45 protein-coding genes are annotated in these 51,889 nt (G+C 40.6%); 15 read left to right on the forward strand and 30 right to left on the reverse strand.

All coding sequences use genetic code 11. The features are described from left to right. Positions 1-68 precede the first annotated feature (68 nt). Positions 69-299, reverse strand: coding sequence for a hypothetical protein (locus I8752_RS31085; protein ID WP_214436033.1), 231 nt, complete (start codon positions 297-299; stop codon positions 69-71). 309 nt (positions 300-608) lie between these two features. Between I8752_RS31085 and efeU the strand changes: the two genes are divergently transcribed. From efeU to efeB, 3 genes are read left to right on the forward strand one after another with little or no spacing between them, the layout of a single operon-like run. Further along, the gene (gene efeU, locus I8752_RS31090; protein ID WP_214436034.1) at positions 609-1,439 is read left to right on the forward strand and encodes an iron uptake transporter permease EfeU; all 831 of its coding nucleotides are present in this window, start codon (positions 609-611) and stop codon (positions 1,437-1,439) included. A gap of 33 nt (positions 1,440-1,472) precedes the next feature. Beyond that, the gene (gene efeO / locus I8752_RS31095; protein WP_214436035.1) at positions 1,473-2,696 is read left to right on the forward strand and encodes an iron uptake system protein EfeO; all 1,224 of its coding nucleotides are present in this window, start codon (positions 1,473-1,475) and stop codon (positions 2,694-2,696) included. A 26-nt stretch (positions 2,697-2,722) separates the two neighbouring features. Further along, the gene (gene efeB, locus I8752_RS31100; protein ID WP_214436036.1) at positions 2,723-3,988 is read left to right on the forward strand and encodes an iron uptake transporter deferrochelatase/peroxidase subunit; all 1,266 of its coding nucleotides are present in this window, start codon (positions 2,723-2,725) and stop codon (positions 3,986-3,988) included. 254 nt (positions 3,989-4,242) lie between these two features. On the opposite strand, the gene I8752_RS31105 is transcribed toward efeB, so the two are convergent. The 6 genes from I8752_RS31105 to I8752_RS31130 all read right to left on the reverse strand — a co-directional run bounded on the left by I8752_RS31105 (position 4,243) and on the right by I8752_RS31130 (position 10,625). Next, on the reverse strand, positions 4,243-5,385 hold the full coding sequence (locus I8752_RS31105; protein ID WP_214436037.1) for a GTPase: 1,143 nt from the start codon (positions 5,383-5,385) through the stop codon (positions 4,243-4,245). A 294-nt stretch (positions 5,386-5,679) separates the two neighbouring features. Continuing rightward, complete coding sequence (locus I8752_RS31110) at positions 5,680-6,822, reverse strand: GTPase family protein (RefSeq protein ID WP_214436038.1); 1,143 nt, start codon at positions 6,820-6,822, stop codon at positions 5,680-5,682. Between the two features lie 131 nt (positions 6,823-6,953). Next, entirely contained in the window at positions 6,954-8,699 is a 1,746-nt protein-coding gene (gene recN / locus I8752_RS31115; RefSeq protein ID WP_214436070.1) for a DNA repair protein RecN, read from the reverse strand. Positions 8,700-9,034: 335 nt separating this feature from the next. After that, positions 9,035-9,385: a 4a-hydroxytetrahydrobiopterin dehydratase gene (locus tag I8752_RS31120; RefSeq protein ID WP_214436039.1), complete on the reverse strand. Its 351-nt coding sequence runs from the start codon at positions 9,383-9,385 to the stop codon at positions 9,035-9,037. Between the two features lie 163 nt (positions 9,386-9,548). Continuing rightward, positions 9,549-9,710: a hypothetical protein gene (locus I8752_RS31125; RefSeq protein WP_214436040.1), complete on the reverse strand. Its 162-nt coding sequence runs from the start codon at positions 9,708-9,710 to the stop codon at positions 9,549-9,551. Between the two features lie 432 nt (positions 9,711-10,142). After that, complete coding sequence (locus I8752_RS31130) at positions 10,143-10,625, reverse strand: cupin domain-containing protein (RefSeq protein WP_214436041.1); 483 nt, start codon at positions 10,623-10,625, stop codon at positions 10,143-10,145. Positions 10,626-10,655: 30 nt separating this feature from the next. On the opposite strand from I8752_RS31130, the gene I8752_RS38265 reads away from it, so the two are divergent. After that, complete coding sequence (locus I8752_RS38265) at positions 10,656-10,781, forward strand: hypothetical protein (protein ID WP_263986685.1); 126 nt, start codon at positions 10,656-10,658, stop codon at positions 10,779-10,781. Between the two features lie 392 nt (positions 10,782-11,173). Here I8752_RS38265 and I8752_RS31135 read toward each other — a convergent pair whose 3' ends face one another. Both I8752_RS31135 and I8752_RS31140 read right to left on the reverse strand, forming a co-directional pair. After that, complete coding sequence (locus I8752_RS31135; protein WP_214436042.1) at positions 11,174-11,986, reverse strand: alpha/beta fold hydrolase; 813 nt, start codon at positions 11,984-11,986, stop codon at positions 11,174-11,176. Positions 11,987-12,281: 295 nt separating this feature from the next. Next, positions 12,282-14,306 (reverse strand): ATP-binding protein, encoded by a 2,025-nt coding sequence (locus I8752_RS31140; protein ID WP_318780916.1) that lies wholly within the window; start codon positions 14,304-14,306, stop codon positions 12,282-12,284. A 955-nt stretch (positions 14,307-15,261) separates the two neighbouring features. Between I8752_RS31140 and I8752_RS38270 the strand changes: the two genes are divergently transcribed. The 4 genes from I8752_RS38270 to I8752_RS31160 all read left to right on the forward strand — a co-directional run bounded on the left by I8752_RS38270 (position 15,262) and on the right by I8752_RS31160 (position 23,361). Continuing rightward, on the forward strand, positions 15,262-17,814 hold the full coding sequence (locus I8752_RS38270; protein WP_214436043.1) for a P-loop NTPase family protein: 2,553 nt from the start codon (positions 15,262-15,264) through the stop codon (positions 17,812-17,814). A gap of 37 nt (positions 17,815-17,851) precedes the next feature. Beyond that, on the forward strand, positions 17,852-18,331 hold the full coding sequence (locus I8752_RS31150) for a DUF2887 domain-containing protein (RefSeq protein WP_214436072.1): 480 nt from the start codon (positions 17,852-17,854) through the stop codon (positions 18,329-18,331). A 336-nt stretch (positions 18,332-18,667) separates the two neighbouring features. Continuing rightward, positions 18,668-22,072 carry an acetate and sugar kinases/Hsc70/actin family protein gene (locus I8752_RS31155; protein WP_214436044.1) on the forward strand — a complete coding sequence of 1,135 codons (3,405 nt, stop codon included), beginning with the start codon at positions 18,668-18,670 and terminating at the stop codon, positions 22,070-22,072. Positions 22,073-22,260: 188 nt separating this feature from the next. Next, positions 22,261-23,361 (forward strand): hypothetical protein, encoded by a 1,101-nt coding sequence (locus I8752_RS31160; RefSeq protein ID WP_214436045.1) that lies wholly within the window; start codon positions 22,261-22,263, stop codon positions 23,359-23,361. Between the two features lie 48 nt (positions 23,362-23,409). On the opposite strand, the gene I8752_RS31165 is transcribed toward I8752_RS31160, so the two are convergent. Next, positions 23,410-23,889, reverse strand: coding sequence for a hypothetical protein (locus I8752_RS31165; protein WP_214436046.1), 480 nt, complete (start codon positions 23,887-23,889; stop codon positions 23,410-23,412). A 447-nt stretch (positions 23,890-24,336) separates the two neighbouring features. Between I8752_RS31165 and I8752_RS31170 the strand changes: the two genes are divergently transcribed. After that, a complete protein-coding gene (locus I8752_RS31170) occupies positions 24,337-24,795 on the forward strand; it encodes a YbhB/YbcL family Raf kinase inhibitor-like protein (RefSeq protein WP_214436047.1) in 459 nt (152 codons plus the stop codon). A 65-nt stretch (positions 24,796-24,860) separates the two neighbouring features. Here I8752_RS31170 and I8752_RS31175 read toward each other — a convergent pair whose 3' ends face one another. Both I8752_RS31175 and I8752_RS31180 read right to left on the reverse strand, forming a co-directional pair. Further along, a complete protein-coding gene (locus tag I8752_RS31175; protein ID WP_214436048.1) occupies positions 24,861-25,490 on the reverse strand; it encodes a hypothetical protein in 630 nt (209 codons plus the stop codon). Positions 25,491-26,104: 614 nt separating this feature from the next. After that, complete coding sequence (locus tag I8752_RS31180) at positions 26,105-26,431, reverse strand: YbjQ family protein (protein WP_214436049.1); 327 nt, start codon at positions 26,429-26,431, stop codon at positions 26,105-26,107. Positions 26,432-27,224: 793 nt separating this feature from the next. Between I8752_RS31180 and I8752_RS31185 the strand changes: the two genes are divergently transcribed. After that, a complete protein-coding gene (locus I8752_RS31185; protein WP_214436050.1) occupies positions 27,225-27,905 on the forward strand; it encodes a tetratricopeptide repeat protein in 681 nt (226 codons plus the stop codon). A 96-nt stretch (positions 27,906-28,001) separates the two neighbouring features. Here the strand turns inward: I8752_RS31185 and I8752_RS31190 are convergent, their stop codons facing one another. Then, positions 28,002-28,208, reverse strand: coding sequence for a hypothetical protein (locus tag I8752_RS31190; protein ID WP_214436051.1), 207 nt, complete (start codon positions 28,206-28,208; stop codon positions 28,002-28,004). A 17-nt stretch (positions 28,209-28,225) separates the two neighbouring features. Continuing rightward, the gene (locus I8752_RS31195) at positions 28,226-29,131 is read right to left on the reverse strand and encodes a peptidoglycan-binding domain-containing protein (protein WP_214436052.1); all 906 of its coding nucleotides are present in this window, start codon (positions 29,129-29,131) and stop codon (positions 28,226-28,228) included. 399 nt (positions 29,132-29,530) lie between these two features. Between I8752_RS31195 and I8752_RS31200 the strand changes: the two genes are divergently transcribed. Further along, a complete protein-coding gene (locus I8752_RS31200) occupies positions 29,531-30,145 on the forward strand; it encodes a hypothetical protein (RefSeq protein ID WP_214436053.1) in 615 nt (204 codons plus the stop codon). Between the two features lie 150 nt (positions 30,146-30,295). On the opposite strand, the gene I8752_RS31205 is transcribed toward I8752_RS31200, so the two are convergent. From I8752_RS31205 to I8752_RS31220, 4 genes are all read right to left on the reverse strand, one after another. After that, complete coding sequence (locus I8752_RS31205) at positions 30,296-32,011, reverse strand: NAD+ synthase (RefSeq protein ID WP_214436054.1); 1,716 nt, start codon at positions 32,009-32,011, stop codon at positions 30,296-30,298. 168 nt (positions 32,012-32,179) lie between these two features. After that, a complete protein-coding gene (locus I8752_RS31210; protein WP_214436055.1) occupies positions 32,180-32,926 on the reverse strand; it encodes an NUDIX hydrolase in 747 nt (248 codons plus the stop codon). Beyond that, entirely contained in the window at positions 32,887-33,486 is a 600-nt protein-coding gene (locus I8752_RS31215; protein WP_214436073.1) for a nicotinate-nucleotide adenylyltransferase, read from the reverse strand. The genes I8752_RS31210 and I8752_RS31215 overlap by 40 nt, the downstream gene beginning before the upstream one ends. A 4-nt stretch (positions 33,487-33,490) precedes the next feature. After that, complete coding sequence (locus I8752_RS31220) at positions 33,491-34,885, reverse strand: nicotinate phosphoribosyltransferase (RefSeq protein ID WP_214436074.1); 1,395 nt, start codon at positions 34,883-34,885, stop codon at positions 33,491-33,493. Between the two features lie 513 nt (positions 34,886-35,398). Between I8752_RS31220 and I8752_RS31225 the strand changes: the two genes are divergently transcribed. Further along, positions 35,399-35,551 (forward strand): hypothetical protein, encoded by a 153-nt coding sequence (locus I8752_RS31225; protein ID WP_214436056.1) that lies wholly within the window; start codon positions 35,399-35,401, stop codon positions 35,549-35,551. Positions 35,552-36,073: 522 nt separating this feature from the next. On the opposite strand, the gene I8752_RS31230 is transcribed toward I8752_RS31225, so the two are convergent. Together I8752_RS31230 and I8752_RS31235 are read right to left on the reverse strand one after the other, a co-directional pair. Further along, complete coding sequence (locus tag I8752_RS31230) at positions 36,074-37,492, reverse strand: LCP family protein (protein WP_214436057.1); 1,419 nt, start codon at positions 37,490-37,492, stop codon at positions 36,074-36,076. 294 nt (positions 37,493-37,786) lie between these two features. After that, on the reverse strand, positions 37,787-38,281 hold the full coding sequence (locus tag I8752_RS31235; RefSeq protein WP_225896022.1) for a hypothetical protein: 495 nt from the start codon (positions 38,279-38,281) through the stop codon (positions 37,787-37,789). A gap of 108 nt (positions 38,282-38,389) precedes the next feature. Here I8752_RS31235 and I8752_RS31240 point away from each other — a divergent pair, with 108 nt between their 5' ends. Further along, positions 38,390-39,565, forward strand: a complete 1,176-nt coding sequence (locus I8752_RS31240) for an AI-2E family transporter (protein ID WP_214436058.1) — start codon at positions 38,390-38,392, stop codon at positions 39,563-39,565. Between the two features lie 99 nt (positions 39,566-39,664). On the opposite strand, the gene I8752_RS31245 is transcribed toward I8752_RS31240, so the two are convergent. After that, positions 39,665-40,993, reverse strand: coding sequence for a serpin family protein (locus I8752_RS31245; protein WP_214436059.1), 1,329 nt, complete (start codon positions 40,991-40,993; stop codon positions 39,665-39,667). Between the two features lie 454 nt (positions 40,994-41,447). Then, positions 41,448-43,043: a S8 family serine peptidase gene (locus I8752_RS31250; RefSeq protein ID WP_214436060.1), complete on the reverse strand. Its 1,596-nt coding sequence runs from the start codon at positions 43,041-43,043 to the stop codon at positions 41,448-41,450. Positions 43,044-43,252: 209 nt separating this feature from the next. Between I8752_RS31250 and rpe the strand changes: the two genes are divergently transcribed. Next, positions 43,253-43,960, forward strand: coding sequence for a ribulose-phosphate 3-epimerase (gene rpe, locus I8752_RS31255; RefSeq protein WP_214436061.1), 708 nt, complete (start codon positions 43,253-43,255; stop codon positions 43,958-43,960). Positions 43,961-44,125: 165 nt separating this feature from the next. Here rpe and hpsJ-A read toward each other — a convergent pair whose 3' ends face one another. The 7 genes from hpsJ-A to I8752_RS31290 form a co-directional block, all read right to left on the reverse strand. Continuing rightward, positions 44,126-44,848: an HpsJ-like protein, cyanoexosortase A-associated gene (gene hpsJ-A / locus I8752_RS31260; protein WP_214436062.1), complete on the reverse strand. Its 723-nt coding sequence runs from the start codon at positions 44,846-44,848 to the stop codon at positions 44,126-44,128. A 130-nt stretch (positions 44,849-44,978) separates the two neighbouring features. Then, the gene (locus I8752_RS31265; protein WP_214436063.1) at positions 44,979-45,236 is read right to left on the reverse strand and encodes a hypothetical protein; all 258 of its coding nucleotides are present in this window, start codon (positions 45,234-45,236) and stop codon (positions 44,979-44,981) included. Further along, positions 45,233-46,111 carry a cyanoexosortase A gene (gene crtA, locus I8752_RS31270; RefSeq protein ID WP_214436064.1) on the reverse strand — a complete coding sequence of 293 codons (879 nt, stop codon included), beginning with the start codon at positions 46,109-46,111 and terminating at the stop codon, positions 45,233-45,235. The genes I8752_RS31265 and crtA overlap by 4 nt, the downstream gene beginning before the upstream one ends. Positions 46,112-46,633: 522 nt before the next feature. After that, positions 46,634-47,155 carry a hypothetical protein gene (locus I8752_RS31275; protein WP_214436065.1) on the reverse strand — a complete coding sequence of 174 codons (522 nt, stop codon included), beginning with the start codon at positions 47,153-47,155 and terminating at the stop codon, positions 46,634-46,636. 102 nt (positions 47,156-47,257) lie between these two features. After that, entirely contained in the window at positions 47,258-47,698 is a 441-nt protein-coding gene (locus tag I8752_RS31280) for a hypothetical protein (RefSeq protein WP_214436066.1), read from the reverse strand. A gap of 302 nt (positions 47,699-48,000) precedes the next feature. Further along, entirely contained in the window at positions 48,001-48,183 is a 183-nt protein-coding gene (locus tag I8752_RS31285) for a CsbD family protein (protein WP_214436067.1), read from the reverse strand. 491 nt (positions 48,184-48,674) lie between these two features. Continuing rightward, entirely contained in the window at positions 48,675-49,145 is a 471-nt protein-coding gene (locus I8752_RS31290; RefSeq protein ID WP_214436068.1) for a hypothetical protein, read from the reverse strand. 249 nt (positions 49,146-49,394) lie between these two features. Here I8752_RS31290 and uvrB point away from each other — a divergent pair, with 249 nt between their 5' ends. Then, positions 49,395-51,392 (forward strand): excinuclease ABC subunit UvrB, encoded by a 1,998-nt coding sequence (gene uvrB, locus I8752_RS31295; RefSeq protein WP_214436069.1) that lies wholly within the window; start codon positions 49,395-49,397, stop codon positions 51,390-51,392. A 60-nt stretch (positions 51,393-51,452) separates the two neighbouring features. On the opposite strand, the gene I8752_RS31300 is transcribed toward uvrB, so the two are convergent. Then, on the reverse strand, positions 51,453-51,743 hold the full coding sequence (locus tag I8752_RS31300; RefSeq protein WP_214436076.1) for a HigA family addiction module antitoxin: 291 nt from the start codon (positions 51,741-51,743) through the stop codon (positions 51,453-51,455). Positions 51,744-51,889: the final 146 nt, after the last annotated feature.

Below are 51,889 nucleotides of genomic sequence, written 5' to 3' on the forward strand. Positions count from 1 at the left end.
CCCTGCCCCTCCGCCCCCTACACCTCTGCACCCCTGCTTCTTACCTTCTGTCTCTTACCTTATTGCAATTACAACTGTCCAAAAATTTTCCTGTCTTTTTGCGAGATACGCACAGAATAGCCCTTTTTCAGAGGTATATAGGGTGTCCATTCAAAAATCCCATCGCTAGCGGTACTATCAGAGATATTTTGGACGAGTTTCTCCCCATCGTACAACTTAATTGCCACGTCGCCATCGAAATTATCTCGCCACAATATTAAATAAGGTCGATCTTTTTCTAGAACTACAGCCGTAGTCACACCCTTTAGGACAGTTGCGATTGCTCAAAGCCTTATAGCAACTGGGTTTTTACTCAGCGATAAGTTCCGAGGAAGAGCCACTGCGCCCTTCGGGTTCCCTGGCAGCCTTTGCAAGTGGCGTGGTTTCCCTCCCTTGCAACTTCGGTGACTCAGCACGAGCGCACTTTGCTATAGCTATATAAGCCAGTCTCTATGAACTTCGTACACTAAGCCCTCAGACTTTTTAACTCGAATTTATATACAAATATTCTCAAGTGAGATATTATTCTCATGAGTATTTAATAGTAATTTAAATTAATAAGCTTGCCAATGCTTTTTCCCTTCTTGATTATGTTCCGAGAGGGTGTTGAGGCTGCGCTTGTCGTGGGTATCATCGCCAGTTATCTCAAGCAGACAGGACGTACCCACTTAATGAAGTCAGTCTGGCTCGGAATTGTCCTAGCAACTTTAGTCTGTCTAGCAGTTGCTATTTTTTTGCAAATATCTAGTCAAGATTTTCCGCAACAAGAACAGGAATTATTTGCAGGTGTAATTTCCTTCGTGGCGGTTGGGGTTCTTACCTGGATGGTTTTCTGGATGCGCCGTGCTGCTCGTTCGATTAAAGGGGAATTACAGTCCCAAATTGAAGCCGCTATTCAATCGGGGGATAAATGGGGCATAGCACTAGTGGGGATGGCATTCTTTGCAGTGCTGCGGGAAGGTTTGGAAACAGTAGTGTTTCTGCTGGCCACCTTTCAGCAAAATTTAGGAATTCAAGCTCCTGTGGGGGCATTGTTTGGATATGCAGCCGCAGTAGCGGTTGGTGTAGGCATCTATCAGGGTGGTATCCGTATCAATTTGAGGCGATTTTTTAAATGGACGGGAGCCTTTATTATCCTAGTTGCCGCCGGACTCTTAGCCAGTGGGATCAGAGCCTTTCACGAAGCGGGAGTGTGGAATGCGCTGCAAACAGTGGTATTTGATGCTAGTCGAGTGCTTCCCAATAACGGGTTTATCGGTTCGCTTTTGGCAGGATTTTTTGGCTATAACGATGCCCCGACAGTAAGTGAGGCGATCGTCTATTTTGGCTATTTAATTCCTACCATGTTGCTGTTCTTAGGCGGTAACGCTGGACAGAAGACTACAGCAAGGCATTCCTAACTACTTAAATAATTTCTAGAGCAATACTAAACAATGAAAAATGTTTTCAAACACTTGACAAAATGGATTTATTTGTCGGCAACTACCAGTCTAATTTTATTAACAGTAGCTGCATGTGAATCCAATAAATCACCAGATGCCAATTCAAGTAATTCTGAAAATAATTCATCGCAAGTTAAACCCGCAAGCGATACTTCTAGCGGTAATTCTGCTGAAACTGCTTTGACTGTGACAGATAAAGGTTGCGAACCTAGTCAGTTGACGGTGACATCTGGTCAAAACACTTTTGTGGTTACTAATAAAAGTAGCCAACCTCTAGAGTGGGAAATTTTATCTGGTGTCAAAGTCATAGAAGAACGGGAGAATATTGCACCTGGCTTCGTTCAAAAGTTGAAAACTAACCTAGAAGCAGGCGAATATGATATGGCTTGCGGTTTACGCAGCAATCCCAAAGGTAAGCTGACAGTGAAAGCTGGACAAGGAGATTCTCAAGCTCAGACAACCCCAGACCAAGGTAAGTTAGTAGGTGCGATCGCAGAATATAAAGTCTATGTCACCAAAGAAACCGACCAACTAGTGGCAGACAACAAGACTTTTACAGATGCCGTGATTGCTGGCGACCTTGCTAAAGCTCAGAAACTCTATCCTTCTACTCATGTCCACTGGGAACGTGCAGAACCGATAGCTGAACTTTTCTCCGACCTCGATAAAACGATGGATTCCCGTGCTGATGACTTTGCCAAAAAAGAGGCCGATTCTCAATTTACTGGATACCATCGCATAGAGAAAGCTTTATTCCAAGACAAAACTACAAAAGGCATGAAACCTTTTGCCGAAAAGCTTCAAAAAGATGGACTGGAACTGCAAAAGCGCATTGCCACCTTGACCATTGAACCAAAAAACATGGTTGGCGGTGCTGCTGACTTGATTGAAGAAGTAGCTGCTACCAAAATTTCAGGAGAAGAAGACCGCTACAGCCATACAGATTTGTGGGATTTCAGCGCTAACGTGGATGGTTCGCAAAAGATTGTAGAGTTGTTGCGCCCCGTTATCCAAAAAGCTAACCCAGATTTGCTGAAGCGTGTTGATAGCAATTTCACCAAAGTTGACCAAAAACTTGCTAAATATAAAACCCCAGATGGTGGTTTTGCTACCTATGACAAGGTGAGTGAAGCAGATAAAAAAGACATGAAAACTGCGATCGCTGCTCTTTCTGAAGATTTGTCTCAGTTGCGCGGCACTCTGGGCGTTAACTAATCGGAGAATTCCTAGAGGAGTAAATTATGTCTATCACAAAGCAAGCAAGTTTACGCATTACTCCCAAGCTGGGCCGTCGTGACTTGTTAATCGGCATGGCCGCAGCAGGTGGAGTAGCAGCCTTGACGACTTTGGGCTATCGCACTCTTCTGGGAACATCTCTTGACCCATCTGAAGAGGTCGTGCCGTTTTTTGGGCTTCACCAAGCAGGTATTCTTACCCCGACTCCGGCTGCTGGGTTGATGGTTGCATTTGATACGACTGCTACTAATAAAGCAGATTTAGTGCGGTTGTTCAAAACTTTAACTGAGCGCATCCAGTTTCTCATGGCAGGGGGAACACCCAAGCCGCGCGACCCCAAATTTCCCCCTAGTGATTCCGGGATTATGGGGCCGAACATCGCTCCCAATAACTTGACAATCACCTTAGCTGTAGGTAACTCACTGTTTGATAACCGCTTTGGACTCGGCAACTTGAAACCCAAGCGGTTAGAGACGATGCCCAATTTTCCTAATGACGAGCTTGACCCAGATTTATGTCATGGAGATATACTCTTGCAATTCTGTGCGAATACTGAGGAATCAAATCTCCATGCTTTACGCGACATCGTCAAAAACTTGCCCGACTTGATAACTTTGCGTTGGCAAATAGCGGGGTTTCTGCCGCCGAATACCCATAAAAAACAAGGCAAATCTACGGTGCGTAACCTCTTGGGTTTCAAAGATGGGACGGCAAATTTAGATGCTGGCAATGACAAATTAATGAATCGAATTGTCTGGGTACAGCCAAACAATGGCGAACCCGCTTGGACAGTAGGGGGAAGTTATCAAGTGGTGAGGGTAATCCGCAACTTAGTGGAACGCTGGGATCGCACGCCATTACAGGAGCAAGAGACTATTATTGGTAGGAACAAGGACTCTGGCGCACCCTTGGGAATGAAGCACGAGAAAGATATTCCCAATTATGCCCAAGACCCTCAAGGTAAACAAATTCCTCTAAATGCTCATATCCGTCTTGCTAATCCTCGCACATCAGAGTCGAGTTTGATTCTACGGCGTGGTTTTAACTATTCACGCGGGTTTGATAAAGCTGGACATTTAGATATGGGTTTATTGTTTGTCTGTTTTCAGGCTGACCTAGAGAAGGGGTTTGTGACAGTGCAAAATCGCTTACAAGGAGAACCTCTGGAAGAGTACATTCGCCCCATAGGTGGTGGGTTTTTCTTTGCCTTACCTGGTGTCAAGGCTGAAGGAGGTTATCTCGGTCAGTCATTACTGGAAGCAAGTGTCTAGATTTAATTTTGAATTTTTTGACGATGATTAGCCATTATAAATAGTAGCAATCACCTTTGTTGCAGGCTGATAAGAGTTTTCACTGAGTGAAGTCCAGAACAGAGATTATGTCTTGTATATAGTTTTTGTTCTATAAATTCCTGTATACGAGAGTTAATCTTAACCAAAACAAAAAACAACTTTGGTTTTGTATCTATAAAGAACTGTGAAATATTTCTAAACTGTACATTTTATGTATAGTGTAGACCTCTAGCTTATTGATCTAGAAATCTGTCTTTCACCTTAGTTAAATCTTTAGTTGTTCTGATGACTATATCAGAATATTTTTTTAATTCTTTCTGGAAATTATCAATTAAAAACTTATCAGTTTCTTCTGAATTTTTTGGATCTATATGAGCTTTAGCCATTGCTTCAAATGTTGATGCATAGGCTAGACCCACAATCGCAATTCCAGTTGCTGCTGTTCCTCCTGCAATCGCATTACCTAAAATAGGAATTACACTCCTGAAAACATCCAAGCCTAATGTTGCTCCAGCAAAACCAACCAAAGTTTTTGTTGGTACTCCTTCGTAAGTCAGTTGTAGGAATTTTCTTGCATCCCTAAATCCATACACAGATGCAATAGAAACAGGAAGAGATGCTTGTATTGCTAAATTTGTTCCCGTTGATACACCCGGTATTGGAATAAAAGCACTACCAAAAGTTGTTACTGCTGCTGCTGCAATTAACTTCCAAGCTAGTTCTCTTTTGGATTTTAAATCAACAACCTGTGCTATTCTCACAGCATCTGCATAGATTTCAGGCAAATGCTCAAGGGTTCTAGCAACCACTTCTTCCAAACCAAAGGGTTCGCAGATAGGTTTGCCTCTAATTATTAACGGCGAGGCAGCTATTTCAATAACATCATCTGATTGTGTGATGTCAAAATGTGATAGTACAGTTTTCAGACTATCAACTTCTTGTTCGCTTGCTCGATCTACCTGTGAAAGAACGATGAGAAGTGGTATGCCATACTTATGAAGTAGGCTGATAATATCAATATCAAATTGTTCAATTCTAGCTGAGGGAGCGCTAATAACATACCAAACTATATGAATCTGCTTTTCAGGTTCTACTTTTTGCTTAGAATACAAAAACTCAAAAATAGTGTTAACAAAAGCACTGCCTTCACCTAATTCATAGCCCGCAGAATCATAGATATTGACAAGACCATTACTATAAAAATGAAAACCTTGGGTTACGGGTAAACCTGTACCTACCTGAGCTAAGTCTTCACCGAATACAGCATTAATTAGACTACTCTTTCCTGTCCCAGTTGCGCCAATGACAAGGATATTAGGAGCCTTAATTTTTTTGATTACGTTCGCTACTGCTTCCGTAACAGATAATTCTTCCATAAGCTGCCTACTTGGTGGGGGAATGAGAACCTTATATTATGTAGCCCTCTTTTTTACCTTTCGTAGGGGCAAAATCAGAATTCTTACTCCAAGATATATCTTCTGAACTGTAATTTCTGTCTAGAAATTTACACTAATGCTTTAAGCACTACTAAATGGATGTTTTGGCACTGTTGGTGATGGGCAAACATAATATTAACGAACTAAACATAAGCTATCAGGAATTTTTTAGATAAATTCCAAGTTTTTTTTTACTTACTGTGGTTAAACTCCTAACTTTATAATACTTGTTTATCAAGAATCGAGAAAGGTTTTTTTCATAATTTCTAATGCTTCAGGAGAACTAATACGCAAGAGACTATACTTTTCAAATTCTTTCCTGAAGCTATCCCTTAGATATTGTTTAATTTCCTCTTTATTGCTACCTTGGAGGTTATTATGTGCTAACTTTTCAAAAACAGCATTACAGGTAAGTCCAAATACGACAACATAGGATGCCGATCCTCCTGCGGTAGCTAGACCAGCTCCTGGCAACAAGACACCAATTAAATCTCCTATAGCTGCGGTTAAAAATGCATTGAATGCTGTTATGGAGCCAATAGTAACTAAAAACTCGCCAACCTCGCGATAACCGTATACGGATGCAATGGACATACATAGCCCTGTTTGAGCAGCAATTAGAGCTGGTGTTCCAACAGGTACTGGGGATGCTTGTGCAGCAAAACAAGTACCAGCAGCTATAGATATATATTTCCAAACTACTGGTCTTTTCGCTCGCAGGTCAACAATCTGAGCTGCAATCAATGCATCAGTGTACATGTCCGGTAACAGTTCAACGGTTTTGTTAACTAGCTCTTCCAAGCCAAAAGGATCGCAAATCCGTTTACCTTTAACTTCTAATGGAGAAGCTGCTACTTTCAGCACATCATAGACTTTACTAAGATTAAATTTTTCTAGTGCTGCTTTAATTCCATCAATTTCTTCTTCTTTTGCGCGATCGCACTGAGAGAGAATAATAATTGCTGGTATGCCTTTCTGGTTAATATTATCAACAATTTTTTTCTCGAATTCTTGCACCCTACCTGATGAGGCATTGATAACATACCAAACAAGATGAATCTGTTTATCAACACCCTCCTTTTTCTTGTTAGATAAAAAATTTAATACTCCTTCGACGAATTCTTTCTCTTTTTCTGCTTCATATCCGGCTGAATCATATATAAAAATAGGCACATTTTCAGAGTATTCATCTCCTGGATAGCGACAAAACTCTTGAGTAACTGGTAAACCAGCACCTGTTTTGGCTAACTCCTTACCAAAAACTGCATTAATCAGTGAGCTTTTTCCTACTCCTGTACCACCAATAACCGCAATATTAGGGCGTTCGAGTTTGCTGATTTGTTCTTTTAGTTCCTCACTGATTTGCTTATCTGCCATTTAGCATTTGTCAGTAGTTAAAACAACCCTAAGTATAGCACGTAGCATTCACCGTAATTGTGACCGTAAAAATATTTAACTATAATTACCTCAACATAGCAATTTTTTGACTAAGTGATGCTACTATATGGTTAGCGATTTCCGCGACGATGATTCGCAGCTTGCAATAACAAAGATTCAGCAAAAGCGATCGCATCACTTGCAGATTTACCCCCAGCTAACTGCGCTAGTTCTTCTCGGCGAGTAGTTAAATCCTCTAAATTAGTAACTCGCACAACGGTACGCTGTTCGCTGCTACCGTTGTTGGCTTTTTTACCCTTGCCTTGAGTAATAATTTGCTTATCGACGCGGAAATGGCGGTCAGCCATCGCAGCTACTAAAGGCTGGTGAGTAACACACAATACTTGATTAGTTTGACTTAATTGGTGTAATTTTTCCGCGATCGCTTGGGCTACTCTTCCAGAAACTCCAACATCAATTTCATCGAAAACCAATGTCTCAGCGGCATCCGAACGAGAAAAACAAGCTTTCAAAGCCAGCAGAAAACGACTCATTTCGCCGCCAGAGGCAATTTCTGTCAAAGGTTGCAGTGGTTCTCCGGGGTTGGGACTAAACATAAAAGTAATTTTGTCTGCACCTACGGCGGTTGGGAATGTCGGCGCTATCTCGACTTGAAACTGCACCTTTTCCATCGCTAAAGGTTTGAGTTCGGCTATCAATCGGGATTCTAAATTCGCAGCGGTTTGACGGCGCAATTGAGTTAACTTTTGACAAGCTTGAGTCAGCTTTTCAAAACATGCTTTTTCTTGCTGTTCGAGATTTTCGATTGATTGTTCGCTGTCGTTAAGGGTCGCTAATTCTGTTTGGATGCGTTGATAATAGGCGATCGCTTCTGTAAGTGTCGGCCCGTACTTGCGGCAAATTTGCTTTAATTCTTGAATGCGTTCTTCTACTTCTTCTAAACGTTGGGGATCGGCTTCCAAACTGTCGCCATAGGCGTTGATCTGCCGTCCCACTTCTACCACTGCGGCTTGCGCGTCCCTCACCAAATCTAGCAGCGATCGCAGCTGGTCATCGTATTCCACCATGTCATTTAATGTCGCTTCGCTGTCTCCTAATAAGTCGGCGGCGGCTGGAGTTTCATTGTCATTTTGATACAAAGCTTGATAGACTTTGTAACTCATCTGTTGCAAATCAACGACATGGTTGAGGCGTTCGCGTTCTTGTGCTAATTGTTCCAATTCCTGGGGTTCTTCGAGGTTGGCTGTTCCCAACTCTTGGACTTGATAGGTAAGCAAGTCGAGTTGTTGCAGGCGTTCGCGTTCTGATGTGCGGCGTTTTTCTAGTGTGAGATGGGCGTTTTGGTAAGCAATAAAGCCAGTAGCAACCTTCTGACGCTGCTGTATTGGGGAATCACCACCATACAAATCTAACCATTCGCGGACTTGGGCAGACTGTCCCACCTGTACAGTTTGACCTTGGGCGGTGATTTCTACCAAGCGATCGCGCAGTTCTCCCATAATCTGCCGATTTACCAACACTCCATTCACCCGCGATCGACTGCGGATATTACTAGCAGTAGCTGTAATTTCGCGGCTAATGACTATGGAGTTATCATCTATTAAATCAATTTCTTGTTCGCTCAACCAAGCAGCCAAGGCGGGGCTATATGTAAAAGTACCTTCCACTAGTGCCCTGCTTGTTCCCGTGCGAATTACTCGACTTGAGACTTTACCGCCCAACACAGCATCAATGGCATCTAGGATAATTGATTTCCCCGCCCCGGTTTCACCTGTTAATACATTCAGCCCAGCGCCAAATTCCAACTCTAGTTGGTCGATCAGGGCAAAGTTTTCAATTCGTAGGCAAAGCAACATCAAGCCAAATTCTCCTTTGATAGTGCTGAGTGCTGAGTAGTTAAGAGAATCAGAGTTAGTAGCGCCGTCGGCGCTGTCTTAAACTCAGCACTCAGCACTTTCAACTCAGCACTTAGAAAGGCAGCAATACCTACTACTTATTAAACTAGTAAGCCCATTTAAGTGTAGCAAACCTCTTCATCTAGTTTTTACCGATTGCTCATTGATTGTTTGAAAAAATCTTATTATTTATTAATAGTCAAAAAACTACATATAAATAAAAAGAGCAAAAGTCCCCTAATAATTAGTAGGACTTTGGAGATTAAATAATTTAGTTGTGTTTTCTACAGCTACTGCTATTTAGCTAACTGAGTTGCGATCGCATCAGTTTTAGCTGCCATAATGAAATCGTTGCGATGCAGTCCTTTAATGGCGTGCGTCCACCAACTAACTGTAACCTTGCCCCATTCAGTCAGTAAAGCGGGATGATGCCCTTGCTTTTCAGCTTCTTCACCGACTCGTTGAGTGAAAGTCAATGCTGTCTGAAAATCGGGAAACTTGTAAACGCGTTGTAAGTGTAACTCTCCATTTTCCTCAATTATCTTCCAATCGGGTATCTGAAGCTGAAGTTCAGCAATTTCTGCCTCAGTTGCTGGGGGCGAATCACCACTACAGGGGGCGCAAGTTTGTGGTAATAACGCTTCCATTGTTCCTAATCCTTCACTAGTAACGGTCTCAATCGATTTTACCGTTAAATTAGTGGTGGTTAGAGGATATTTGAAAAGTTGCAGCAACTTCAAAATCACGCAGTTTTTTGACAATGGCGCAAATTCTCGCTTTTGGGTAGAGTAAAATCGAGCGTGAAACTATTTAAATTTTCAATTTAAAACCTCCAAATGTCATATCTACGAGGTTACTGCTGAGACGCTGAAATTGAATTCCTCCACTTACTGCCTTCAAATCTGCCTCAGATAGTTTTAGTTTTTCAACTTGGCGATCGGGCTGCAAGTCAATAATTTTGATGCTAGACATATTTTTCTCAATAATTTTTTTCAAGTTACAGCCAGAATTTTCGTGCAATTGCCTATTACTCTCATCATTCAAAAGGTAGAAAATATAGGAAATATCAATATTTAAAAAAGACATTAATGCGATGATTTGTCGCCATAGGTTTAATTTTTTTAGACGAGCATTTTAAATCGTTGAAGAAGAATTTAGACCAAACTCTCCATGAAAATGCACTAAATTCTAACAGTGTATCGTTGGTTGCAACGGTATAAGCAAGGAAGTATAAATGCATTGCTTGAAGTTAACAAGATTTATACCATCTCTTTGGGAAGATGCGCCAAATCTTTTTAAATTCTTATTTCTTTGTGTGCTTTGCGTTCTACCCTGCGGGAAGCCCTTCGGGTTCAGCAGTTGCTTCAAGTCGGGGAACCCGCCCAACACACTGCTTCACCGCTGTTATACTTTCTTACCTGCTACTGGTTCAGTTATATTTTCCATATCGACGAGATTCCACTTTAAACCTTTACTCCTATATATACGCTTGCCCAAAGAGGGATAGTCACCGATGTCATAGTCTAGCCTTTGACCAACTACTATACATTTAAATATAGAATTGCCCGTGTTTTTCAGCTTGTGCGGTTTCCCACCAGCGCGATATCCAATAAAATCTCCTGCTTTAACTGGATAAACGCTTTCTCCAATTGTTGCCTCAGCTTCTCCCTCAAGAATGTATACGCACTCTTCTTCGTGATAGTGCATATGAAGCTCCGTTGATTCGCGTCCAGGCTCTACTTCAATGATGTGGAAACCGATATTTTTTAAACCTGTCAAATCTCCTAAAGACTTATTCAGTCTGCGAGCATTGGAGTTAAGAAAATGTGTTTTTTCTAGTCCTTCATAAGACTCTATCTCTTCTTTGGTGACTAAATACTTTTCCATTTCTTGATACCAAGGTGCTAAGAAAATTTGATGGCGAACAAGCGAGGGTCTAAAGATGAATTAAGACGGAAGTTAAAACAGGTTCAAGGGTTCCAACCAGAGCAGAAGCGATCGCTTCTATTTGTGGATGGGATTATATCATCACCTCGTTATTAAGTGCAACTTCATAGAGAATCGGTATCAGAAGTCAGAATTCAAGAGTCATACCAATTCACCAAAATCTTGATACACATGCAAGAACTTGTAGGGGCACTGTTACGTTCGCCCTTACATCCCTATTTGCATCATTTATAAAGTGAAATGGTATCAGAATGCAATCAATGGGAGATTCAAACCCCAGTAATTGAAGATTACAAATTACGCCTAATGTGAATTAAAAAAGCCTGCTGTTTCATAAGGGTTTCAAGACTTATTAAAAATCTTGGTTTTGGAACCATCGACGAAATTACAAGGATTTCATCACTCAATTCACATTACACGTAAATTATAGATTTGGTAGGGGTTTTAAACCCATTTATTCATCGACCCTTCGGGTGATGGCAGTTCTTTTATGTCGTGGGATCTTTTGGTGTCCACTTTGTTAAGAATTTGAGCATCACTGAAGCCACAGCATCCGGCGACTCAATCAAGAAGCCATGACCGCCATCAAGCACTACAAGTTCAGCCTTAGCAATGCCTTGAGTAAGTTGTTGGGAAAACTTAACAGGAGTGAGAATGTCTTGTTTGCCAACCAAAACAAGAGTAGGACAATTAATTTGTTTGAGGCGTTCTGTTGTGTCACTAGCAAGGATAGCTCGGCTGTGGTGATAGAGAGTATAAGCTTTTGGAGCAAATGGGTAGTTAATCGCAAATTCGATCAGACCTTCTATCATTCCAGGAATCGAGTAAAACTCATCCGTAAATATCCAGGGCAATATAATTTTTTCATAAAGCTTCAGGTCTACACGAACGGGGAGGTCGCCCCAAGTTTCGATGAGGCTATTGAATCGCTCATCTCCTTTTGCCAAAGATGATACAAGTATCATACTGTTGACTTTTTGCGGGTGTGCTAGTGCTAATTCTTGAGCAATTTGACCGCCCATTGAATGACCGACTACATGTACCTTATCAATGCCGATGCGATCGAGCAATGCTGCAACATCATTTGCCATCTGCTGCATACTATAAGGACTATCGGGAGCAGAACTTCGCCCCATTCCTCGATTATCGAAGCGAATGACTTGATATCGAGGAACGAGTGATGGCATTATTAGCGACCAATAGGAAAGATCGCACAAGAAACCAGCAATTAATATTAGAGGCTCACCCGTTCCTTTGATGTCGTAGAACAAATCAACCCCATTCACCTGAACCTTCGGCATATCAGTTATTAGTCACTTCACTCCAATTAAAAATGAATAATTTAATTTTTGTATTTTTAATTTTTAATTTTTAATTAAATTATGTCCCTATTCTTCTAAGAGGTTGTTTTAAAAGTGTTTGGCTGTGATTTTAGGCACTTATTGATCCCCCCTAGCCCCCCTTAAAAAGGGGGAAAGTAGAATCAAAGTCCCCCTTTTTAAGGGGAGCCACTGCGTTGGGCGGGTTCCCCGACTTGAAGCAAGTGGCGTGGATTTAGGGGGATCTAAAACTATTTGATACATCATTAGGGACTTTTCAAACATCCTCTAAGGGTTGCTGTAGGGGAATTGTAATCACAAATTCTGCTCCTGCTCCTGGGGCTGAAAAACACTGTAATTGACCGCTGTGTTTTTTGACAACTATTTGATAACTAATCGATAAACCCATACCAGTACCTCTACCCACAGGTTTCGTGGTGAAAAAGGGGTCGAATAAACTGTTACGTACTTTTTCAGTCATTCCTGGTCCATTATCAGCTATGCGGATAGTTACCTGTTGGTCGGCAGTGAGTTCAGTACGAATGCGAATTTGGGGATTGTCAGTTGTCAGTTGTCCGTTGTCAGTTGTTTTTCTACTTGCTACTGACCACTGACTACTGACAACTGACTCTTCTAAAGCATCGATCGCATTTGTCAATAAATTCATAAACACTTGATTCATCTGGCCAGCATGACACATTACCCGTGGCAGTTGACCGTACTCTTGAATTACTTGAATTTCTGGCTGTCCTGATTTAGCTTTCAGGCGACTTTGCAACAGTAGCAAGGTGCTATCGAGACCTTCGTGAATATCCACTCGTTTCATGCCGTCTTCATCAAGACGAGAAAAGTTGCGTAGAGATAAAACAATCTGCCGAATGCGTTTAGCTCCTATATTCATAGAATCTAGGATTTTAGGCAAATCTTGGCGCAGAAAATCTAAATCAATTGCATAGATTTGTTGGTGAATCTCTGGTATTGGCGGGCAGTAATGCTGTTGATAAAGTTCTACTAAGTGCAGCAAATCCCGTACATATTGGCTGGCGTGGCTGATATTACCGTAGATGAAATTAACGGGATTGTTGATTTCGTGAGCAATACCTGCTACTAACTGTCCCAAACTGGACATTTTCTCAGTTTGAATCAGTTGCGCTTGGGTTTGTTGAAGTTCGAGTAAAGCCGCTTCTAGCTGCTGTGCTTTGTCTTGGGCAGTTTGGGCAGTGATGCGAGTCTGGGCGTAAAGTTTGGCTTGGTCAATGGCGATCGCAATTTGATCGGTCACTGCTTGTAGTAATTCTACTTCATCGTCCAACCAAGGTCGAAAGCCATGACAGTAACCACAGCTAAATACACCAATTTCTCCAGATTGAGTGTGTATCGGCAGCGACATAAAAGCGGTAAAGCCAAAATCACTCAAAACCTGCTGTGCTATGGGATCGTCCACAGTATTAATATCATCTATGCGGATGATTTCTTTGTTCAAGGTTTTAGCTGCTATCAGTTCAATTTCTGTAGAAATTACTCGATCTGTCAAAAGACAAGGCAAGATGGGACTTTTCGCTTCGTATATACACTCCCAGTAAGGTGAGTTAGTGTTTTGACGATACCAAAAGAAGGCGCAGCGATCTATTTGGAATAAGTTACAGATTTCCTGAACTGCGGTTTCTAAAATGCAATTGAGTTCTAAAGAAGCTCGAATTTGGCTGGACAGGCGATTTAGCAATGCTTCCCGTTGGGCGATCGCTCTAAATTTAGCTTCTGAGTGGCTAATTTCCCGGACAATAACTATAATTTCCTGCTCTTGTAATGGTGATAGTCTGGCTTCAAAATTACCATTTCCTGCTGGCAAGGATAAAGTATATTGAAAACTGACTATCGCTTGAGTTTGCAATACTTGAGTTATTGCTTGTTGAAATTGAAATCCTAAAGTAGGCGGTAATAATTCTAGGATTTGCTTCCCTGGAATGACTGTTTGTAAATTGTGTAAATTTTGAATTTCTCCTGGCTTGTAATCTAAGATAATTCCATCAGCTTCAATGCGAAAATATAAATGAGGCAATATCTGTAAAACTGCTTCGAGTTCTGATGTTTTGTGACTTAACTGTTGTTTAGTTTTTTGGTGTTCTGCAATTTCGGCTTGCAGTTGTTTAAGTGTATTTGTTAATTTCGCAGTGCGTGGCTTGATGATTCCCGATTTGTGATGTCCTTTACGTGCTTGATAGTTGAATTTGGTATTTGGTGGTATTTCTTCTTTTAAAACCAAAGTCTCTGCTATGGCATCTTGCAGCTTTTCAGTAAACACTTTTATCTACCTGCTTTTTAAATTTATTAATGATGAAAAATTTTGTTATATAAGTTTTTAATTTACAACATATTAATTAAAGCGATCGCTAGATTTTATAGAGATTTACTGATAATTCATAAATACTTTATTAAGCAATTTTCATAACTAACTTAACAGAACAATCATGCCGATTTTTCACAGTTTGGAGAAATCTGCTGCAATTAGGGAAGAAAAGTATGAGGATGTAAAACTATAAAAGAATTTTTCAAAGTAGCTTTTTGTTATAACTGGAGTTTAATACGATTTTAGTAAAGAAAAAGTTAACTTGTTGGATGTTTCTATTTTTTAATTTTTAAATTTTCATAAAAATAACATAAAAATACATGAATTTACGTTAAAGACAACCAAGCTCTTCGACAGTGTTTAGCGGTAAAATTTATTACTTCTGACTTTTGTAAAAAAGCCATAATAAATTATGCAATTGTCATTTTAGTCACAAAGTTGTTTGCAATTAGATAAATTTCAGCAGTTTGGCGACGATTAAATAATATTATTGATTACTCATATTCGCTATTTTTTATTTCTTACTACAGAAGATTGCTGTATGCTAATTGTCAAGAAAATAATCAGTAATATCCTTATACAATAGATAAAATTAGTATAAAAATCAAAGAGATATGTTTTCAAGTTTACTTAACACTAATACTTAAGACGGCGAAACCAAAACACTATAGTAAAATGTTCGCCAAGCTTACAAATAGCAAATTTTAGATATTAAGTTTTTAATTTCGTGCAGCATAACTGGGGACTCGTTCGCCAAAAATGCAATTTAATCAAAATCAATCTCCTCAAAATAGATAACGATCTGATAAAACTAAAAAGCATAATATCAACGCATTGTTAGCAGGGCTGCTAATCTCATTTTTTGTGTTATAAAACTCACATAAATTTAGCTTGGACGGAAAAAGACTTTATGGAACCAGGAAAACTGGAATGTTTTAAAGAGTACGGCGAATTTATTCTGCAAAAAATAGATTCAGTACCTCATTCTCTTTCTCAACAAGAAGATTGGGTTCCAGCTAGCCTTGATGAGTGTCTTCTACGCCTCCGAGAAGCTGCTGAGAAAACTGTAGAACTTGCAACATCGCCAGTTAAAATTGGCGTGATGGGAGAATTTAGTAGTGGAAAAACTTTACTTTTGGGCAGTTTGATTGGATATGCTGATGCTTTACCAGTCAGTGAAAACCCCACTACAGGCAACATTACAGCAATTCATCTCGTACCACAAGCAGGATTTGCCACAACTCAATTAGGCAATTTTACTGTGGAGTATCTAGCTCATGAAGGAGTGAATGAGTGTCTGCACTTCATGTTGGGGCAAGCAATGCAACGGGCTACAGCCGCAGGACTTGTAACCTTGCCTGTCTCGAAGTTAGAAACTGGTAAAGATATTATTAACTGGTGCGAAGATTTATGGCACAGCAGTAACAATTTAGAACTACGTTATTTGCTGCGAGAGTTGGTAGTGTTTGTTCGGGCTTATCATTCCTATGGGGAAGCTCTTTGTGGCGGACGCTACCAAATTGATGCTACCACCGCCCGCGAGGGACTACAGCTAGCCGAACAGCCGATGGCAATCCAAAGTCTTGGTTTTGATGATCTACCTCCAGCGCATGTCCGATTGCCGAGTCCACCCCAAAAGCTAGCAGCAAAGCTTATACAGAACAGTTTCCCATTGATCCGCCGTGTCGATATCGAGGTAAAAATATCGCGGGAAATTTGGGATGTTACGGGTGCTTCTGAATTTGTTCTTTTAGACTTTCCAGGCTTGGGTGCTGCTAATTCCGGTGCTAGAGATACATTTTTGTCACTGCGGGAATTGGCAGAAGTACAGACAATTTTAGTACTGTTGAATGGCAAATCTCCCGGAAGCGATCGCGCCAATAAAATCTTCACCATGATGCAACAGCAGCGACCGGGACAAAACCTCAAAGATTTAATTCTCGTAGGTGTCGGTCGCTTTGACCAACTACCCTTAGAAAGTGAAGGCGGTGAAAGAGTACTCGACCAATTAATCGACGATACCGCAGCCAACAGTCCTTTGTATGAAGATACCGTTTTCCAAAAACTGAAAGTTCTGCAAACAACAATCGATGGCGCAAGCGCCTTTACCACCCAAAAAGACCGCATCGTTTTGCTGTCGCCACTGTTGGGACTGGCAGAATTAGCCAAACGTTCGAGTACTGTCAAAGCAGGTTCGCCAGAGTTTTTGGCTAACTTAGACTATCCTAACTACCTAGAGAGGTCAAAGCGGTTGCAACAAAAGTGGCAGCGTTTAAGCGAACGCCTACTAGAATCAGATGCACGCAGCCATTTAGGCAGACAACTAGGTTACTTTGCTCAAGATGGGGGTATTGCCAAGCTACGAGAATTGATGCAAAACCATGTTGCTACTCACGGACTTAAGCAACTGTATGAAGATACTAAAAGAGCAGCCGAGCGTTTACGCCAACAACAAAAAAATTTAGAAAATATCATTGCTCAAATTCACGAGCAAGGCATCCCCACAGGCGATAGTCCAGCCTCGATCGAGTTGCGGGCAACCATTGAGACTTTAGATAAAACTTACAGAAACTTTCAAAAAGATTTAGGTAAAGAACCACTCAAAGACCGACGCAAAGAAGTCGTCAGCGATGTGGTTAAAGACGAACTCACGTATAGAATACTCAATTGGAACCAATGGACTTTATTATTTAATAAAGCTCATAATGGCGCGATCGCCTTGGCCGAATCAAAAGGGGCAGCTGGTAAGCTATTCGATCGGGGTAATAGAGTTAATAGTGCGATTCCTACTAAAAGCGACGATTTTTATCCAGCTTTTGCCAAAACTGTCAAAGAACTAGAAGAATTTGCCCGCGATCGCATTCGGCAAGCAGTGGTAGACTCGTTGAGCAAATTATCCGATCTCATAGCCCCAGAACGCGACTATCTCAAGACTATCCTCCGCCCCGAAATAGAACAAGAGATTGAAGTAAAGTTCGGTGGAGAAGAAGCCGATTTATTTTATCAATTGCTGTTAGGATGCGACCCCAACCAATGGCAAGAAGCAATTATCTCCGAAATTAGTGGTAGAGACAAAGCGATCGCACCTGAAATGATGTTTCCCTTAGCGCGTCAAGACGAAAAACATCATATTGGGCAAATCTTTGATTGGGCCCCAGAAAGAAACCAAAGCACATCTAGATCCACGAATCATCAGCTTTTGGTTTTGCGACTGCGAGATGAAATCATCGCCAGCGCCAGTTTGCATCTCGTCCAGTATGTCAGCGAAGTCAATCAGCAAGTGAATGCGGAATTAGAGGGCATTTTGGATCTAATTATTCCCACTTTGCAAAATCTCTCCAAAAAAGAACAGTTGCTTATATATATTGCGGCTGGAGACTCGCAATCTGCGATCGCAGTTCCCACTTGGTTGCAGATACTTTCGGAAATCGCTACCGTTTCTTACTTAGATGTTGCTAACTAATCGCCTATTTTATGGGCAGCAAAATAAGGATGTATTTGTGAGACGCGATGCCATTTTTTATACAATTTTCAAACGTACTCCTAGGTTGTTTTTTGAGTTAGTAGAACAGCCACCCCCTGAAGCTAGTAGCTATCGCTTTGAATCAGTTGAAGTTAAAGAACCAACATTTCGGATTGATGGGGTATTTTTACCGCCACCTAATACAAAACCTCAGACGATCTTTTTTGCTGAGGTGCAATTCCAAATAGATGTAATCACAACAATCGCTGTTTATAAATTTGCAAACTTAAGCCGTGAAGAGGTAGAGGCGATGTTAGGAGTCAAGTTAGAAGAAACTAGGGTTTATCAAGAAGCTAAAGAAGAAGGACGACAAGAAGGGAGACAAGAAGGACGACAAGAAGTAAAACTTGAACTTGTACCTCGGTTCTTAGCTCGTGGAATGTCGATGGAAGAAGTTGCTCAGTTACTGAGTTTAACTATCGAACAAGTAACACTTGCTACCGAGCAAGAATCTTAAATATAAATTTAGTAACTGCCGCGTTTTTGAGAGCGAAATAAAAGTTACTCAAATATATCGCTGCGGGAAAATTGCGATCGCAAATCGCAATCCCCACGCTTGTAGTAGATTCTCTTAAAAATCGCCACCATTTTTATTCAAATATTTCTCGTGAAGTTGCTTGATAGGGAGTCGGGAGTTCGGAATAGGGAATAGGAGGGGAGTTAGGTAAGCAGCGGAGCAGAGGAGATAAAACTACTGACCACTGACAACTGACTTTTGTACAGACAAAGGTTAATCGCGTCTCTACGACAACTGACAACTGACCAAATATCAGCAATTTAAGGAAAATATGAAATGCCTGTAGAAATTCGGCTTTCTCCTCAATTTGAAGTGCGTATTCACGAAAACGAATATTTGCAGCTGCCAACAATCCAACTTATTGCTGCTGGGAACAACGTTCCTCACATTTCCCGCATTACTTGTGCTGTCAGAGGAACACCAAGTGAATTGGCAGCACAAATTCAAAAAGCCTATGGGAAATTCGACTCAGACATCCCGAAAATTTCTCAAATCGGTCAATTAGAACAATATCCTTGTAAACTGAAGCAACCTTTAACACAACCAATCAACTGTAAACTGCGGGTGATGGTAGAGTATTTTGATTCCGACGCTGCTGGAAATCCATTGCTGTCTGTGCGAAAGCACATTGGATCTGCGTGTCATCTATGGTCAGCGCCAGGTTTGGAGCAGCCACCCACTAAGCAAATAAGAAAAATGGATACTGCAATGAACCCTTTCCAACTCAACAACATCGATAAGCAACGAAGTGATAAAAAAAGGTTTCCGGGATGGTTTGCTCTGGATTTTGGCACTTCTAACTCTACAGTCACACTCTTCGACCCCATTGAAGTGCCGATCGCGGAAGTGTTACCCAAAGAACAAGAACTGCGATTGCGCGATCGCTTGGGTGAATGGCTGAGTTCTCCCGCCTCGGTGGCTTTACCAGATGTCAGTGTTGCTGAGTGGGAAAAATTTCTCGCTGACATTAGCAAAAACCTGGAAACAGAACCCAGTCGCTTGCATGAAATTTTTGAAACCGATAATAAAGAGCGATTTTTAGAAGCGATTCGACAAATCGAACTATGTTTGGGTAATAGCGATCGCTTTCGTCGGGCTGCTAGCAAAAAACTTTATCAGATATACCATGAGGTCTTCCGCGTCCCCACTTTAGAATCGCAAAATTTGATTCCGGTTGTGCTGGATATCGATCGCCGGGGCACAGAAATACCTAGCGAGTTGGAAGTTTATCGCTTGGCAAATCTCGAACTGCGGATGGGTAGGGAAGCCAGGGACAACAGAAAAAAAGCGATCGCCCAAGGTACAACAACTTCTTTAAAAGAAATCATCAGCAGGTTTCACCACTCACCCAAACGCTATTTTGGTCAGGAGCGGTCTTTTCCGGTTATTTTAGATGGCAAGGAAGAAACAATTAATGTTAACCAACTGATCCAAGCAGCTTGGGGACATTTAATCGATTTAACTGAAGATTATCGCCAACGCGCCCGCCGCAGATTTTCGGAAGGAGATTTCCTCACAGCAGTTGTCACCTACCCAACTGTCGCCCCACCAGTTGTTCGCAAGGAAGTTAAAGAACTAGTTGAAGAGTTGGGGATGGACGACGTGCAAACTGCTTACGATGAAGCGGTTTCTGTAGCAATATTCTTTCTCTGGCGAGAATTTGGCGGTAATCTTAACATCGGCATCGAATCTTTCAAAACCCGCTGTCGCCAAGAAAAGAACAAATGGTCGCAAAATGTCCTGGTTTTAGATATCGGTGGTGGAACCACAGATTTGGCTTTAATTGAACTAACTTTAGAAGATAAAACCCCATTTTTTGCCGACAATGAAGATAGAGGTTTGGGGGGAAGATATTATAAACTGACACCAAAACTATTAGGTTCTTCTGGACATTTACAGTTAGGCGGTGAGCTAATTACACTGCGAATTTTTAGATTATTAAAAGTGGCGATCGCTGACTTTTTACTATCAGCTGTCACCACAGGTGACATCGAAAGTGAAAAACTAGAAGATTTAATTAGTTCGGAGTTAAACGAGCGTTTCTTGGAACAGGGTAAATTTAGAAGTGGCAGTTTGTTGAAATGTCTGGATAAAGAAAATCCTGAAGGCGACGCGGCATACAAAGATGCCTTAGATACCGCAGAAAAAGTATTGCCTACCCGCTGGCAACAAGCACCCCAACGCCTGCAAGCCTTTTATACTCTTTGGGATCGTGCAGAAGCGGCCAAACTCAAACTCGGACAACCAGCAGCAACAGATGATTATCCCTTAACCTTTACGATCTCTGAGCAGCAAATTTCTGAACTACTTAACCAAAGTGCGATTAAATTTCAGGTGAAAGACCCTGAGAGTATTTGCGTTACTTTAGATAGTAAGCAATTTGAACGAACTGCTGCTTCTGCAATTCGAGAAGCGATCGGGATTGCCAAAGGACTAATGGAGAGTCGTCTGCGTCCTCAAGATAACACTGTAGATCCTTGGAATACGCATAAAGTAGATTGGCTAATCTTATCAGGTAAAACTTGCAATCTCGACATCGTACAACGCCACATCTACGAGGAATTTAGCAAATCTCCATATTTTGTTTGGAATCCAGAGCGAATTACCTTTGTATTGGAATTTACCAAACTAGCTACATCTGCTGGTGCTTGCTATGCCGAGAAACTACGACGACTGAGATTCGACCCCGAAGAATCTAAAGGATTGCTGCGTAAGGGAGCCAATCAATTAGAAATTGATGTGAAAAACTTATTTTATTACCTACCCTGCAACTTCAAACGCAAAACCCAAAGCAACGACTTACTAACAATCTTTAAAGCCGGACAAGAACTCTATCAACTCGCTCATTGGGAAAGTGTAGCGAAGGTTCGTACTGTGTGGCAAGGCATACAATTAACAAACATTATTTATCGTCAAGACTACGAAGATGGAGATTTACGACTTTGGGGTAGCTTCGACGGTCAAACCCTGATGGAGAAACTAGGGATGGAAGAAGCTGAGTTTCTCAAAAAAATCAAAGTTCAGTTTGAAATCGATCAAACACTCCAATTTAACGTGTTGCTTTGTCAAGGAAATCCGCATTATTTGATTGACGTTCCTGGGATTGATGTGGGTTCGGCAATATCAGCAGCTTCCGAATCAGAACTGTTTGCTGATGGGAAATTGAAGTGGAATATTGCTGTGGAACGCCCGAATAAAGACTTGAGTAATGGTGATATTGCCGTCAACGTGATTGAATCGGCAACTGTCGATCGCCCCGATGCCTATCATCTAGTTTTTGAAGTAGACAACGAGAATCATAAGTCCTTGCAAGAATTTCACTATCTGCGTGATGGCGCACCACAACCAGCAAACGGTTTAATCAGTAACTCCTTACCTCCCTTCCCGCAAAGCAATCAGCACACCTTTTATGTGTATCAAACAGATAATGAAAGCAACACCAAAAAATGGATACGTATTGGCGCACTCAGCAAACCAGATGTGACAACAGATTACCCTTGCCAATATCGTGTCACTCTCGACGAAAAAGGTATTTTACGGATGCACGCTGGTGAAGTCCCTTACTGGACATCGACAAATCAAGAATGTCTCAAGCAAGAAGGATGCGTTTACCGCGCTGAATTAGACTTGCAACCCAACGAAGTCGATAAAGAACGCGATCCGTTTTGTGGCATACATTAAAAAGTAAAAAGATAATCAGCCTAAATAAATTTAGGGGTTAACAAGCATTTTTCATAGCAGATTCTACCTCGGTGAAGTACAGATTATTCTTTGTACTTCATCGCCTAAGAAATGCGATATTTTCTTTCTTTTGCCTTTTATCTTTTAACTTTTTACTTGTTCGGTGAGATAAAGAAAAGGTGATATTCATGCAGCATCTACGTCAACTATTAGAGATAGAAAATTCAGAGTTGGCTAAACTACTACGGTTTAGTCTATACGGGCTAGAAGCTACTTTAGATAAGGCTCGCACAGAGTTGCCACTAGATCCAGGAGCTAAGTTATGCGATGAGGTGCTGCAAGAACTCCAAAGCCTATTACAACCTCAAGAAGGCTGTAGTTTGGTAGAAATCTTACCCCCTCCAGATCAATTAAAACTAAGTCACCTCCGGGATGCTTTTGATTTCGATCCAGAACTAACTCATTATCTCGGAAATTCCCCACTGCAAAGCCAGAGCGACTCAGATTTGTGGAATGAAATTCAACGCAAGCTATTACGAGTCCCAGAGAATCTGGCTGAGTCTTGGCAACAACGTGCTTTGGATTTAGCACAGAAAGTCGGTGCAATCAAAGATAATTCGGATTTGTACGAACTTCCCTTTATTCGAGATGAAGTTATTTATCCGGGACTTAAGGGTACTGTCAAAGCTAAAGGGTTACGCTTATCTAAACAAGCATTATTAAATTCTGAAATTGCCCAAAGTAATGAATCTGGAGATTTATATTTACTAGCTGGCTTTTTAAATTTTTATATGAAATTTATCGACATTGAACCCGATTTATATCATGCTTTAAAGAGTATTTTTGGTTTCGATGTTATCTCTCTACATAGCAAACCAGAACAGCGATCGCAATACCTTGAGGCTTTAAGCGATCGCTGCCTTCGCACTCAAAAAGCCGAGGAAAATGGCGATCCGCTGTCAACTCTACGTGCTTGGATTGACATGGATGAAGCCATACACTCTCTGTTATTCGTTCCACCTGCGGAACGTTATTCTTGGTGGGGGAAGCTACAACAAGAATCGAGACGCATTCTCAAAAAAATTGCCGACAGGGCAATTAATGCAGGCTATGACGTGCGAATCCGCCAATTATCGGGACTGTATGCCGACATCTGCACTTTCTCAAAAGATGACCTACAACTAGACTGCGGCGGCGTTCCTGGGGAAGTTTTGACTTGTCTGCGGGTTTACGCCCGAATTAATCAAGAAGAGTCTCTAGGACGTGTAATATTTCGCTCATCACGCTAACAATACATTTGCGCGATCGCTCGACAAAGTTATAGCAAACATTTGCTGCTATCGTCTGATGTTTTGTTGTTGTCTCAATTGTTGCTGTTGTCTGACTCGATCTTGTAGCCTAAATTGTTCTAGTTGCTGTTGTTGTTGTTGCTGTCTGACTCGATTTTGTAGCTGAAATTGTTGCAGTTGCTGTTGTTGTTGTTGTTGTCTAAATTGATCTTGTAATCTAAATTGTTGCAGTTGCAATTGTTGTTGTTGTTGTCTGATATCCTGTTGTAGTCTCAATTGTTCTAATTGCTGTTGTTGTCGGAGGCTGAATTCATCTTGTTGCTGTCTAAATTGTTGCCACAGTTGAGGTTGCTGTTTTAAGTTATCTTTCGATTTACTCGATTCCTCCCACTGTCTTTTTAACTTTGCCTGTATTTGTTTTTGAAGAATTGTCTCGTTGATTTCTGCCGATACAGGAAACTGAATCAATGAAGCTACTATCAAGACTATCAGCGATAGTCCAGATTTCATTTTCAATGAATAATTCATGTAGTTTTCTCTTAAATTTTTACAGATTAAAATTAATATTCGCCGCTATAGCAGAACTATATCAACGAACACATGATATCTAGTTGTCTAAAAGATATCAAATCTATTAATAGTATAGCGTAAAGATACTGACGGCATTTTCATCATCCGTATAAACACAAAGGAATTTTTGGTGAGATATTACACCATTACTTGAATAAATGCGATCGCCTCAATTAATAATCAGGAATCACTGGCAGTTTTTGCGTTGAGAGGATGCATTTATCAAGTGTAGGAATATTTGGCAATCGTAAAAAGATTCATCCTTTTACCGATGATTTCTATGGGTATTTAAACTTCAATCAAAATTAAATTTCACGCAGATCAAGAAACTTGCGTGTTTGATCCATCACTGCCAAAGGATTTGCAAAATCCTTTGGCAGTGAATCTAAAAAAGAGGTGAAAACTATGAAATTAGAGAGTAATGTTTTTGATAATAATGGTTTAATTCCAGCAAAATATACTTGTGATGGGGTAGATATCTCCCCACCTCTTATTTGGGATGAAGTACCAACGGAAACACAAAGCATAGTATTGATTGTTGATGACCCTGATGCACCCAGACAGACATTCGTTCATTGGGTTGTTTATGATATTCCAGCTACAGTTCATCAGCTACCAGAACAAATTCCATCTGTCAAAACTTTACCTAATGGTGGCGTACAGGGAACAAATGATTTTGGTAAGTTGGGTTATGGGGGGCCATGTCCACCTAGTGGCACTCATCGCTACTTTTTCAAACTTTATGCCCTAGATCGAAAATTAGCTTTGGCAGCAGGTGCTAACAAAAATCAAATTTTGGCAGCAATGGAAAGTCATGTTTTGGCAAAAGCAGACTTAATTGGACTTTATAAACGCCAAAATTAAATTAAAAAAGCACCTTTTTTAAGGTGCTTTTGAAATTCATAACATTTAGTTTTAGACAATACTTCTTAAGTATGGTAGTTGGTTCGAGGACTGCGTACACCAGCAATAGATCCCATCAATGCCACAGCTAAACCCAACAAAGAACCAATTACAAACCACCACAAACCTTTAGAAGTTGCAGCAGCAATATCGCGGGTTTGTTCGGCAGTGACATTGGGTACGTTTCGCGGTAATGCGGTGCCTGATTGTTGTACTTGATTTATCGCTTCCCCAGCATTAGAAGCAGCAATACCAAAAGCACCCGAAACCCCACTTGCTAATAACCAAGAACTGAGTGCCAAGGTAGTAGCCCAAAAGATTGCCCCATTAAGTAAGGCTGTGTTGCGGTTCATTGGGCCAGCAGCGTGAGATGTCATCCAACCACCAGTGAAAAGAGAAAGTAACAAAGCGATAGTTGACCAAAGCCCCACATTACCTGCAACATTGGGTGCAATTGTTCTCGGCGCTCCTGAATTTGCAACGTTACCCGCTCCGATTGCCGCAAACAAGGAACTTAAAATCAATTGAGTAGCTAAGGCAACCAAAACACCAGCTATTATCGGGCCCCAACGAACGCGGTCATGGTATTCACCTACTCTAGCTGCTACCGCTGGTTCACCAATAACATCATCACCTACACGGTTTACGTATGACATAGTTTACTTTCTCCTCGCTTACTTTGCTATTTAAGCAAAGTTCTTAATAGGCTATTTTTTTGCTCATTCTTATAAATTAAATTGCTAATCTAATTTTTTTATATCTATCAATAGAAATAAATATTTGCTCTATCTTTAGTAGTAACGAATTCTTCAGCTTACAAATATTAATTTAATGTAACTTATCGCTAAAATTTGAATTTCTCAAAAAACCTACACTTAATTTTAAGTATATCTATAAAGTTAAGTAGGTCGACATAATTAAATATAGAATGTCAACCTGTGAAATCCTCTCATAAATTGCCTTTTCCCTCCAGCATAGCTGCCCTTCGACTTGGTGCAGTTGCTCATGGGGAGCCACTCCGTTGGGCGGCTCTGCCGACTTAAAGGAAGTGACGTGGAAACCACGCCAGATGCTCCACTTGGGGAGACCCCAAGACCGCACTGGCTCCCCAAGACCGCACTGCTTCACCTCCTACCTCCTGCCTCCTACTTATTAACTTGAGAGTGAGAATTGAAAATTTTGTTTTAATGGGTAATAAATAATTTGAACTAAAGTATTACCCATTCTTCTCGATCGCAAAGTCAGAAACCAAGTTTTGAAAATGAAAACGCTAACGCGTTTTTACAGCAGTACCTGTAGCGGTAATTAGCAATAAAACTCCTGACTGGTCAACATTGATTGTGCCAGTATCAATTTCAATTCCAATTACAGCGTTGGCTCCTAAACGTTGCGCTCGTTGTTCCAATTCTGCTATTGCTTTGCGCTGACCTTGCTCAAATAGACGCTCGTAGCTGCCAGTGCGTCCACCAATAACATCCCGAATGCTAGCTAAAAAATCCCTGAGGAAATTGCTGCCATAGACAACTTCTGCCGTCACAATACCTAAATATGACTCAATAACTGCACCTTGAATCACATCAGTTGTTGTTAAAATCATAAATTTAGCCTCGCAATTAGTACATCGCCTGACATCTTTTATCAAAATAGCAAGGGAAGTAGGAACAGAAGGCGCAAGCAGAAGCCTTTGCGTTGGTGTTGGGTGTCAAAGCTAAGGGACTTCCAAATAAAAAAATAATCAATCGCTTTGGTGAGCTCTTTGAGCAGGGGAGGCTGGGGGAGAAAGAGTCTATTCATCGTCTTTGCTCTTTAAGGTGCGTTAAGCGCTTTAATCATGTTTTTCGTGACAAATCAGATATGGGGGTTTGACACACCCTACAGGGATTTATTTTTACTTTATAAATAACCTCTTACGCAAACATACTTTTGCTTGAAGCGTTTCTTGGACAAAGCTCAACGTGTGGAGGAACATTTGACATTTAGAATTAATCTAATCTTGGTGACGCTCAAGGAATAATGAAGAATTTTAAACGAACAAAAGGAAAAAATTAGATACATAATCTACCAATTTTTAGATGGCATCATAATTAATTAAGGTTCGACACCAAGTAGCAAAGGTATATACCTTATCTGGATTGACAACAAGATGCTAAAACTACTGAGAACCAAAGAAATTTTTTCCGACTCCAGATTTATCTGCGGATTGCACTTAACTATTTATACTGAGCTATCTATCTTTCAGTAGAAAGTTTAGCGTTTTTATACTGTTATTGGGTATCAAATTTTATGATTTATTAATATATTGGAAAAACGAATAAATACAGTTTTCAAAAATCAATATTTTTGTTTTAATGTACAAGAAAAAATTGTTCTAAAATTTCAGGAAATTTACTGTGTACAAGCGCATTTCAGTTATAGTTAGCGTACTGTTATTAGGATGTTGTACTGTTACCATCCCCTTAACCGCTCAGGCTCAAGTACTAGTGGCGCAAGCCAGAAACCCTGAGTTAAAAGAAATTTTAGAGGAAGGGCGGAGGCTTGTAAATACTGGTGATTATAATGGAGCGATCGCAGTTTACCAAAAAGCTGCTAGCTTAGACCCCAAGAATGCCAAAATTCATTCGGGAATTGGCTATTTGTACGCCCAACAAGGAAATTTCCAATCGGCGTTGGCCTCATATCGTCGTGCTATTGGTATTGACCCCAACAACAGTGATTTTTACTATGCCGTGGGTTATATTAAAGGGAATTTAGGTGATACTGCTGGGGCTAAAGAAGCCTACCGTCGTGCAATCCAGCTAAACCGCAACAACGTTAATGCCTATCTGGGATTAGGTGTGACACAAGCGCGCTTAGGAGATTACGAAGCCGCTGTGTGGGCATACGAGCAAGCAATCAGTTTGAATAAAAATAATGCTCAAACCTATGAGTTTATGGGTTCGATGTATAAACAGCGACGGCAAGCTAAACAAGCAAGTAGTGTACTGCAAAAAGCTCGTAATCTATATCAGAAGCAGAATGACTTGGATGGAGTAGCTAGGGTAGATGCCATGTTGCGAGAGTTGGGAGGATGATCGGCTGTTGTGTTTTTAATTTGCACTTTGAGGTAGCGGAGGGGCGGAGGGGCAAAGGAGAAGGTTTGCAGGTTTTACCTAAAAAAGGCTCATGTCCTAGGTTGCGATCGCTGGTACTGGTAGAACCGCAGACATACTTGCAGACGCTTTACGTAAATAGATAGAGGTTACTGATGAACCAGTTAAACTGTTTGCAATCAACAGCAGCCAGTCGCGTGCAAGGAGAAATCGCTCTTGGGGGAAACCCTCTAAAGTTCCCTTGGAGGGTTTCCCCGCCTTTGCCAACTGGCTTTCAACAATCACTATAAAAGTAGAAAACTTTATCCAGGGAACTTCTTCAACAAATCATCCCCAGCAATTACCGTAGTGTAAAAGACATAATTGTTATTAGATACATAGCGGCGGTCTTGTTTGACGATCGCCATAAATTCTCGATGTCCTTGTCGCATACGTCCCACTAAACAACCTGCACTGGCATTTTTAATATCATTACTAGGGGCATCATAGCCCCAGTGTTGATTAACCAGGAAAAGACCCGTATCTTGTTTGTCGCCAGTCCGTTGAAAGTCTTTGTTGAAATCGCGGTAAACAGTAATCGGTGCTACTTGTACTAATGCTTCATGACGTTCGGCATTGCCATGCATACCTACAGCCCAAGCTTTGTACTGGCCAAACTTAATTCTGGCAGCGCCTTCGGGATTCATCGGGTTGAAGGTATAATATCTACCTGGTTCGGTGGTAGCTTGCCAGTGATCTACAATTTTGGGAATGCCATTTACAACTTCAATAACAATTCGGCGATCGTTAAATCCATTGGGTGTATCGCTATTAAGAGTCCAGTCCCCATCGATTCCTTCTATATAAACAATGTTGTATTCTTTAGAACCTGTAAATACCTGATAATCTTGTGCCAGCATATATTTAAGAATTCGACTGGCAATATCATTACCCAGTTTTAACGGAGGTTTAGGAAGATCCTCCGATTTGGTTTCAATTAGTTTCTTGGCTGTGACTGCTCCTAAAAATTCAGCTTCTCCAGTTTTTGTTAATTCTTGAAATTTTTTGAGAGCTGCCGTAGATACTGGCCCAAAGTTACCATCGGCTGGTGGTTCCAATAAACCCAAACCAATTAACAATATCTGAACCTGACGAGTGAGTTCTGAATCTTGAGCGATCGCCTCAAATCCCCACTTCTCTCCTGTGCCGAGAAAATCTTGTAGTTTCATAATGCACCTGCTTGGAATTATCTACTCCTAAGTAAAAATGTTTTTTTTGAAGAGTAGTTTTGTATTCAATGCTACTTTAACAATCCCAAAACGTAAAATTTTTTACTGTTAATTTATATTTAATAAAAAAGAATTCAGGAATCAGGAGTCAGAATGGGCGCATGAATTCTGTACTAGTGGCAGATGAATAAACAGGTTTAAGTCTGCCGCTAAATCGAAGATTTAGCGAACTCAAAAAATAAATTTTTTTCCCAATAATTGCATATGGGAGGGAATGAGCTTAAAACCTAATTTTTGGAAAACAAAAGTTAATTTTTTGTAACAATAAAATTATTGTATAAAATAGTTAGTTAAATTTGTAACACTTAAAACCGTGTTATTCTTCGAGGGCAGATAAAAATGACAGCAGAAATACCTCTGCGCCTTTACGAACTCAAACCGCACTATCAGACTCTTTGGAATAAGTGTGAAATCAAATTTGAGAAATTGAATGTTGCTCAAGAGATAGTAAAGAAAATAATTTCAAACCGACCTCGTTACGAAGCTGTGCAGCAAAAAATTAATGTACCTTGGTATTTCGTTGCAGTCATCCACAATATGGAAGCTTCCCTCGACTTCACCAAACATCTGCACAATGGGGATTCACTGAAAAAACGTACTGTTAACGTACCCGCAGGCAAACCAATAACTGACCCCATCAAAGGTTGGCAGGTTGGCTACACTTGGGAAGAAAGTGCGATCGATGCTTTGAAAAGCAAAGAATTTGACCGAGTTAAAGATTGGAGTCTGGCAGCACAGCTTTGGCAGATAGAGAAATACAATGGTTTTGGTTATAGACAATACCATGCAGATGTTCTCACTCCTTACCTATGGTCGGGAACTAATCTTTATAGCAAAGGTAAGTACACAGCCGATGGAAAATGGGACGCTAATGCAGTTTCCGAACAAATTGGTGTTGCAGCTTTGCTGAAAATTTTGATCGAAGGACAAAATCTCACTATCACATTGGTTTAGGGAATGGAGATGAGGGAGCGGAGGGGAAAAAGACGGTTGCAGAAATGACTCTTATCCCCTATCTTCTCGGCTCCCCATCCTCTTGTTGACTTCTACCTTCTGACTCTTGGAAAGACTTGGGTTAATCGCGTCTCTACGACAACTGACTATTTAAGGAACTAAACTAGGCGCAGGCACATTGACAATCTGGTAGGCTTTTTTGACACCAACCCAGTTGTTAGCGATTGGCATTCGCCAACCAGTACCAAAGGCGCGATCTGTGATTTTTAATCCAGGAGGTGCTTGTCGCCGCTTAAATTCAGCACGCGCTACCATTTGGATTACTCGGTCTACGATGGTTGGCTCGTGACCTGCGGCAACAATTTCGGCTGCTGATTGGTGGTTGTGAATCAAGCGTTGCAAGATATCGTCTAAAATCTCGTAGGGTGGTAAAGAATCTTGGTCAACTTGACCGGGTTTCAATTCAGCACTGGGTGCTTTGGTGAGGATATTTTGCGGGATGATTTCACCATTGCGATTTAACCAATTACAAAGTGAATAAACGCGGGTTTTAGGTACATCTGCAATTACTGCTAAACCACCGTTCATATCACCGTAAAGGGTACAGTAACCGACTGCCATTTCTGATTTGTTACCGGTGGATAAGAGAAGATAACCAAATTTGTTAGCGATCGCCATTAATAAATTACCCCGAATCCGGGACTGAATATTCTCCTCGGCAATGCCAAACTCAGTACCTGCAAACAACTCGGCTAAGGTATGGTCAAAGCCTTGCATTAATTCCCCTATGCGTAAGATATCAGTCTTAATCCCCAAGTTTTCGCCTAATGCTAAAGCATCACTTACAGAATGTTCCGAACTGTAGGGCGAAGGCATGAGCACACCGAGGACATTTTCTTTACCTAGTGCAGCAGTAGCGATCGCAGCGACTAACGCCGAATCAACCCCTCCACTTAAACCCAACACTACTTTAGAAAAGCGACACTTGCGGGCATAATCTTTTATTCCTAAAACCAAAGCCTGCCAGATTTCTTCATCTTCCGATTCATACTCAGGCGCTACAGAACTTAATTGTAAATCGCGTTGCATCTCGTCAAATTCAACTAACAGCAAATCGGTTTCAAAACCACGGGCGCGACACATAACTTCACCTTGACGATTCAAGGCAAAACTCCGACCATCAAAAATTAAATCGTCATTTCCGCCCACTTGATTAGCATAAATTACAGGTTGTTGAAAACGCACTGCACTATGCCTCAACATTGCCTCTCGAAAATGCTGCTTGCCGACGCTGTAGGGTGAGGCAGACAAATTCACAACAAAATCCACACCCAAAATTGCCAAATCAGCAATCGGATTTACTGCATAACTACGTTTGCCCCAAAATTCCTCATCGTTCCATAAATCTTCGCAAATAGTTACGCCAATATCGAGATTGTCGAGAGTGAAATGATTAGCTTGTAGCCCAGCTTCAAAATAACGGTGTTCGTCAAATACATCATAAGTAGGCAAAAGCCGCTTGTGAAAAATTTGCTTTACCTTACCTTCTTCTAGCAAAGCAATACTATTAAATAACGTTTTTCCACCAGTAATATGGGCTTGTGTATTTTCTTCAACAGTTCCGACCAATACAGCTAATTTTGGTGGTAAATCTTTTGCCAACTTTTGTAAAGTGATATCCAGGGCTTCTACAAAAGAAGGATTTAGCAATAAATCTCTTGGAGGATAGCCACATAAAGAAAGTTCTGGTGTTAATAATAAACGCGCACCTTTTGCCGCTGCCTGTTGTGCTGTTTCCAGAATTTTTTGAGCGTTTCCTGGCAAATCACCAATTGTCGGATTAATTTGAGCGATCGCAATTTTCATGGTATTTAGTTAATTGTCAGTTGTCAGTTGTCAGTTGCAGAAGTAATTATTTCTTGTCTCCCTCATCTCCCTCATCTTCCTTATCCCCGCGTCCTCTTTCTCCCTTGTCTGCCTTGTCCCCAGTCAACACTTATCAGTCATTAGTCATCTAGACTTTTGTTTTTTAATTTAAATAAACACCAAAGGTTTATCCTTTAGAGGGGCAAAAGCTTCAGCATCAAATTTATATAAACTAGCTGGACGACCAGCGCCCCGTGAGACCTTGATTCCGGTATCGCATAAAAAACCTAATTTGAGTAGACGCGCCCGAAAATTAGAATAATCGGCAAAGTTTTCGCCTAAAACGGTGGTGTATAACTGATATAAATCATTCAAAGTAAATGTTTCCGGCAAGACTTCAAATGCTATCGGGCTATATTCCAACTTATTGCGTAAACGCCTGTGTCCATACGCCAAAATTTCATTATGGTCGAAAGCTAATTGCGGTACTTGTTTAACTGGATACCAAGCTATGCCACTAACCCCATCAGCAATTAATTCTGCTTCCTCAAACCGTACCAAGGCAAAATAACTAACAGAAAGATAACGCACACCATAACTATCACTTGCTTCTCGCGGATCGCGGCTCGGCCCCCCAAAGGTATACAATTGCTCTAAATAAAGATTATTTACTTTTATTTTCTCAGCCATGATGCGATAAGCAGCATCTTCTAAAGACTCTCCTTGACGTACCAAAGTACCGGGAAGACTCCAGTAATTTAAAAATGGTTCTTGCTGTCGCATGACTAACAGAACTAGCAGCCGATTCTGTGTGGTATCTACAGAAAAAATTACATTATCAACACCAACCTTGAAATCAGCCAAAGGTTGTTGATTTAGTGGAATTGGAATCTTTTTGTGGTTGCGTCCTGGCATTTGTACAAATGCTCTCGATGAATATAGGCAATAATAGAGGGTGTGAGGGCTTCGGTATCTCCGCGTTCGCGGTACGCTGTTGAGGAAACATCCAAACCAGTCAAGCTGGCGATCGCAATTTTCCCTCCCAACTTTTGCACAGCCTCCAAACTAGACTCATCTATTGCATATCCCGGACGCGGTACAACCAACAGTTGCACTTGCTGTAACAAATCTTCAACTCGATACCAACGCGGTAGTTGATTGAGTAAATCTGAACCAACAACCAAAGTGTACTCAGCATCTTCTCTCCACTGGACTTTCGCTTTTGCCACTGTTTCCAGTGTTTTCCAGCTACTCAATTCCTGTTCCACAGCAATGTTGTGCAGTGGTGCATCCATATTTGCAATCAATAGCCGCAGCATTGCCGCCCGATGTTCTAAAGATGTTTGATGGGATTTAAATGGGTTATCTGCTGCCCAAACTGCCACCCAATCATAACGCTCAGATAACCATCTAAGAATCTCTTGGTGTCCAGCAGTTGGTGGATCGGCACTAGTACCAAACAAAGCAATTCTCATCATCTTACTTTGCGTCCTTTGCGTTCTTTGCGGTTCGTTTCTCCGTCTTTGCTGTCAAATCTTGCAGCGCCGCCGAAATCTCCACCTGCATAGCAACAGGATTATCCAAACGCCGTGTTTCTTTTGGCAAACTGGCAATTGAGGCGGCGGTACGTTGGCGAATTGCTGCTAAAGTTTCTGGTGGTTGCACTCGTTTGCCCTGTTTCATCGCTACTTGCAATAAAGGTTGTTCGCCCACCAAAGGGCTTTCTGTCACTAACCCCAACCTATCAGTTACCTTACCTTCTGCAAAGGAGCGAAAAATCTGCTTGCGTCCTGGATAAGTTAATTTGCCACTCGATTTTTTCATCACTGGGATGTTATCGATTTCTACAAGTTTGTAGACTCCATTTACTGGCGAACCTGTAACTAATCGCGTTCCTAATCCATAGCCATCAATTTCAGCCCCAGCCGCTTTGAGTCTGGCAATTTCCCATTCATCCAAATCGCCACTAGCGAAAATCGATACACCGGGAAGTAGCGATCGCACCTGTTTGGACAAAGTTATTAAATCCCCAGAATCCAACCTCACGCCAGTTAATTCCATTTCTCCAGAATTGACTTTTTCAGCCAACCGCTCCGCAGCAGCGATGGTATCGTAAGTATCAATTAGCAATGGTGCGCCCGGAAAATATCGATGAAAGGCGCTAAAAGCCTCATCTTCACTTCCTGCCACTGCTGACAGGGCCATCACCAAAGCGTGAGCCATCGTACCACTTGGCTGCTGCCCTAGTTGTAGTGCCGCTAACACGTTAGAAGTGGCATCCAATCCGCCTGCTAAGGCTGCTCGCGCTGCCCACAATGAGGCTTGGGGACTAAATGCTCGTCTTGTGCCAAATTCTAAAAGTGTTGCTTGCTGCCCTGCTACATCGCGGATACGTGCTGCCCTTGTGGCTACCAAAGTTTGGTAATTCAGCGCATTTAACAAATAAGTTTCTACTAGCTGTGCTTGCCAAAGGGGTGCTTCTACTCGCAACAGTGGTTGATTGGCAAATACGGCTGTGCCTTCCGCTACTGCCCAAACGTCCCCAGTAAATTGTCCTTGGGCTAATAGCGACCAAAAGCGATCGCCTGCCCCAGCAAAAATTCCCGTCGCCTGTAAAGCTGCTATTTGTGAGGAACTAAAGCGAAATTTTTCTAAATATTCCAATGCCTGGGCTAACCCCATGGCAATTAAATAACCGAAACCCTCTGGCAATCGCCTCACAAATAACTCAAAGCTACTCCATCGTTGTTCTAAACCTTCACCCGTGTAACAAGCTGCCATTGTCAACTGGTAAAGGTCAGTAAGCAGGCTGTAATCAGCAGCAGATAAGTTCAGTTCTTGGTGATGCCTATCCAAGTCTGGCAAAGTAGTCATGCAAGAGCGTCCTTTCAAGAATGCTTCTTCTATTATGGTAGTTTTTACCATAAATAATGTCAACTCTTGGATAAGGCAGTTTATACTACTGCCACTAAAAGGTATCTTTACAGAAAGAAAACACAAAAATATTTTATTATTTAATATTTATTAATAGTTATTTCTATTAATAGGGTAAGACAAAAAGTGCTGAGTAGAGTCACGATTAACCCTTGTCTGTACAGGAGTTAAGAGTCAAGAAGAGGATATGGGGATTAAGAGTAATTTCTGTACAGTCTTTTTCCCCCCACCCTTTTGCTCCTTTGTTCCCTCATCTCGCCCTGCTTCCCCTGCCTGCGATCGCTCCCTTATAATTAAGACTGAATGGCTTGCGAATAAGCTAAAGTATTGCAAACATATCTAAATAAGCATTGCATAGGTTGTCAATATATTGAGAAGTAGAGCCAGGACATAAGAACAGAACTAGAGTAGAAACATCACAATTAATAGTGACTCAAAAAAGGAGTCTATATTATGTCTATTTCCAAAATGCTTGCTAGCATAACTCAATATATTTCGGAAGCAGCAATGCGGATTTTTGGCCCTAATGATGATGCTTATCCTACTATTGGCGTACAACCCTTTACAGGTGACCCTTATAAAAAAGGTACTGCTGACAATTGGTAAATAGGGATAGAGCTATATATATCATATTAAGATATGAAAATACAAAGGTGTGAAACTTTTCCTCACACCTTTTTGTTTTTTAGATTCAGATTTTATACACTATCTCACGAGCTAGCTATAACTGCTATATCATCAATATCAATTCAGCCTATTACTCGCTTTATATTGAAAATACGGAATTTACGATCCCCTCGCCAGATTACACTGCTCTCTGTTTACATCAGCACTTTACATACTTTTACTATAAGACGGTCAACGAACCTAAAATTTTTTGTCAAAAGCAATTTATATGAGATATCACCTTAGTCGGGTGAATTAGCCAGCAGTTGCGATCGCTTTTTTAATAAGCTTAAGGTAGAAGCGATCGCAAATGTAGCAATAGATGAAGATAGCAAAAGTTATGGAGAAATTTTGGGAGAGAGGTAAATGCAGATTCTAATAAACAAAAATCACAGTTTCTGTAGTTATAATTGCCTAAAATTGAAAAATCCTTTGCTCTCTCTACCTTCTTTGGTGGCTATACTAATTTTTGGTAGATTCCTCAAAGATAGCTTTTTGCTGTAACCAATCCTTACCGACTTGGATACTGATATCTGAATCTAAATTACCAGTGCTTTCTACCCGCACATCTCCGAATCCTAAAGAGTTGCGAATTGATTCAGCACTTGCACTATCTCCTTGTTGAGCAATAATATTAGTTACTTCTAAAGGTTCGCTCCAAGGTTTAGAAACATAAATATTGCGATAACCAGCTTTTTCTAAAGCTCTGATTAATGGTCTGAGATTAGAGCGATCGCCACCCGTGCTATCTTGAATTGCCACTCGCAAAGAATTTGGGTTACTCACCTGCTCCTCATTTGGTGCTTCCAAGCCAAAGTGTTGCGCCATTAACTTGGCAATACTATTTTTACTTGGCAACCAATAGCTGGCATCGTACTCGTTCTTCTCACTGAAGCGACCTGGCAGCAATAACATCTCCATATTAGAGCGATTGGTTCGCACTCCAAAACCCACAAGCGCCACTAACTCTTCAACCGTTAAGTTAGTGTCGATATTTTCTTTGACTACGTTGAGAATTTTAGGTAATTGCGCTACCGTTACGGGGTTTACAGTCTGGTCTATTAAGGCACGAATCACCATTTGCTGCCGTTGAATCCGACCAATGTCTCCGAGTTCATCGTGACGAAAACGCAGTAATTGCAGTGCTTGATCGCCGTTGAGGTGCTGTTTGCCTGCTTTTAAATTGATATAGAGGTGTTGAGAATCATCTTGGTATTTCATATCCTTGGGAACATAAACTGTCACCCCACCCAAGGCATCAATTAATTTACCTACTCCCAGAACATTAATGCGGATATAGCGGTCAATTCCCACCCCACCCAAAACGTTACTAACAGTTTTAGCAGTCAAAGCTGGCCCGCCTTCAACATTGGCGGCATTAATTTTTTTCATCCCATGTCCCTCAATTTCTGTACGGGTATCTCTGGGAATAGAAAGCATGACCACTTTTTTTGTCTCTGGATCGAATTTGATCAAGAGCATGACATCAGAAAGACCATCAAAGGAGTTTACCTGTGGCAGGTATTTGAGATTTTTGGATTCAGTGGGAGGATTTTGAATATCTGGTGGCAGTACGCTCATCCCCATGACTAAGAGATTGACGGGACGAGTTAATTGGGAAAAGCGTAATCCCTCACCAGAAATGCGATCGCCATCAAAGACAGCTTCTTCTTGGGGACTTAAATCGGCTTGCTGCAACGGTGTACTAGTTAGAGAAACCGCCAACAGTGCCCCTGCTGTTGCTGATACCATTGCGATCCCGCTCATACCTACCCAAAACCACAGCCAGCGTCCTGATTTCGAGTTCTGGGAGTTTTTGTCCTTTGGATTGGGAGCGTTTGCCGATTGGTTTCCTTCCGCCGAAGTTCTTTGAATGGTCACAGACTTCCTCACATTTAACTGATCTAATTAGGTAAATTTGCAGACTAAATAATATGCAGACAAATTAACTCATAATAGTTAACTTTTGATGAATCTTGCTGACTATTTAACCGTTGCCTCTACCACAACATCACAACACTTATAGCAGCATTTCTCCTGCTTTGTTGCAAATCCGGAGATGTTTTATTGAAGTATGACAACAATAAGTCGGTTTGACCAGATCCGATAGTAGATAATCTGTTATTTGCGAACATTTTCAGTAAAAGTACCAGCCGAGCGATCGCTTGCAATAATTTAATGTAAGTATTTATTCAGTACTTGTTCAGCAAAATTGCTAAACCCTGGTAAACGATTAGACTTACCTTTGATGAGCCGAAACATCAGCCAGACACTCACCAAAAAATAACTAGATGTAAAAAAACTATTAAGGATTAATAAACGCAGTGTAAAAAAATTTGAAGTTTCTGCTCCAGCTGCTAACAATAAGTAACCCAATAGCCAAGTTAACCCCAGAGTAATAGACAGACGACTCACAACCAGTTGTTCCCGACTTCCCTGGCGGCGGTAGAGAGTCCATAGAGATGGAAAAAAGCCGAGAACTGGAATCAAATGTATGAGTAATAATCTTCTAGAAGCAGCTGCCTCTTCTCTGGGGATTAGGGATTGGGGATTAGGGCTTGGGGATTGGGAGAAGGAATTGCTCCTCTGCCCCTCTGCTCCCCTGCTCCCCTGCGCCTTGTCCCCAGTCCCGACAGTAGGCAAATTATCGATTGGTTCAAAATTTTCCATTGGGATGAGTCTAATCCTAAACAAGAGAGATGAAATTCAGTGATGTAGTCGGAGATAATAAGCTGTAAAGAAGGATTTTATGTAGTTATATCCCGCAATCGGCTAAAGATGCAGACACGCAAGCTAGTCAACTGGTGGCAGACACTCACACCAATAGCGCGAATCGGGGCGATCGCATTATTCGCCCCGCTGCTAGTTCTCAATGGTTGGGCTATTTCGGCAATTTTTCATTATTTCCATTCCCTAATAGTCATTTTAGTCGGAGCCTCAGTTCTAGCATTTCTGCTCAACTATCCTGTCAGTTGGATGGAGAGTCGCGGTGCTAAACGAGAGCAAGTTGCCATTTTAGTCTTCTTATTAGCTTTATCGATACTCTTGGCACTGGGTGTCACCTTATTTCCCCTGGCCCTTACCCAAGCTCAACAACTGGTGGCCCGTTTACCAGAGTTAATTGATTCTGGACGCTCTCAGTTAATGATGTTAAACGAGAAAGCAGAAGTTGCTGGTTTACCGATTAATCTTGATGCTCTGGTAGTACAAATCAACGATCGCGTCAAGGGACAATTGCAGGCGATCGCCGGACAAGTTTTAAATTTGGCCGTCGTCACATTCACCAGCCTGCTGGATTTTCTATTGACAATGGTTTTGACTTTCTACCTTTTGCAGCATGGGGGCGAACTTTGGCAAAGTTTAGTGGAATGGCTGCCACCAAAATTTCGCGCACCTTTCTCTGAAACAGTGCGCCTGAGTTTTCAAAATTTCTTTCTCACCCAGCTAATTTTATCTACTTGTATGGCCTCAGCCTTAATTCCTGCCTTTTTATGGCTGAAAGTGCCGTTTGGTTTGTTATTTGGCTTAACCATTGGCATCATGGCTCTTGTGCCCTTTGGCGGTTCTGTAGGCATTGCCCTCACCACCTCCTTAGTCGCGCTGCAAGACTTCTGGATGGGAGTAAGAGTTTTAATTGCAGCGGTTATTGTCCAACAAATTCTAGAAAATTTAATTGCACCTCGGATTTTGGGTAATTTTACTGGTTTAAATCCAGTTTGGATACTAATTTCGGTCTTAACAGGCGCAAGAATCGGTGGGCTTTTAGGTGTGATTGTAGCGGTTCCCACTGCTGTAATCATTAAAACTGCTTTAACTGCCTTGCGTCCGACTGTTCTTAGCATCGAAGAAGAAACCACTCCGCCAAAAGAGGTAACTGCACCCGTTCCACCAGAAGAATCTCCAAAAGCAGAGAAAAAAAATCCCTTGAGCGTTTCCGAACCGACATTACCCTAGTAAGAAAGCAGGGGGAGCAGGGGAAGATGAGGAAGATGAGGGAGAAATAACTCTTAACTTTTGTACAGACGCGATTAATCGCGTCTGTACTCAGCACTCTTACTTCGGTTCCAGAATTGAACCCATAAACAAAATGCTTCCTGTTTGATTATCTCGAATAGCACAGAAGAAGGGACGGTCAACAATCATGCGGAATGGTTCTGGTTGCTGTCTCAAAGATGTTGCCTGTATCCCCACTGAGGTAGCTGCTGCTGCTTCCGTGCCTTCTTCATTTACCTCAACAAAAGTTTTATGCTTAACTTGGCTAATGGTAAGATTTTGACCCATGTTAGAAAAGTTAGCTTTATCGCTAAATGCTTCTTCCATGCCTAAAGCTTTCAAGGCATCGTTGAGTGTAACATCGTAGTCTGTTTTAAAACGCGGCAAACGAATAAACCCTTCCTGTTTGCGGAACTGAGTCATCCATTTTTCCCAGTTCTCAAGACTTAAGTTTTGATATAAGACATTGAGATTCGAGTTCTGTTTAGGCAAAAAGATATAAAAGCTGATTTTCCTATCTAGCCCGTAAGGTAAACTCACTGCCTGAAATTGCTCGTTTTCATAGTATCTGTAGTCGCCTGTTTGCGACATCATAGGGTGCTGCTTTTGTTTGCCAGATATGAGATGAAAAGGATGTTCGGCTGTTTGGGTTTTATCAAATTCGTCACTCCATTTACCTTTAAAATATATGGCGTTAATTAGAAATAGCACCTCATCGGGTTTAATTGTTGCAACTATTTTATTGATTTTGCCGTTTGTTTTTTCCTTGACCCAGTTATTGATAGTATTGGGGGCTGTGACATCTTGAAAGTCTAAATTTGTCACCTGGGCTTTGTAGAAATTCTGGGTTGTCTTCAAAAAATCTGGCTGGAAACTAACATCTTTCCTTGCCCATAGTGAGTTAGCAATAGTTAGTTGCACTTTCTCGCTGGGCTTTTCTAATAATTCCTTTAATGAAGCGTAAGCAGAGTTAATTTCTGGCAGGCTCATACCCTGTAATTCTAGGGTTTTAGCCATTGCTTGTTGAGTAGTGCCACTAGCACCGTTGTAGGTCATAGCTAGAGCGATCGCTACACTTGAAGGAGAAATAAAAATGTTGTTTTCACTACTGTTATTTTTGAGAATTTCTGAAAACAATTTGAAGCCAAATTTATTATTAGCATTAACAAGTTTTGTATCATTGTTCGCTATTTTTTTTGGCAAGGGATACTCCGATTGAGGTATATCTGATTGGGCAAGTGCGCTCGAACTATTATTGACCTGAGAACAGCCTAATACACCTAATAGAACAACACTAGCTGCCGCCAAAACGTAACGTCTTCCCAAACTTACACCATACCGTCTTTGGAGAAAAGTTTCTTTCACACCACTCAACTTCTGCCGATTCATTCTGCCACCTCGCTTGCCAAATACTTTTTAGTTCTTTGCGAACATTGACGCTAATGAAGTGTGTTAATGATTAACTATTGCATTGGCAACAACAGAAATATGTCATGGTTACAGTTTTGGTAACGATAGATAATTGAGAGTAATTTAATGTCACTTGTACCTGTTACCGATTAAAGCGGCAATCCAGATTAGTTATGAAGCGCTTTGATCTATGAAGATGTCTAAAGTTTTCAGATAATTGTATATCAAACTACTTAATAACTTAGTATTGGCGTTGATAATTTTTAGTAAAAATCAATTGAGTTTTTCGCTATCATTTTGTACTGAGTTATTTTTATATAATAGGAACTGATTGCACAATGCAAGTAAATTTTAGAAAAAACTATCTTCCTGGAACTTGTTGACTATTGACTGTTAACAATCAAAAGTCAACAATTGGATTATTTGCAAGTTGTTAATTAACTGGCACAGTCCACCAAGCTAAACTATAAGGTTGAGTTGCTTCGTTTACCTGTTGGCGAAATTGAACGCGGATTTTGTAATTGCCTGTAGCAGGAACAGGGCAAAAAATATGTTCTACACTATCAATTTTACTGATAGAGGAACAAACAGTACCAGTATCAGAATTTATAGCATCAGCTTTTACTAAGTAGAGGTCGAGGTTGTTGAGACCGCGATCGCTAAAAGTTTCACCTACATCATATTGTTGGTTTTGATTCTTATCATTTAACTGCACTAATCGATCCCAAGTTAAAGTAATAGCTACAAAACTTTTCTGCTTTAACGGTTTAGCTAACACATATTCCGTGGATGCACCAGCATTTAATATCCGGTAATCCCAACCAATGGCAGGCACAGCAACTGATGGTTGCCATTGACCAGCACTAAATTGTTCGTAAGCACGAAATGCATTTAAATGACCTGTTCCCATTTCGGCATCCAAGGGAATTGTTGGATCTTTATAAGCATCAGAAGCCAGCCAATCTTCATTTTGTTTGTCAATTAACGTCCTAGCCATTCCTAAATTCAAGCCATTACCGATATCTCGAATTTTATCTGCCGAATTCATTAATACAGCTTTCATGACTTGATGTCGTCGTGCATCAATGCTCCAATGAAGTTGTTTTTTCCGTATCTCTCTGTCGCCAAATTCCTGCAATAAGGCAACAGTAGCAGTAACGTGTGGCGCTGCAAAACTTGTACCTGTAACTTTGTTTAATTTGCCATCTGGATTGAGCAAAGGAATGTTGCTACCTGGGGCGACTAAACTAATAGAGCGCCGTCCATCCAAATTAAATTCTTTTCCGGTTAAACGACCGCTGACTCCGTAATTAGTACCTGCCAAATTGGAAACATCAACTTTATTAAAAATCCCTCCTCGGCGCGATGAAAAAGCCACATTAAGTCCATTAAAATTATCTGTAGGGATGGGAATACCTCCTTTACCTTGGTTGCCTGCGATCGCATACAAAACATCATGAAAGCGACTAGACCAATCAATACACAGAGTTAGTAAGGCTCTGCCATCTAAAACTGCATCTGGGCGAGGATCGCGGTTGAGAGGTTCGCCAAAACTAAAGTTAATGGCACGGACATCGCCACTGTTTTGCAACGCGATGTGTTGCGCTGATAAACACTCTTCTGGCTGACCCATGTTTTTTGTAGAACCCACAGCAGATGAATACAGTCTTGCTCCTGGAGCAATTCCCGGTAATCCTTTGTCTGTGCTGACCATGACACCAGCAACATTGTAAGCGTGAGGGTCAACACCGCTATTGGACTTGGCTGGCCCATTACGTAAAAAAACCGCAGCTAGGGATATAGCACGATTTTTAGACACTGCTTTATCCCAACCAAACATTCCCGGACGACCAATTTCTACCTGACCAATAGCAATCTTGCGACCGATTAAATTATAGGGAGGTTGGTGTAGTTTTAAAGCATCAATCCCATTGGTTCCCAAAGAACTTTGTAAAGCTGAAGCAAGTGCCGGCGCACTCAGGCAAGAAACACTCAATCCCCAAATTATCCAAGTTAGTTTTTTGGTCATATTTAATAGTTAATAGTCAGTTGTCACTTGTTAGGAGTTAGGAGTTAGAAAGCAGCAGAATGAATTCTTTATTTTGAAGTATTTGTCTGTCTGTTCTCCCTGATTTTCGTCATCCAGCCAGGATTAAATAGATCGCGATCGCTCAATATTTTGTTACATTATTTTGTTACAATGCTTACAGACGAGGACGCTAAAAAAAACCACTAGCCATGACCCAAAACCTATCTCAAAAGCCCATTGTGATTGCTCCATCTATCCTATCAGCCGATTTTAGTCGTCTAGGTGACGAAGTTCGCGCTATAGATACAGCCGGAGCAGATTGGATTCATGTTGATGTAATGGACGGCCGTTTTGTACCTAATATTACGATAGGTCCTCTGGTAGTGGAGGCAATTCGTCCTGTTACGACAAAACCACTAGATGTCCACTTGATGATTGTGGAACCAGAAAAGTATGTAGAAGGCTTTGCTAAAGCAGGCGCTGATATTATCTCCGTACATGCCGAGCATAATGCTTCGCCCCACCTACACCGTACTCTGGGTCAAATCAAAGAACTTGGCAAAAAAGCAGGAGTAGTACTCAATCCTTCAACACCTTTAGATTTTATTGAGTACGTGCTAGAGCTTTGCGATTTAGTGCTGATTATGAGCGTTAACCCCGGCTTTGGCGGTCAAAGCTTTATTCCTGCTGTAATACCCAAAATCCGCAAGTTGCGTCAAATGTGCGACGAACGGGGTCTCGATCCTTGGATTGAAGTGGATGGCGGACTTAAAGCAAATAATACTTGGCAGGTTTTGGAAGCAGGAGCTAATGCAATTGTTGCTGGTTCAGCTGTGTTTAACGCCAAAGATTATGCTGAAGCAATTACAGCTATTCGCAACAGTAAGCGTTCCGCACCAGAATTAGCAAAGGTTTAATCACTGCGAAAATTTGCATTACTAAGACAATATAAATAAAAATAGGATGGGCAATACCATCCTATTTTTTTGGTTTTACTTTTGGGTTTTTACTCAGCACTTTGCTATAAAAGGGAGTGCGATCCTAAATATTTTTTGTAGATTTGAATTCGGATCTAAATTTTGTCATCTACCTATTCTTGCCCAAGTTGTTATTTTCCAAATACTAAAAAAGAGAGCAGCAGAAACCAAAGAACCGAGATTCCATTTTACAGAACTCTTGAGCAAATTCAGTTTTTGAGTAGATTGAGTAGCTTGTGCTTGATTTTTAATCTGTGTTTTTGCCTTAGAAACTTGTGACAGTATTTGACTTTTCAATTCTTGAGGATTTTTAGTATTTGAGGAGCGACCCTGGCTCTTTAAAAAATTATCTATCTGTTGTGGTGTAGCTTGGCTCACTCGTTGTTCGACTTGTTCGGCCTGAGATATTTGTTGCTGAGATAGAGTATTAATTTGAGTATAGCTTTGCTTGCTGAGTCTAACTGTGTTACCGATTGCTAAAGGAATTAGCAATAAAAATAATATAGATAGTAATAAAGTCAACCAAGATAAAAATTTTAAAGTCACAAATTCCCATCTCGATCTTGCATGTAGCTCTCCATAAAATACCAATACTAACCCAATTAAAGGTACTGGTACTCGTTCAACTAGAGAGCCAAATGTTTGAAATTCCCAAGCGGGGTTCATAAAGTTCGGCGGAACAAACATTTCTACGATGTCAAAGAGTGCTAAAAGTAATAGACCGTAACCAAGCACTCGTAACAGAGTCATCGAGCCTGTTTGGCTGAAGACAAATTCTTGTAGCTCCTGCACTAAGGGAATAAATTTATCACTACTTGATTTAGTCATGATTATTAACAAATTATTAAAAATGGAATTGAAGAGTATTAAGCTTTGGAGAAAGCGAGCTTGCTAATCCAAAAAAATAAAACCAAGCAATTTATGAAAATTTGCAGTTATACAAACTAGCGAAATCCAACTAGACATGTGACTCCTCTGTAATCTCAGTTTGTCTCGATTTACTCTTAGAAGCAAAGACAACATCATAGTTTCCCTCATAACGAGAAACTATGCAAACATCATCTTCAAATAGCTCAACAATATTAGCTTCACGCCCAAACTTGAGTGCTTTTGGCTTGTTTGTATTCTTTGTCAACGAAACCTTCACAAAAACTAATACAACACTACCGAGAGTCACAGCCAATAATAAAATCCGCAGTTTTTTCCACAGAGTCATCGACTTGTAGACTCCGTAATCTTCTGTTTTTCAACTTCCTGCTCGTGGAGGAGAAACCAGTAGAATAATCCAAATATGAGTACTGTAATAATCCCGAATACAGAAGAACCACCTCCCACATGCCAGTAATGAAATGTTGGTTGGTGTTGTTGTGCTGCGATCGCAGCTAAAATGGCGATGCGTACTCCATTTACAATAAATGCGATTAGAACAGCCACAATAGGTACTAATATTCTTCTTTTCGGTTTAGGAGGAAACATGAATAAACCAATTACAGCTAGTGTCAGAAGATGGCACATCCATTCTAAACCCGCACATTCACCAGCAACTTGGATACCACCTGTTGGCAGATTAATATAGTTATTTTGCAGAGACACTTCAAACCCCGTATACCAAAGCAGTAGGGTTGAGTATTTGGCAGTTAGAAGGGCCAAAGGTGTAATATCAATAAAAGATAAAATCGCCGCCTTCGGAACGCCAAGGAAAAACAAAATTGTTAGTTCTTGCCAAAATTGCTTGAATCCTTTTAGTCCAGAAGCAAGCAGGCTAACACCAATAGCTGAAATAAACGGTGCTATGTGAAGAAATGTTTTCAGCCATTTTCCGTGGGTTAAATTAGCACTTTGCCAAAGTATAAAAATAATCAACGCAATCCCTAAAAGACTGGGAAAAAGTCCACTTTCTAAAGTCAGTTTATGGCGTTTTTCTCCCAGTGTAGAGGCTACAGCAAATAAGCATAAAACATATATACCCAAATAGGAATCATCTCCAGTTCTCCATACTAGAGTTAGGAGAATTGCAATCAAGCCTCCTATTATTCCTAATAGCCAGAATTGCGGATTATTCAATGGTTTAGTTGCATTAGTAGCTTTCATGTAGATTTACTCGGACTGAAATCCTAACGAAAAATGGACTTTAGTGCAAATTTTTTCGAGTAACGAAATTTTAAGGCGATTGGAATGATGTCTAACGATAAGCCACCTTGTAGCTACACTCAACCTGCGTATAACCAAGTTACCTACAGTTTTATACTTCGCTTTCAACTTGTTGCTACTGGCAAGGTTATCAGTAATTTTTCTGTAAAACAACAGTAATCAGTGTTACTGGTTAAGTAATTATAATCAACTAGTTTAAGTAAATTTTAATAGAATCTTTAATATCATTATCTTGGTAAATTTATTTTTAATATCATTCAAAGCTAGATTTTACCAGCTTTACAACCAAAGAATGGATATGTACTTATATGAAAATTATGTAAATTTGCTTTTGGATAACAAAAATACTTATAGTAATTGATACGTAAATCCTATTCTATTTTTGTATCGAAATGAAATATTTTTGCATAAAAAATAGGTGGGCAATGCCCACCTGATGCCTTAACGCTCTGGATTAAAAATTTACTTACGGCTACCCAACCATTTAGCCGCTGCAATCCCGATAATACCTGCCACTACAGGATTGCTGAGGAATTTAATAATGCCTGGTTGCTCTGCTAACACTTCACGGAAAATGTCAGGGTGGTTGTGATAAGCAAAGGAGGCAAGTTTGCTAACATCATCAGCACTCATACGGCTGGCGTGATGGGTAGACAGACCAAGCTGTTGCTCTAGATGTCGCTCGTCCAATCCTCTGGATTTTAAGTGTTTGAAGAAAGAACGTGCGACATCGTCTCGTTCGTTTGGTTTAATTTGAGCGATCGCTTTTTGTAATTCCGGCTCCATTTGGCTGGTCGGAATTTTTTCTGGATGTACAGACCGACCGAACAGTTGTCGCCGTTGATCGGTTGTTGTGCGTTGGGCAAAGTCGTCAAAGTTTTCATATTCGGTAGTTGAATCCGATCTCGTATCATCTAGAGATTCAACATTTCCTTCAGCCAAATCTTTCATTATTTGGCGTTTGTACTCTTCGCTGCTTGTCACTTTACTTCTCTCCTTACTCACGTCAGATTTTTTAACAACCTGACAATCACTATGCTCTTATTCCAGACTTGCTATCATCAAACTTATATGCGAATTCAGTCATTAAGTGTACTGAACTTGGTTAGTTTGAACGTCATATTTAGCAGTCAAAATCAATTTTTTATCAGGCCCGTAAACCAAAACGGTTAAGTCTTGATTGGGAAAGTTTTTGCGAAAACCTTGTGCCAAAGATTTTGCTAAAGGTTTTACCTCATTAGGACGCACTTGAGGAGAAATAACTATTCCTAGCTTATTGTTGTCACGTACATATGCATCCTTAACTAATCCTTGAGATGTTTGCACAACCCAGGTTCCAAAACTTTGCCCTGATGGGGTATTACCTCGTTCTAGTTGTGAATAAGTTACATCCCGACCGATCGCTGGTGGAGCAGTTGTACGGTCAGCTTGTGTTAAAGTGTTACTACCACAAGCGGTACTAATCATTAGCACCAAAATTAATACAAAAGTCGTCGCTATTTTGCGACTCTGCTCAAGCAGAATCATTGTTCGCCTCCTACATAATAAAACATTTGCTAGATAAGCAATTCAATTGAAGTGAGATGAATTGCTCGAAACTTACATCTAGAAAAAAGTCTAAAAGATTATTAATTCCCTGTCAGAATTATTAAGTTTAATAATATAAGTGCGTCACACTTAATAAATTGTATACTTCGGAAATTCTAAAAAGAACCCCTATCTTCCCTTATTAAATGGGAATGAAAGGGGTTAAGCCGAATCACTTCTTGTTTTTGCAAAATCAGACATCCCCAGTTATGTCAATAATTTGCAAATAGGGTACATTCTAATTAATCGAGTTTTTTCTTGACGCTATCTTTGACATCTTCGATGCCGTGACGTACTTCGCTTTCAGCTTGTTTTGCTTTACCTTCAGCTTTGTCTTCGGGATCTCCGGTAATATTTCCTAAAGCTTCTTGAGCCTTACCTTCTATATTTTTAGCAGCAGCTTTAGCGCGATCTTCTGTACTCATTTTATACTCCTAAATTTTCTAAAAACTAAATTTCAAAGCTGTTGATTATTAATTAACTTTGAAACAGTTTGTTATTACATTTATAAGGTAACTTAAGATTATTGCTAAAGCCTTCCACCTGAAGATACATTATTAACCTATATAAAAAGAAAGAGGAAAAAGCTAGTTTAGTTATCTCTGTCGATAAAATAATGTTGTCATGAAGAGATTAGCGTACTCAAGCTAAATAAATAAGGTTGTGTCATCAAAAAAAGTTGTTTTCCACAAAGAGGAAACTTCAACACTAAGATTTATCCTGTTTATCACAAACTCAATCTAGCCAAAAAATATTTATCTTGTTAGAGTGCGTTATTTTATTAATTTTTCTCTCATAGTTGATAAATTAGAATTCGTTTGTATCTAAGAAATGAAGGTCTATTTATAACTACTTAAATAAAAAACCCAGGTTCATTTAGAACCTGGGTTTTTATTTATCTTAATTATTTCTCGATCTAATCTAGAAAACCCATTAGATTGGTAGAATCATCTATATTATTTGATGCTACTGGACGGTTACCGAACACTGAATAGCTTTCAGAGACTACGAGCGAACTTGAGGAAATTGGACGAACACCAGATGAGCTAATACTGTCAACAATTTGGAATGTATTAGCACCAATAGGACGAAGACCAGCTTCGTTAATTGTCTCAACTACTTGCAAATGACTAGTACTGATTGGACGAAGACCAGCTTCATTGATTGTCTCAGCAATTTCTAAGTCACTGTTGGCAATAGGACGCACCCCAGAAATAACGAGTTTACCACTATTCTCTTGCACCGATCCATCGGTATCTTGCTCAATTTTATTTGTATTCAAATTAGAACCCTGATTATTTTTTTCAACTTCCACTGTTGTTTCTCCTTTAAGCTTGGCTCGCCTTTGCCGAGGACTGATTGCTTTACCAGTACCGCTAACGCTCATAACCAAACACCTCTGGATTTATTAACTGAATTTTACAATAATTAAGGAAAGATTTTATTTTTCCAATATATGAAAGTTTAACCTTAAATAACCTTGCATAGGTATAAAAATCTTCAAATTTTACACATAAGTAAACCTTAATTGTAAAATTTTATAAATAAATATTGCTATTTATTGGTTTTAACATTTGCACTTACTGAGTGCAGATTGGTTCGTTAACATGGGATAGGGTATTTCCAGCAAAACTGTATGACAGAATTTGGTCTTCAAGCTCCCTTTCAGCCTACAGGCGATCAACCACAAGCGATCGCCCAACTAACTGCAAGTATCCAAGCAGGGAATCGTTACCAAACTTTACTGGGAGCTACAGGAACGGGTAAGACATTTTCAGTAGCAGCAGTAATTGAGAAAGTTGGTAAGCCGACATTGGTATTGGCGCATAATAAAACCCTCGCCGCACAGCTTTGTAACGAGTTGCGAGAGTTCTTCCCCAAGAACGCAGTTGAGTATTTCGTTAGTTACTACGACTATTATCAGCCAGAAGCGTACATTCCAGTTAGCGATACTTATATTGAAAAAACAGCTTCGATTAATGATGAAATAGATATGTTGCGGCATTCAGCGACGCGATCGCTTTTTGAACGCCGCGATGTTATAGTCGTTGCTTCCATTAGCTGTATTTACGGTTTGGGAACTCCCGCAGAATATCTTAAAGCTGCGATTCCCCTACAAATAGGTATGGAAGTTAATCAACGCCAAGTTTTGCGAGATTTGACATCTGTGCAGTATAGCCGCAACGATATAGAAATGGGTCGAGGACGTTTTCGCGTCCGAGGTGATGTTTTAGAAATAGGCCCGGCATACGAAGATAGAATTATTCGGGTTGAATTTTTTGGTGATGAAATTGACGCGATTCGCTATATCGATCCGGTGACTGGTGAAATTCTCAACAGTTTGGAAGCAGTACATATCTATCCGGCGCGTCACTTTGTCACTCCTGAAGAACGGTTAGAAGAAGCTTGTAATGATATTGCAGCTGAATTAAAACAGCGAAAGGCAGAATTAGAAGCAGATGGAAAATTATTAGAAGCACAACGCATAGATCAGCGCACGCGCTACGATTTAGAAATGTTACGCGAAGTAGGTTATTGCAATGGCGTAGAAAACTATTCTCGTCATTTAGCAGGTAGACAAGCCGGAGAACCACCAGAATGTTTAATTGATTATTTCCCTAAAGATTGGCTTTTAGTCATAGATGAATCTCACGTTACTGTACCTCAAATTCGCGGGATGTATAACGGCGACCAAGCCAGGAAAAAAGTTTTAATTGAGCATGGATTTCGCCTTCCCAGTGCTGCTGATAACCGTCCTTTAAAAGCAGAAGAATTCTGGCAAAAGGTGAATCAGTGTATTTTTGTTTCCGCTACACCAGGAAATTGGGAATTAGAAGTTTCTGAAGATCGTGTAGTTGAGCAAGTGATTCGACCAACAGGCGTAATTGACCCAGAAATTTCTGTGCGTCCTACAGAAGGACAAATTGATGATTTGTTAGGAGAAATCAAAGATAGAGTTGACCGCCACGAACGAGTTTTGATTACCACATTAACTAAACGGATGGCGGAAGATTTGACCGAGTATTTGCAAGACAATAGTATTCGGGTGCGATATTTGCATTCAGAAATTAATTCCATTCAACGCATTGAAATTTTGCAAGAATTGCGCGAAGGTAATTTTGATGTGTTGGTGGGAGTAAACTTGTTGCGGGAAGGTTTGGATTTACCGGAAGTTTCTTTAGTAGCAATTATGGATGCAGATAAAGAAGGTTTCTTGCGAGCCGAGCGTTCTTTAATTCAAACTATTGGTAGAGCAGCACGTCACGTCAATGGACAGGCAATTATGTATGCTGATAATCTGACGGACAGCATGATTAAAGCCATTGATGAAACAGATAGACGGCGTGGGATTCAGACGGCATACAATAAAATGCATGGAATTACACCGCAACCGATTATTAAAAAATCGAGTAATGCGATTTTGTCTTTCTTAGAAGTATCGCGGCGGTTGAATGCAACTGATTTGAAAACTGTAGACGAACATATAGATGAATTGCCGTTAGAAGAGATTCCCGGATTGATTGGTAAACTTGAAGAACAGATGAGAGATGCAGCGAAGAAATTAGAATTTGAAGAGGCTGCAAAATTCCGCGATCGCATTAAGCATCTGCGAGATAAGATGCTGGGACACTAACCTCAACTTTATCCAAAATCTTTAAGTTTTGCTAGTTTGTAGTCAGCACTTCAGTGCTATTCAAGCTACATCATTAAACGGAAGTTGAGGAATTTGATTATAAACTTCTGGATTTTCTTCAAGAGCTTGACGTAAATCGTATTGCGTTTGTAAATTCAACCAAAACTGAGCGCTGTTGCCAAAATAGCGGGATAGACGTAAGGCTGTATCTGCTGTAATACTGCGCTTTCTTTGTAAAATTTCGCTAATGCGTGTTTGGGTTACACCTATATCTTTGCTTAATCGATAAGGTGTGATGTTTACCCCTCTTCTGTCACTTTCCGGATAGAATGAATAGAATAAAGGAAAAATAGAACTCTACAAGGTAAGTAGAGCAATGGATGTAGAATTACAAATCCTGAAACATCTGCCAAGGGATGCCCAGCCAACAGTTGCGCTCGTAGATGCATATTGTGCAGAGTACAAAGACCTGTTTAAAGAAGTAAGAAATTATGAAT

The organism is Dendronalium phyllosphericum CENA369, from assembly GCF_016056275.1.
Classification (GTDB): Bacteria; Cyanobacteriota; Cyanobacteriia; order Cyanobacteriales; family Nostocaceae; genus Dendronalium; species Dendronalium phyllosphericum.

Bases quoted from the DNA above. Each gene is read 5' to 3' on its own strand.
- I8752_RS31160 (WP_214436045.1), top strand. From the start codon at position 22,261: ATGCAGCATCTACGTCAACTATTAGAGATAGAAAATTCAGAGTTGGCT.
- I8752_RS31200 (WP_214436053.1), top strand. From the start codon at position 29,531: ATGACAGCAGAAATACCTCTGCGCCTTTACGAACTCAAACCGCACTAT.
- I8752_RS31170 (WP_214436047.1), top strand. From the start codon at position 24,337: ATGAAATTAGAGAGTAATGTTTTTGATAATAATGGTTTAATTCCAGCA.
- hpsJ-A (WP_214436062.1), bottom strand. From the start codon at position 44,848: ATGACTAAATCAAGTAGTGATAAATTTATTCCCTTAGTGCAGGAGCTA.
- I8752_RS31210 (WP_214436055.1), bottom strand. From the start codon at position 32,926: ATGCCAGGACGCAACCACAAAAAGATTCCAATTCCACTAAATCAACAA.
- efeB (WP_214436036.1), top strand. From the start codon at position 2,723: ATGTCTATCACAAAGCAAGCAAGTTTACGCATTACTCCCAAGCTGGGC.
- I8752_RS31285 (WP_214436067.1), bottom strand. From the start codon at position 48,183: ATGAGTACAGAAGATCGCGCTAAAGCTGCTGCTAAAAATATAGAAGGT.
- I8752_RS31155 (WP_214436044.1), top strand. From the start codon at position 18,668: ATGCCTGTAGAAATTCGGCTTTCTCCTCAATTTGAAGTGCGTATTCAC.
- I8752_RS31220 (WP_214436074.1), bottom strand. From the start codon at position 34,885: ATGACTACTTTGCCAGACTTGGATAGGCATCACCAAGAACTGAACTTA.
- efeO (WP_214436035.1), top strand. From the start codon at position 1,473: ATGAAAAATGTTTTCAAACACTTGACAAAATGGATTTATTTGTCGGCA.
- I8752_RS31245 (WP_214436059.1), bottom strand. From the start codon at position 40,993: ATGAATCGGCAGAAGTTGAGTGGTGTGAAAGAAACTTTTCTCCAAAGA.
- I8752_RS38265 (WP_263986685.1), top strand. From the start codon at position 10,656: ATGGCGAACAAGCGAGGGTCTAAAGATGAATTAAGACGGAAGTTAAAA.
- I8752_RS31180 (WP_214436049.1), bottom strand. From the start codon at position 26,431: ATGATTTTAACAACAACTGATGTGATTCAAGGTGCAGTTATTGAGTCA.
- I8752_RS31250 (WP_214436060.1), bottom strand. From the start codon at position 43,043: ATGACCAAAAAACTAACTTGGATAATTTGGGGATTGAGTGTTTCTTGC.
- I8752_RS31265 (WP_214436063.1), bottom strand. From the start codon at position 45,236: ATGACTCTGTGGAAAAAACTGCGGATTTTATTATTGGCTGTGACTCTC.
- uvrB (WP_214436069.1), top strand. From the start codon at position 49,395: ATGACAGAATTTGGTCTTCAAGCTCCCTTTCAGCCTACAGGCGATCAA.
- I8752_RS31195 (WP_214436052.1), bottom strand. From the start codon at position 29,131: ATGAAACTACAAGATTTTCTCGGCACAGGAGAGAAGTGGGGATTTGAG.
- I8752_RS31280 (WP_214436066.1), bottom strand. From the start codon at position 47,698: ATGATTCTGCTTGAGCAGAGTCGCAAAATAGCGACGACTTTTGTATTA.
- I8752_RS31175 (WP_214436048.1), bottom strand. From the start codon at position 25,490: ATGTCATACGTAAACCGTGTAGGTGATGATGTTATTGGTGAACCAGCG.
- I8752_RS31110 (WP_214436038.1), bottom strand. From the start codon at position 6,822: ATGGCAGATAAGCAAATCAGTGAGGAACTAAAAGAACAAATCAGCAAA.
- rpe (WP_214436061.1), top strand. From the start codon at position 43,253: ATGACCCAAAACCTATCTCAAAAGCCCATTGTGATTGCTCCATCTATC.
- I8752_RS31240 (WP_214436058.1), top strand. From the start codon at position 38,390: ATGCAGACACGCAAGCTAGTCAACTGGTGGCAGACACTCACACCAATA.
- I8752_RS31225 (WP_214436056.1), top strand. From the start codon at position 35,399: ATGTCTATTTCCAAAATGCTTGCTAGCATAACTCAATATATTTCGGAA.
- crtA (WP_214436064.1), bottom strand. From the start codon at position 46,111: ATGAAAGCTACTAATGCAACTAAACCATTGAATAATCCGCAATTCTGG.
- I8752_RS31130 (WP_214436041.1), bottom strand. From the start codon at position 10,625: ATGGAAAAGTATTTAGTCACCAAAGAAGAGATAGAGTCTTATGAAGGA.
- I8752_RS31125 (WP_214436040.1), bottom strand. From the start codon at position 9,710: ATGTCTAGCATCAAAATTATTGACTTGCAGCCCGATCGCCAAGTTGAA.
- I8752_RS31215 (WP_214436073.1), bottom strand. From the start codon at position 33,486: ATGAGAATTGCTTTGTTTGGTACTAGTGCCGATCCACCAACTGCTGGA.
- I8752_RS31105 (WP_214436037.1), bottom strand. From the start codon at position 5,385: ATGGAAGAATTATCTGTTACGGAAGCAGTAGCGAACGTAATCAAAAAA.
- I8752_RS31235 (WP_225896022.1), bottom strand. From the start codon at position 38,281: ATGGAAAATTTTGAACCAATCGATAATTTGCCTACTGTCGGGACTGGG.
- I8752_RS31135 (WP_214436042.1), bottom strand. From the start codon at position 11,986: ATGCCGAAGGTTCAGGTGAATGGGGTTGATTTGTTCTACGACATCAAA.
- I8752_RS31290 (WP_214436068.1), bottom strand. From the start codon at position 49,145: ATGAGCGTTAGCGGTACTGGTAAAGCAATCAGTCCTCGGCAAAGGCGA.
- I8752_RS31120 (WP_214436039.1), bottom strand. From the start codon at position 9,385: ATGGAAGCGTTATTACCACAAACTTGCGCCCCCTGTAGTGGTGATTCG.
- efeU (WP_214436034.1), top strand. From the start codon at position 609: ATGCTTTTTCCCTTCTTGATTATGTTCCGAGAGGGTGTTGAGGCTGCG.
- recN (WP_214436070.1), bottom strand. From the start codon at position 8,699: ATGTTGCTTTGCCTACGAATTGAAAACTTTGCCCTGATCGACCAACTA.
- I8752_RS31165 (WP_214436046.1), bottom strand. From the start codon at position 23,889: ATGAATTATTCATTGAAAATGAAATCTGGACTATCGCTGATAGTCTTG.
- I8752_RS31205 (WP_214436054.1), bottom strand. From the start codon at position 32,011: ATGAAAATTGCGATCGCTCAAATTAATCCGACAATTGGTGATTTGCCA.
- I8752_RS38270 (WP_214436043.1), top strand. From the start codon at position 15,262: ATGGAACCAGGAAAACTGGAATGTTTTAAAGAGTACGGCGAATTTATT.